General features: G+C 62.5%; 52 protein-coding genes (2 of these 52 cut by a window edge). 34 read left to right on the top strand and 18 right to left on the bottom strand.

Translation table 11 applies throughout. The features are described 5' to 3' along the window. Nucleotides 1-708 carry the 3' portion of a hypothetical protein gene (locus tag B0E48_RS17820; protein WP_168170378.1) on the top strand. It extends 66 nt beyond the left edge of the window, so only the last 708 of its 774 coding nucleotides appear in the window; its start codon lies off the left edge, out of view; the stop codon is at nt 706-708. 44 nt (nt 709-752) lie between these two features. Here the strand turns inward: B0E48_RS17820 and B0E48_RS15425 are convergent, their stop codons facing one another. Beyond that, a complete protein-coding gene (locus B0E48_RS15425) occupies nt 753-1,229 on the bottom strand; it encodes a hypothetical protein (protein ID WP_254423992.1) in 477 nt (158 codons plus the stop codon). Here B0E48_RS15425 and B0E48_RS18115 point away from each other — a divergent pair. The 11 genes from B0E48_RS18115 to B0E48_RS15470 all read left to right on the top strand — a co-directional run bounded on the left by B0E48_RS18115 (nt 1,209) and on the right by B0E48_RS15470 (nt 13,119). After that, on the top strand, nt 1,209-1,511 hold the full coding sequence (locus B0E48_RS18115; protein WP_254423993.1) for a hypothetical protein: 303 nt from the start codon (nt 1,209-1,211) through the stop codon (nt 1,509-1,511). The two genes, B0E48_RS15425 and B0E48_RS18115, sit on opposite strands and share 21 nt — an antisense overlap. Before the next feature lie 488 nt (nt 1,512-1,999). Further along, nucleotides 2,000-3,127 carry a glycosyltransferase family 2 protein gene (locus B0E48_RS15430; protein ID WP_168170392.1) on the top strand — a complete coding sequence of 376 codons (1,128 nt, stop codon included), beginning with the start codon at nt 2,000-2,002 and terminating at the stop codon, nt 3,125-3,127. Continuing rightward, nucleotides 3,121-3,612, top strand: coding sequence for a hypothetical protein (locus B0E48_RS17620; RefSeq protein ID WP_217318076.1), 492 nt, complete (start codon nt 3,121-3,123; stop codon nt 3,610-3,612). Before B0E48_RS15430 ends, B0E48_RS17620 begins: the two co-directional genes overlap by 7 nt. Continuing rightward, nucleotides 3,600-4,898, top strand: coding sequence for an O-antigen ligase family protein (locus B0E48_RS15435; protein WP_077519037.1), 1,299 nt, complete (start codon nt 3,600-3,602; stop codon nt 4,896-4,898). The genes B0E48_RS17620 and B0E48_RS15435 overlap by 13 nt, the downstream gene beginning before the upstream one ends. Then, nucleotides 4,895-6,445 (top strand): polysaccharide biosynthesis C-terminal domain-containing protein, encoded by a 1,551-nt coding sequence (locus B0E48_RS15440; protein WP_077519038.1) that lies wholly within the window; start codon nt 4,895-4,897, stop codon nt 6,443-6,445. Before B0E48_RS15435 ends, B0E48_RS15440 begins: the two co-directional genes overlap by 4 nt. After that, nucleotides 6,445-7,815, top strand: coding sequence for a phenylacetate--CoA ligase family protein (locus B0E48_RS15445; RefSeq protein WP_077519039.1), 1,371 nt, complete (start codon nt 6,445-6,447; stop codon nt 7,813-7,815). The genes B0E48_RS15440 and B0E48_RS15445 overlap by 1 nt, the downstream gene beginning before the upstream one ends. Then, nucleotides 7,812-8,939, top strand: coding sequence for a glycosyltransferase (locus B0E48_RS15450; protein WP_254423994.1), 1,128 nt, complete (start codon nt 7,812-7,814; stop codon nt 8,937-8,939). Before B0E48_RS15445 ends, B0E48_RS15450 begins: the two co-directional genes overlap by 4 nt. Nucleotides 8,940-8,949: 10 nt before the next feature. Beyond that, the gene (locus B0E48_RS15455) at nt 8,950-10,122 is read left to right on the top strand and encodes a glycosyltransferase (protein ID WP_077519183.1); all 1,173 of its coding nucleotides are present in this window, start codon (nt 8,950-8,952) and stop codon (nt 10,120-10,122) included. Next, complete coding sequence (locus tag B0E48_RS15460; protein ID WP_077519041.1) at nt 10,119-10,763, top strand: polysaccharide deacetylase family protein; 645 nt, start codon at nt 10,119-10,121, stop codon at nt 10,761-10,763. Before B0E48_RS15455 ends, B0E48_RS15460 begins: the two co-directional genes overlap by 4 nt. Continuing rightward, entirely contained in the window at nt 10,760-11,929 is a 1,170-nt protein-coding gene (locus B0E48_RS15465) for a glycosyltransferase family 4 protein (protein WP_077519042.1), read from the top strand. Before B0E48_RS15460 ends, B0E48_RS15465 begins: the two co-directional genes overlap by 4 nt. Then, on the top strand, nt 11,929-13,119 hold the full coding sequence (locus tag B0E48_RS15470; protein WP_077519043.1) for a hypothetical protein: 1,191 nt from the start codon (nt 11,929-11,931) through the stop codon (nt 13,117-13,119). Before B0E48_RS15465 ends, B0E48_RS15470 begins: the two co-directional genes overlap by 1 nt. A 79-nt stretch (nt 13,120-13,198) precedes the next feature. Here B0E48_RS15470 and B0E48_RS15475 read toward each other — a convergent pair whose 3' ends face one another. The 8 genes from B0E48_RS15475 to B0E48_RS15510 all read right to left on the bottom strand — a co-directional run bounded on the left by B0E48_RS15475 (nt 13,199) and on the right by B0E48_RS15510 (nt 23,003). Continuing rightward, nucleotides 13,199-14,470, bottom strand: a complete 1,272-nt coding sequence (locus B0E48_RS15475) for an acyltransferase (protein ID WP_077519044.1) — start codon at nt 14,468-14,470, stop codon at nt 13,199-13,201. A gap of 98 nt (nt 14,471-14,568) precedes the next feature. Then, the gene (locus B0E48_RS15480) at nt 14,569-15,642 is read right to left on the bottom strand and encodes an acyltransferase (RefSeq protein WP_168170381.1); all 1,074 of its coding nucleotides are present in this window, start codon (nt 15,640-15,642) and stop codon (nt 14,569-14,571) included. Nucleotides 15,643-15,655: 13 nt separating this feature from the next. Next, a complete protein-coding gene (locus B0E48_RS15485) occupies nt 15,656-17,416 on the bottom strand; it encodes a hypothetical protein (protein WP_174566749.1) in 1,761 nt (586 codons plus the stop codon). Between the two features lie 77 nt (nt 17,417-17,493). After that, nucleotides 17,494-18,495: a UDP-glucose 4-epimerase GalE gene (gene galE / locus B0E48_RS15490; RefSeq protein WP_077519046.1), complete on the bottom strand. Its 1,002-nt coding sequence runs from the start codon at nt 18,493-18,495 to the stop codon at nt 17,494-17,496. A gap of 144 nt (nt 18,496-18,639) precedes the next feature. Next, entirely contained in the window at nt 18,640-19,992 is a 1,353-nt protein-coding gene (locus B0E48_RS15495; protein ID WP_077519047.1) for an outer membrane beta-barrel protein, read from the bottom strand. A 54-nt stretch (nt 19,993-20,046) separates the two neighbouring features. Beyond that, the gene (locus tag B0E48_RS15500) at nt 20,047-20,715 is read right to left on the bottom strand and encodes a polysaccharide biosynthesis protein (RefSeq protein ID WP_254423995.1); all 669 of its coding nucleotides are present in this window, start codon (nt 20,713-20,715) and stop codon (nt 20,047-20,049) included. Between the two features lie 107 nt (nt 20,716-20,822). After that, nucleotides 20,823-22,361, bottom strand: a complete 1,539-nt coding sequence (locus B0E48_RS15505) for an XrtA system polysaccharide chain length determinant (RefSeq protein ID WP_077519048.1) — start codon at nt 22,359-22,361, stop codon at nt 20,823-20,825. Between the two features lie 21 nt (nt 22,362-22,382). Continuing rightward, nucleotides 22,383-23,003 carry an XrtA/PEP-CTERM system exopolysaccharide export protein gene (locus tag B0E48_RS15510; protein ID WP_077519049.1) on the bottom strand — a complete coding sequence of 207 codons (621 nt, stop codon included), beginning with the start codon at nt 23,001-23,003 and terminating at the stop codon, nt 22,383-22,385. 200 nt (nt 23,004-23,203) lie between these two features. On the opposite strand from B0E48_RS15510, the gene tviB reads away from it, so the two are divergent. Both tviB and B0E48_RS15520 read left to right on the top strand, forming a co-directional pair. Next, nucleotides 23,204-24,481, top strand: a complete 1,278-nt coding sequence (gene tviB, locus B0E48_RS15515; RefSeq protein ID WP_077519186.1) for a Vi polysaccharide biosynthesis UDP-N-acetylglucosamine C-6 dehydrogenase TviB — start codon at nt 23,204-23,206, stop codon at nt 24,479-24,481. Nucleotides 24,482-24,496: 15 nt separating this feature from the next. Then, entirely contained in the window at nt 24,497-25,504 is a 1,008-nt protein-coding gene (locus tag B0E48_RS15520; RefSeq protein ID WP_077519050.1) for an NAD-dependent epimerase, read from the top strand. Nucleotides 25,505-25,600: 96 nt separating this feature from the next. Here B0E48_RS15520 and B0E48_RS15525 read toward each other — a convergent pair whose 3' ends face one another. Beyond that, on the bottom strand, nt 25,601-25,816 hold the full coding sequence (locus B0E48_RS15525) for a twin transmembrane helix small protein (protein ID WP_077519187.1): 216 nt from the start codon (nt 25,814-25,816) through the stop codon (nt 25,601-25,603). Between the two features lie 59 nt (nt 25,817-25,875). Here B0E48_RS15525 and B0E48_RS15530 point away from each other — a divergent pair, with 59 nt between their 5' ends. Genes B0E48_RS15530 through B0E48_RS15545 form a run of 4 tightly spaced genes read left to right on the top strand, consistent with a single transcriptional unit; the run spans nt 25,876 to nt 29,294 of the window. Beyond that, complete coding sequence (locus tag B0E48_RS15530) at nt 25,876-26,637, top strand: SURF1 family protein (protein WP_077519051.1); 762 nt, start codon at nt 25,876-25,878, stop codon at nt 26,635-26,637. Then, nucleotides 26,634-27,203 carry a hypothetical protein gene (locus B0E48_RS15535; RefSeq protein WP_077519052.1) on the top strand — a complete coding sequence of 190 codons (570 nt, stop codon included), beginning with the start codon at nt 26,634-26,636 and terminating at the stop codon, nt 27,201-27,203. Before B0E48_RS15530 ends, B0E48_RS15535 begins: the two co-directional genes overlap by 4 nt. After that, nucleotides 27,203-28,378, top strand: a complete 1,176-nt coding sequence (locus B0E48_RS15540) for a COX15/CtaA family protein (RefSeq protein WP_077519053.1) — start codon at nt 27,203-27,205, stop codon at nt 28,376-28,378. The genes B0E48_RS15535 and B0E48_RS15540 overlap by 1 nt, the downstream gene beginning before the upstream one ends. 1 nt (nt 28,379) lies before the next feature. Then, the gene (locus B0E48_RS15545) at nt 28,380-29,294 is read left to right on the top strand and encodes a heme o synthase (protein WP_077519054.1); all 915 of its coding nucleotides are present in this window, start codon (nt 28,380-28,382) and stop codon (nt 29,292-29,294) included. Nucleotides 29,295-29,304: 10 nt separating this feature from the next. Here B0E48_RS15545 and B0E48_RS15550 read toward each other — a convergent pair whose 3' ends face one another. Then, complete coding sequence (locus B0E48_RS15550; RefSeq protein ID WP_077519055.1) at nt 29,305-30,882, bottom strand: sulfotransferase; 1,578 nt, start codon at nt 30,880-30,882, stop codon at nt 29,305-29,307. Nucleotides 30,883-31,264: 382 nt separating this feature from the next. On the opposite strand from B0E48_RS15550, the gene B0E48_RS15555 reads away from it, so the two are divergent. The 11 genes from B0E48_RS15555 to B0E48_RS15605 all read left to right on the top strand — a co-directional run bounded on the left by B0E48_RS15555 (nt 31,265) and on the right by B0E48_RS15605 (nt 46,961). Then, nucleotides 31,265-31,507 carry a hypothetical protein gene (locus B0E48_RS15555; RefSeq protein ID WP_077519056.1) on the top strand — a complete coding sequence of 81 codons (243 nt, stop codon included), beginning with the start codon at nt 31,265-31,267 and terminating at the stop codon, nt 31,505-31,507. 159 nt (nt 31,508-31,666) lie between these two features. After that, complete coding sequence (mgtA, locus tag B0E48_RS15560) at nt 31,667-34,318, top strand: magnesium-translocating P-type ATPase (RefSeq protein WP_077519057.1); 2,652 nt, start codon at nt 31,667-31,669, stop codon at nt 34,316-34,318. A gap of 348 nt (nt 34,319-34,666) precedes the next feature. After that, the gene (locus B0E48_RS15565) at nt 34,667-35,791 is read left to right on the top strand and encodes an efflux RND transporter periplasmic adaptor subunit (RefSeq protein WP_077519188.1); all 1,125 of its coding nucleotides are present in this window, start codon (nt 34,667-34,669) and stop codon (nt 35,789-35,791) included. Then, the gene (locus tag B0E48_RS15570) at nt 35,784-38,879 is read left to right on the top strand and encodes a CusA/CzcA family heavy metal efflux RND transporter (protein WP_077519058.1); all 3,096 of its coding nucleotides are present in this window, start codon (nt 35,784-35,786) and stop codon (nt 38,877-38,879) included. Before B0E48_RS15565 ends, B0E48_RS15570 begins: the two co-directional genes overlap by 8 nt. Nucleotides 38,880-38,881: 2 nt before the next feature. Beyond that, the gene (locus B0E48_RS15575; protein WP_077519059.1) at nt 38,882-40,384 is read left to right on the top strand and encodes an efflux transporter outer membrane subunit; all 1,503 of its coding nucleotides are present in this window, start codon (nt 38,882-38,884) and stop codon (nt 40,382-40,384) included. A 374-nt stretch (nt 40,385-40,758) separates the two neighbouring features. After that, a complete protein-coding gene (locus tag B0E48_RS15580; RefSeq protein ID WP_077519060.1) occupies nt 40,759-41,946 on the top strand; it encodes an acyl-CoA dehydrogenase family protein in 1,188 nt (395 codons plus the stop codon). Between the two features lie 2 nt (nt 41,947-41,948). Next, entirely contained in the window at nt 41,949-42,863 is a 915-nt protein-coding gene (locus B0E48_RS15585; RefSeq protein ID WP_077519061.1) for an amino acid--[acyl-carrier-protein] ligase, read from the top strand. Between the two features lies 1 nt (nt 42,864). Continuing rightward, nucleotides 42,865-43,854 (top strand): DUF1839 family protein, encoded by a 990-nt coding sequence (locus B0E48_RS15590; RefSeq protein ID WP_168170382.1) that lies wholly within the window; start codon nt 42,865-42,867, stop codon nt 43,852-43,854. Between the two features lies 1 nt (nt 43,855). Continuing rightward, nucleotides 43,856-44,239 carry a holo-ACP synthase gene (gene acpS / locus B0E48_RS15595; protein ID WP_077519063.1) on the top strand — a complete coding sequence of 128 codons (384 nt, stop codon included), beginning with the start codon at nt 43,856-43,858 and terminating at the stop codon, nt 44,237-44,239. After that, entirely contained in the window at nt 44,236-44,487 is a 252-nt protein-coding gene (locus tag B0E48_RS15600; protein WP_077519064.1) for an acyl carrier protein, read from the top strand. Before acpS ends, B0E48_RS15600 begins: the two co-directional genes overlap by 4 nt. Beyond that, nucleotides 44,487-46,961, top strand: coding sequence for a glycoside hydrolase family 2 protein (locus B0E48_RS15605; RefSeq protein WP_077519065.1), 2,475 nt, complete (start codon nt 44,487-44,489; stop codon nt 46,959-46,961). The genes B0E48_RS15600 and B0E48_RS15605 overlap by 1 nt, the downstream gene beginning before the upstream one ends. Nucleotides 46,962-47,143: 182 nt before the next feature. Here the strand turns inward: B0E48_RS15605 and B0E48_RS17925 are convergent, their stop codons facing one another. Continuing rightward, nucleotides 47,144-47,512 carry a hypothetical protein gene (locus B0E48_RS17925; RefSeq protein WP_217318080.1) on the bottom strand — a complete coding sequence of 123 codons (369 nt, stop codon included), beginning with the start codon at nt 47,510-47,512 and terminating at the stop codon, nt 47,144-47,146. Between B0E48_RS17925 and B0E48_RS15610 the strand changes: the two genes are divergently transcribed. From B0E48_RS15610 to B0E48_RS15620, 3 genes are read left to right on the top strand one after another with little or no spacing between them, the layout of a single operon-like run. Further along, a complete protein-coding gene (locus B0E48_RS15610) occupies nt 47,507-48,736 on the top strand; it encodes an alpha/beta fold hydrolase (RefSeq protein WP_217318083.1) in 1,230 nt (409 codons plus the stop codon). The two genes, B0E48_RS17925 and B0E48_RS15610, sit on opposite strands and share 6 nt — an antisense overlap. Beyond that, complete coding sequence (locus B0E48_RS15615; RefSeq protein WP_077519067.1) at nt 48,736-49,860, top strand: acyltransferase; 1,125 nt, start codon at nt 48,736-48,738, stop codon at nt 49,858-49,860. The genes B0E48_RS15610 and B0E48_RS15615 overlap by 1 nt, the downstream gene beginning before the upstream one ends. Continuing rightward, nucleotides 49,857-50,525 carry a hypothetical protein gene (locus tag B0E48_RS15620; RefSeq protein ID WP_077519068.1) on the top strand — a complete coding sequence of 223 codons (669 nt, stop codon included), beginning with the start codon at nt 49,857-49,859 and terminating at the stop codon, nt 50,523-50,525. Before B0E48_RS15615 ends, B0E48_RS15620 begins: the two co-directional genes overlap by 4 nt. Nucleotides 50,526-50,795: 270 nt before the next feature. Here B0E48_RS15620 and B0E48_RS15625 read toward each other — a convergent pair whose 3' ends face one another. The 3 genes from B0E48_RS15625 to dnaG all read right to left on the bottom strand — a co-directional run bounded on the left by B0E48_RS15625 (nt 50,796) and on the right by dnaG (nt 54,267). Continuing rightward, nucleotides 50,796-51,476 carry a class I SAM-dependent methyltransferase gene (locus B0E48_RS15625; protein ID WP_168170384.1) on the bottom strand — a complete coding sequence of 227 codons (681 nt, stop codon included), beginning with the start codon at nt 51,474-51,476 and terminating at the stop codon, nt 50,796-50,798. Between the two features lie 367 nt (nt 51,477-51,843). Then, nucleotides 51,844-52,464, bottom strand: coding sequence for a DedA family protein (locus B0E48_RS15630; protein WP_077519070.1), 621 nt, complete (start codon nt 52,462-52,464; stop codon nt 51,844-51,846). Nucleotides 52,465-52,533: 69 nt separating this feature from the next. Then, nucleotides 52,534-54,267 carry a DNA primase gene (dnaG, locus tag B0E48_RS15635; RefSeq protein WP_077519071.1) on the bottom strand — a complete coding sequence of 578 codons (1,734 nt, stop codon included), beginning with the start codon at nt 54,265-54,267 and terminating at the stop codon, nt 52,534-52,536. A gap of 92 nt (nt 54,268-54,359) precedes the next feature. On the opposite strand from dnaG, the gene B0E48_RS15640 reads away from it, so the two are divergent. Next, nucleotides 54,360-56,120, top strand: coding sequence for a S41 family peptidase (locus B0E48_RS15640; RefSeq protein ID WP_077519072.1), 1,761 nt, complete (start codon nt 54,360-54,362; stop codon nt 56,118-56,120). Between the two features lie 37 nt (nt 56,121-56,157). Here B0E48_RS15640 and B0E48_RS15645 read toward each other — a convergent pair whose 3' ends face one another. Then, a complete protein-coding gene (locus tag B0E48_RS15645; protein WP_077519073.1) occupies nt 56,158-56,328 on the bottom strand; it encodes a DUF1328 domain-containing protein in 171 nt (56 codons plus the stop codon). A gap of 161 nt (nt 56,329-56,489) precedes the next feature. Here B0E48_RS15645 and B0E48_RS15650 point away from each other — a divergent pair, with 161 nt between their 5' ends. After that, a complete protein-coding gene (locus tag B0E48_RS15650) occupies nt 56,490-56,789 on the top strand; it encodes a hypothetical protein (protein WP_077519074.1) in 300 nt (99 codons plus the stop codon). Nucleotides 56,790-56,793: 4 nt separating this feature from the next. Here B0E48_RS15650 and B0E48_RS15655 read toward each other — a convergent pair whose 3' ends face one another. Both B0E48_RS15655 and rpsU read right to left on the bottom strand, forming a co-directional pair. Further along, complete coding sequence (locus tag B0E48_RS15655) at nt 56,794-57,240, bottom strand: GatB/YqeY domain-containing protein (protein WP_077519075.1); 447 nt, start codon at nt 57,238-57,240, stop codon at nt 56,794-56,796. 195 nt (nt 57,241-57,435) lie between these two features. Further along, on the bottom strand, nt 57,436-57,472 hold the 3' end of the coding sequence (gene rpsU / locus B0E48_RS15660) for a 30S ribosomal protein S21 (protein ID WP_007081639.1). 179 nt of this gene lie beyond the right edge of the window; 37 of the gene's 216 nt are visible here — the last part of the coding sequence; its start codon lies off the right edge, out of view; it ends in the stop codon at nt 57,436-57,438.

The following is a 57,472-nucleotide window of genomic DNA, read 5'->3' on the forward strand; positions in this document are numbered from 1 at the left end:
AAGCAACGCCGGGTAAAGTCCCCGTCCTCGATACTTTTCCAAGGTATGGAAATTAAAAAGAAACACTCGTCCTGGAGCTTCGGGAATCCGACATGGTCCTATCTTTCTACCCCGGTAGGTGGCCCAGCCAAAGCTGACGATCTCGCTTCCGGCCAGCCAGCCGAAAAATTCGTCACCGTGAGTCAACCGTGGCCCGACAAGTCCATGTGGCTCATTTCCGGCATGCATGGCGTTTTCGGCCAATTCACGATCGGCGGCGGCACTCGTCTCTGTTATCCGGACAAGGGTGAGTTGATCGGGAGAAATCAGGTCAGAGCCATTGCACGACGCAAGCAGGATGGTGACGAGAGTCCGGCGAGCGATTCGCCACCGAATGCCTCGAAGGAGGCGCGCGACGTGAGTGCCGCTCATAAGAAAGCCGTTGTCCGGTCATGCGGAGCATTTGCAGGACCTCGCGAGGCGGACCATATGCATGTCAGTGGAAACGGGGTGGTCGCCAGGGTGCAGGCACATATCCTGGTTCCGATCATCGCAGCTTCGTTTGACATGCGTTCTGCCCGGGAATCTCAGAAAGGCGTGCAGAGATTAGCTGAATTCCATGGTCTCAACGGGTTGTTGGCGCGGTTGCGTCACGGGCCAACGCAGGAACAGGCCATCCGATCGGGCGAGGTGCGGGCGAGGTGCTCCATCGCTGGCGCGGCTCCGTAAAATATCGCGATGCCATGCATGGTCGGCAGGTTTCGGCTGCCATATCAGTCGCGCGCGGGCGCTGGATGCGCGGTCGCCGTCTTCAGCGGACGTAGCGGTGAGCTATACCAGTCTGACACCCTGCCGTTCTCGAAACGGACCCATGAAGGGCCGTATTCCCAACTATCCCCGCCCTGCAGCTCGGGATCGCCCTCGATGGCACGCACGGTGGCGGTGTCCATGCCGAGTTTGAGCGCGGACGGCGCGGTCGGCTCGCGTTGGCTCGGAGAGCCAGCGTCCGCTGCATCGGTCGATGACGTCGTTGCCATGGTCTCGGGCTCGTCAGTGCCACGCAGCCACCCGAAACTCCATAGCAGCCAGACGATGCAGATGATGGCTGCGGATATCAGCAGCCATCGTGAGCGTCGTTGCGCTGGCTCGGCAATCGAGGGATGGGGTTGCGCAGGTGAACTGGTTTCAGTCTGGGGTGCCCGTACCGGCAGGGCGCCGGGAAGGCGCCCATGCTGACGCTCGAATTCCATGGCTGCACCATACAGTGCGGTCAGCTGCTGCAGTCGCTCGGCGGCAACCGTGTCGGTGTGTTCGCTGGCCCGGCGGTCAGGGTGCAGTATGGCTACACGGCGGCGATAGGCTTGTTTGAAATCGGCCAGCTCGCAGCCGGGACTCAATCCCAGAATCTTGTACAGATCGAGGAAATCGGTTTCGCGAGCCAAGCTATTCCCCTGCGGTATCGTTGGTCCGGCGTTAACGCCGGTTCTACACCGACATTTGCCATCGCGGGTGATTCTGACAGAATGGTTTGAGGATAGTACCGCGGCTGGGAGCTCGGTTTTTACGGGCATTTCAAAAGGGAAGATTAACGAACCAGCAGGGTAATTTTCTCCGCACGGGATGTCCGCATTTTTCTCGGTGGATTACGGGGCGGATTGCAGTGGTTTGGGGCGCACTGGTTTTCCGCAACGTTAGTGTGCAAGTGGCCAAGGCGTTGTGCCGCAACCACGAGGTTTCGGATTATTTGAGTAGACGTGCGCTTGCTATAGTCAGATGGCGATAAGTGGTGCCGCAAGAGCATCCGGCCGCGCCCGAATCTGTACGTTGCCGCAGACACCGAACAACAAGATCGACCGCAATGCGCTGCCACTCCGGCAGCGGGGGAAAACCTGATGCAAAGAGCAGCTAGGCAAGCAGTCGGATTGGCGCGGGTGATGGCTCCGGCTGATCCGCGCGAGGCACATCTGGCCGTGGCCTGGCGCGGGCTGCCCGGGTTGGGTTGGCGGACATCAGCGTGAGTATGGGGGTATACATCGTGTTCTGGCTGTCGGCGCTGTTGCTGGTCCACGTGTTCGTCGGCTATCCGGCATGCGTGTGGTGGCTGGCGCAGGTGCTTCCGCAACGGGTGCGAAAATTGGCAGCGGTGACGCCGACCGTGACGGTGGTGCTGGCTGTGTACGAAGGCGCCGAGCATATCCGCACCAAGCTGACGAACCTGCTCGCGTTGGACTACCCGGAGGGGAAACTCGACATCATCGTGGCCTGTGACGGTTGCCGCGACGATACCGCGGTGCAGTGCCGGCAGTTTTCCGACTCGCGCATTCGTGTGCTGGAGTTTGCCGAGCGTCGTGGCAAGGCGGCCTGCTTGAACGACGCCATTGCCTCTGCCAGCGGCGAAGTACTGCTGATGACCGACGTGCGCCAGAACCTGGATCCAGCCGCATTGCGCGAGCTGGTCGCCAATCTCGCCGATCCCGCGGTGGGCGCGGTCAGCGGTGAGCTGCGGCTGCAGGATGCGCTCACCAACTTCGCCGGTGGCGTCGATGCGTACTGGCGTTATGAGAAATTGATACGCCATGCCGAGAGCCGTTCTGGCTCGACCGTCGGGGTGACCGGCGCGATCTATGCGATGCGTCGTGAATTGTTCCGACCGCTTCCACCCGGCACCGTACTCGATGATGTGTTGATACCGATGCGCATCGGCGCGTCCGGTCAGCGCGTGGTGTTCGAGCCATTGGCACTGGCATGGGACCGGCCCTCGCAGCAGCCGGCGCAGGAGCGCGGGCGCAAGATCCGTACCCTGGCCGGCAACTACCAGCTGATCCAGTTGGCGCCTTGGTTGCTTTTGCCATGGCGCAATCCGCTGTGGTGGCGTTTCGTCAGCCACAAGTTGCTGCGGCTATTGGCGCCGTGGCTGATGGTGTCGCTCGCGCTGAGCAGTGCTGCATTGGCCACGCGCCATGCAGTGTGTGCGTTGACCTTGCTGTTACTGGTCGGTGGCGTGGGAGTGGTGGCGCTCGATCGATGGTTGCCAGCGGCTGGACGCTTGTTGCCGGTGCGGCTGATCGTGGCATTCTGGTACCTGAATCTGTTCGCTGCCCAGGCGCTCATTGCGTTTGCCCGCAACCGGAGGTTGCACCTGTGGTGATCAGCAAGAGAGCCAACGTCACGGGTTACGGCGTCCGCAGGCGGTTGGATGAGCTTTGCTACATCGGCAGACTGCCGGACGTCTTGGTGAGGACATATTCGAAGATGTTCCAGGTGCGCACCCTTACTTGTCATCGCGTGCCGCCTGTCAACGATAGGGATGCGTTTGACTTCGAGCTGGATATGATCAAAACCATCGGCGATGGTTTTCGTGAACATATACAGCTGCTGCAGCGGCATTTTTCGGGGATAGAGTCAGGTGGCGCGTTGGCAATGCTTGCAGGCTGCCATCACACGGCAGGTGGTTACATCGGCCATGGCCGTCCGCAGTTTGCGTCGGGTCGTGATGCTTTGTACCGAATACCGGTCGAGCGAGTGATGGGAGCGTGCTGGCGCACGGCCACGCCGAGATTGTCCGAGTTGAGAAGCTATCTCGGCGCAAGTCGAACAGACACCCTTGGGCCAGATCCAGCATGTTCATACTGAGCCTTCTCTATCTGGTGCTTACCATCATCCGGCCGCAGGACTACATGCCTGGACTGGCGGGTGTTCCGGTGCTGCCGGTGGTGTTGCTGCTGGCTTTCGCACTCTGGCTCAGCTCCGCCGGCAAGGCCTTGGCGGCGCCGCAGTTTCTGATTCTGCCCATTTTTCTGCTGGTGATGCTGCTGTCGGATATGGCCAACGGCTGGCTTGGCGGCGCGGCAGAACAACTGATGAAATTCGGCCCGGTAGTGATTGCTTTTTTTGTGCTCGCTACGGCGGTTTCCGCAAGCCAGAGGCGAGTGGTGATCACCTTCGCCGTCTTCGCCCTGTGTGCGATGGTGCTGGCATTGCATGGCGTGGATCAGTTCAACAACGGCGTTGGCTGGACTGGCATGGGCCTTTCCGAAGACAGCCGCATCCAGTACGTCGGCATCTTCAATGACCCCAACGATCTCGGGCTGCTTTTCGTGACCACCTGGCCGATGGCGCTCTACCTGAGTTCGCGGGGAGGCTTTCCGGGGCGGGTGTTCTGGTTGGCCGGCGCCGCATTGCTGCTGTACGGGATCTATCTGACCAACTCGCGCGGAGCCTTTCTTGCGGTCATGGTAATTGTTGCGGTCTACCTTTGGCGCAAACGCGGATTCGCGACTTCGCTGGTGTTGAGCAGCATCGGCATGATGGGGCTGATGTTGATGAAAACACGCGCGCAGGACATCAGTGTTGACGATGAGTCGGCGTTCGGGCGCGTCGACGCTTGGTATGAAGGGCTGCACATGTTCCTGTCGCATCCCCTGCTTGGCATTGGCGCAGGCAACTTCACCGACTACAACGATCTGACGGCGCACAATTCGTTTGTCCTGGTACTCGCCGAGACGGGATTTCTGGGTTACGTCCTGTGGCTGGCTTTTGTTGGCTACAGCTTCATGATGACCCTGCGGATATTGCGGAATCGCGTTGATGCTTCCGTGCAGACGGCCATCGTACCTGCCGGGAAGGCCGCCAAGCTGGCGGTTGACGGCGACCTGGAACGCGAGAGCGGCATTGCGCTGACGTTGTTGTTGTCGCTGTGCGGGATGTTTGCGGCAGCGTTTTTCCTGAGCCGCAGCTACATGATCGTGATGTATCTACTGATTGCTGTCGTGGTGGGCAATTTCGTCCGCGTCCGCGAACGCATTCCGGAAATTTCCGGGTTCAGTCTGCTTTCCGGCGGTTGGCGGTGGATGCTGGCCGCGATGGGATCGATCGTGTTTCTGGTCGTCATCGTTACCGTGTTGATGCACAGCGCATGAGCACACGCGACAGCACCCTGCGCAACACTTTGTTCTCGTCGATTGGCATCTATACCGAATATTTTCTCGGCATGGTCGCCGCCATCATGATTGCGCGACACCTGGGTCCAACCGACTACGGCATCTATGGGCTGTTCATCTGGTTCGCATCGGTTGGCGTGGTGGTAACCAATTCGGGAATCGCCAACGGCGTGATCAAGTTTGTGGCTGAACTGCGCGGCATTGGGCGCGAGGACCTGATCGTTCCGCTGCTGGGTCGTCTGCGTCGAGCGCAGGTATGGCACATGGCGCTGGTCGCGATCGCCGCGGCATTCCTGTTCCTGGTCGCCCGCAAGCGTGTGGCGGGAGACCTCGGCCCCATCGATTTTTGCCTGTTGCTGTTCGCGGTAGGCATGCGCGCGCCTTACATGTTCAATATCGCGATCGCCAAGGGTTTCGAAGCATTCGATGCGACCGCGAAAGTGGCGCTGGTAGCCGCGCCGGTGAATCTTGCGATGGTTATTGCGGCGAGCCTCCTGCATGCGTCGATCAGCTGGTTTTTGGTGGTCTATGCGGCATCCAGCGCCTTGTTCCTGCTGGCCTCGCAATTCCAGGCGCGCCGCCTGCTGCGCAAACTGCCAAGTCCCGGTTGCCCGACGGACGAATTGATACGACGGATGCGTCGTCATCTGCGGATCATTTCGTTGACGATCATCGTGAGCTTTCTGGTCGCGAGTGATGTCGAGATACTGTTCCTGAATCTGTACGCTTCTTCGACATCCGCGGGCTATTTCAAGGTGGCCTACCAGTTGGCAACCGGCATCATGCTGCTGGTGCCAGGTGTGTTCGGTGCATTGTTGTTGCCAATGATGGCCAAGGCGCTCAGCCAGAGCCTGGACGTTGCCGGGCAGCGCTTTGTCGATGCCACCAGTTACCTGCTGCTGCTGGCGGCGCCGGTGCTTGGTTTCGGCATAGCCTTTTCCGGCACGATCATCGGCATTCTCTACGGAGGCGTGTATGCCACTGCGGCGCCGGTCTTTGCCTGGTGCCTGTTCGCCGGTGCGGTGACGACCGTCAGCCAGAGCGCGATCAGCCTGCTGGTCAGCGCGGATCGGCAACACACCATACTGATCATGACGATCTCGTTTGGCATCATGAAATTCCTGCTTGACATGACCTTGATCCGGCACTTCGGCCTGTACGGCGCCATCGCCGCCATCGTGCTGGTGACCCTGGCCAGCTCGACCAGCTATCTCACCATCAGCATGCGGGCAGGCGGCGTGCATCTGGCATGGATGCGCTTGCTGCGAACCATGCTTGCGGCGGCGCTGGCGTCGTTGCTGGCATCGCTGGTGGTCCGGCTGCAGATGCCGCCGATATTCACTCTCTTGCTTGGTGGCCTGGTCTTGACAGTCGTCTATTTCCTGTTGACCTTGTGCATCGGCTGCTGGAGCGCGGCCGACCTTGCCCAGTTGCAGGGTCTGCACCAGCGCTTTGCTTCAGGCCGACCCCGGTGGGTGGGGCAGATGCTGAGCTGGTTCGGAGCCCGTGCGAGGAGGGGTTCGTGATGTCGGACTGGTACGAAAACTTGTTCAGGCGCGCGCTTTATCCGGTGTACGAAACCGGCTTGCGCCGTCGTCGCACACTCGCCTATTTCAAGGACTATCGACGGAACCAGTGGCTGGCGCCGGAACAGATCGCGGCCTTGCAATGGGAGCGACTCAAGGCTCTGCTCGACCACTGTTACCGGGAGGTGCCGTACTACCGACAGCAGTGGCACGAACTGGGTATCGCTCCGCAGGACATCCGTAGTCTGGATGACTATGCCCGACTGCCGCTGCTTACCAAGGCGGATATCCGTGCCAATGGCGATGCGCTCAAGGCCGAGTCGCTGCGGAACCAGCTTGGTTACAAGGCGACCGGCGGCTCGACCGGTGAGCCGATGCGTTTCGGCTACACCCGCGAGAGCAACGATCGTCGCACCGCGGTGATGTGGCGTGGCTATGAATGGGCTGGATCGCGCATGGGACGGCGCACCCTGTTCCTGTGGGGCGGCGCGGTCGGCGAACCGACACGGATGCATCAGTTCAAGGATCGTCTCTACAACGCAGCGTTCGCGCGGCGCGTATTGAACAGTTTCCACATGACCGAAGGCAACATGGCCGGCTTTGCCGATGCGATCGACGCTTACCGGCCTGAAGTCATCGTGGCGTATGTCGGGCCGCTGGTGCGGCTGGCGCAATGGATGATCGCGACCGGGCGGCGGATACACCAGCCACAGACGATCATCGGTGCGGCCGAGGCGCTGCACGAGTTCCAGCGCAAGATCATCGAGCAGGCGTTTGGCTGCCCTGCTTACAACACCTATGGCTGTCGCGAGTTCATGCTGATTGCCGCCGAGTGCGAGAAACGCAACGGCTTGCATGTGAATGCCGATCATCTCGTCGTCGAACTGCGCAAACCGGCAGCCGCGCCCGCAGATACGCAGAGCGGCGAAGTAGTGGTCACCGACCTGTTCAACTACGGCATGCCGTTCGTGCGTTACGTCAATGGCGACACGGCGACGGCATCCTCCGTCCGTTGCGAGTGTGGTCGGGGACTGCCGCTGCTGAATCGGATCGATGGCCGCGTGCTTGATGCGATCCGCACACCTGATGGTCACATGCTGCCTGGCGAGTTCTTTCCGCACATGCTGAAGGACGTGCCGGGGCTTGAACGCTTCCAGGTGGTACAGCGCCGCCTCGATCAGCTCGATCTGGCGATGGTACGCGGCGCGGGTTTCGAGGAGTCCTCGCTGACGTATATCCGCCGCGAAGTGACCAAGGTGCTGGGCGACAGCATCGAGTTGCGCTGCCGGTTCGTCGACGATATCCCGCTGACGCCGAGCGGCAAGTTGCGCGTCACCGTTTCTGAATTGCCGCCGGTGACCGTTGCATGAGCATCATGCCCATGAACATCACGCATTTCGTCGAGAACCTGAACCGGGGTGGCCTCGAGCGCGTGGTGCTGGAACTGGTCAAGCTGCAGCATCAGCAAGGCCACCGCTGCCAGGTAGTGTGCCTGTTCGAAGGCGGATCGCTGGCGCACGAATTGACCGAGCTGGGCATTCCGGTCGGCATTTGCGGCAAACGGCCGGGTCTGGATATGCGTGCGCTGGCGCGCGCGCGCCGGATGATCCGTGCACATGCCACCGAGGTGTTGCATACACATAACGCCGTCGTGCACTACCAGGCGGTACTGGCCAGCCTTGGACTCGGCGTTGGCCACGTGATCAATACGCGCCATGGCATGGGCCAGGTCCGAGGCAGCGCCACGCGGCGCGAGTGGCTTTATCGTCGCGTGCTGGGTCGGACCCAAGCCGTCGTCGCCGTATGCGAGGCGGCTCGTCGCGATGCGATCCAGCGTGGCATCGTGCCCGCTCGCAAGGCGAAGGTGGTGCCGAATGGCATCCATCTGGGAGCCTTCCACGCAGCCTCCAGCGATGTGCACGATCAGCTCCAGCAGGCGCTGAATCTGCCGGCGCAGACCCGGATCATCGGCAGTGTCGGACGGCTGAACTGGCTCAAGGATCAGGCTTGCCTGATTCGCGCTTTCTGCATCATCCATGAGCAATTGCCGGATACGGCGCTGGTATTGATCGGTGACGGCGAGTTGCGTGCGGAACTTGAGCAATGTGCGGTCGCGGAAGGCGTTGCCGCAAACGTACATTTTCTTGGCGATCGCAGCGACGTTACGGCCTTGGCACAGGGTTTCGATCTGTTCGCGCTGTCGTCGCTGAGCGAAGGCTATTCCATGGCGTTGCTGGAGGCCTGCGCGATGGCGTTGCCGATCGTGGCTACCGATGTTGGCGGCAATGGCGAGATCGTGCGCGATGGCAGCACGGGTTGTCTGGTACCGCCAAGCGATCCGCAGGCATTGGCGGATGCCATCATCGCGTTGCTGCGCGACCCGCAACGGGCGCGCTCACTGGGTCGAGCCGCACGCGCATGGGTTGAGCTCAACGGGTCACTCGAAACCATGGCGCAACGCTATGCCGAGATCTATGGCGGGTCGTCGGGATGAGCGCGTGCGCATGAAGATACTCGTGCTGACCAACCTGTTCCCGACGCCATGGGATCCCTTGCGCGGAGCGTTCAATCGGCAGCAGTTCGAGCGGCTGGGGCAGCGTCACGACGTCGATGTGCTCACCGCGGTGGATTTTCGCGAGCGTCTGGCCGGCGTGCGTGGCGAAGTCGATGTTGCCGGATTGCACATGGATCATTTTGTGTTCGTCTATCCGCCACGCATCGGCCGCGCGTTGCACGCAGCCTGCTGGCTGGTCTCGCTGTTGCTTCAGCGCGGCCGTCGGCTGCGTGCTGCGCACTACGACTGCGTACTCGCCAGCTGGGCCTATCCCGATGCCGTCGCGGCAGGTTGGCTGGCGCGGCTGCTCGACATTCCGTATGTCGTCAAGGTGCACGGCAGCGATCTCAACGTGCAGGCGAATCACGCGTTGCGCCGTCCGCAGATCCGCGCGGCGCTGCGTCATGCCGGCGCGGTCGTCGCGGTGAGTCGCGCGCTCGCCGACAAGGCAGTTGCGATCGGGGCGGACGCGGCACGGGTGCACACCCTCTACAACGGCGTCGACGGCGATCGGTTTGCGCCAGGTGCACAGGCTGCGGCGCGGAATCGGCTACAGCTCCCCGCGGCGCTGCCGATGCTGCTTTACGTCGGTAACCTCAAGCGCAGCAAGGGCTGCGCCGATCTGCTGGAGGCGTTTCCTGCCTTGCTGACGGTACGCCCGCAGGCGCGGCTAGTCTATGTGGGTGTCGGACCCTGTCGGGCGGAACTGCTCGAACGCGCCACCGCGCTGGGTTGCGCCGGGTGCGTGGATCTGGTCGGCGCTGTCGCGCACGCCGAACTTGGCGACTGGTTCCGCGCGGCTGACCTGTTGTGCCTGCCCAGTCATAACGAAGGTGTGCCAAACGTGGTGCTTGAGGCGATGGCCTGCGGTATCCCGGTGGTGGCGAGCCGGGTGGGTGGCATTCCGGAAGTGTTGCCCGAGTACGCAGGGATGTTGGTTCCGCCATGCCAGCGTGAGGCTTTGTCGGCCGCCCTGATCGAAGCCTGCGACCGCGCCTGGGACAGTGCCGCCATCGCGGCACACGCGCGTGGTTTCCGTTGGGACGATAATGTGGAACGGCTTGACCGCATTCTGCAGGCGGTCGCCACAGGGTATTCCTCCGAGAGCGACAGGGCAGCATGAAATTCAAGCCGAACAAGCAGCAATTGCTGGGCCTGTTGCCGAATACGCTGGTGCTGACCCGCGGTCCCCGCGACGGCGACGCCATCTATCTCAGTTTCGACGATGGGCCGCATCCGGAGCACACACCGCGGTTGCTCGATCTGCTTGCGATGCACGACGCACATGCGAGCTTTTTCCTGGTCGGCAAACAGGTTGAGCGGCATCCCGCGCTGGTAGAGCGCATCGTGGCCGCGGGGCATGCGCTCGGCAACCATTCGTACAGCCATCCTCCCGGTTTCAACAAGATATCGCTGCGCCAACAGCTGCAGGAGATCGATCGTACCGATCACCTGCTGGCGCAATTCGACCACCGCCCGCAGCATCGCTTCCGGCCGCCGCGGGGTAGCGTGTCCCTATCGCTGCTGCTGCATTTCGCCAGACGGCGACGGAACATCGCGTATTGGTCCTACAACAGCATGGACTATCAGCATCCAGCGGATGCGGACATGGCCGCGCGGCTGCGCAAGCAGCCCCCGCGTGCCGGCGACATCGTGCTGATGCATGATGACAACGCCTGCGCGGGTCGGGTGTTGAGCCTGTTGTTGCCGGAGTGGCGAGCCAGTGGGCGTTCTCTGCTTGCCCTGCCATCCGAGGCTGCATGAGGATTATCTATCATCACCGCACTCGCGGCCGCCATGTCGAAGGCGTGCATATCCGCGGCGTCGTCAACGCCTTGCGTGAACTTGGTCATCAAGTAACGGTGTTGTCATTCCCAGGCGCCGATCCCGAGCGCGAGCCGGTTGCGCAGAAGGGTACCGGCCGGCCTGGCCGGCTGGCCGGCATCGTGACGCGCCTGCCCGGCGTGCTGTTCGAATTCATGGAGCTGGCCTACAACCCGGTGACCCTCGTGCGCATGAGCATGGCGATCCGGCGCGAGCGTCCACAGTTGATCTACGAGCGCTATTCATTGTTCCTGTGCGCCACCGTCTGGCTGGCACGGCGTCTTCGAATTCCGCTGGTACTCGAAATCAACGACTCGGCGCTGGTCGAGCGGGTGCGTCCGCTGCGCCTGAAGAGCCTGGCGCGGCGCATGGAGTCCTGGTGCCTGCGCAACTGCACCGGCCTGGTATTCATCTCAAGCTACTTCAAGCAGCAGGCCGAAAGTGCCTACGGTGCAATTGCCCCATCGGTGATTTCACCGAATGCGGCGGATCTCACACGCTTCGATCCGGGTCGTTTCGACGCCGTGCGCCTGCGTGCCGAACGTGGTCTCAGTGGTCGCGTCGTATGTGGCCATATCGGTGCGTTTGCGCATTGGCATGGCATGGATGCATTCGTCGAGGCGATCGCCGCGCGCATCGCCGAAGTTCCCCACCTGACCCTGGTGCTGGTCGGCGACGGCCGCACGCTGCCGGCCATACGCAACCTGGTCGCCGAGCGCGGCCTTGCCGAGCGCGTGCTGCTGCCGGGCAGGGTGGCGCATGACGACATCGCCAGCTGGATTGCCTGCATGGATTATGCGGTGCTGCCCGATTCCAATCAGTACGGCTCGCCGATGAAACTGTTCGAGTTCATGGCCATGGGAGTGGCGATGGTGGCCCCGGATTACGCACCGATCGCCGAGGTCGTCAGTGATGGCCATACCGGCTGGCTGTTTCCACGCCGCCAGACCGATGCCTGCGTGCAGCGCGTACTCGACCTGGCGACGCAAGCAGACGAACGTCGGCGCGTGGGTACGGCGGCGCGTGAATACATCATCCGCGAGCGCCAGTGGCGCAACAACGCCGAACAACTTCTGACCTTGTTGCCAATAGGAGCGCCACGCTGATGGCAATTGTCATCCTGCTCGTCGTCATCGTGCTGCTGATGCTCGGCATGCTGGTGCTGGCGTGGGGCATCCGTGCCCGCAATATGCAGATCTGGCTCGGCAGCTACCTGCGCCGCCGGCCACCGTCGCGTCCCGCCAAGGGCCCGGTGCACGTGATGTTCTGCTTCGTCGATCACTTCGAGCCGGCCTGGGGGCGGGTCGATCTGGCCACCCAGCGCCAGCGCGTCGATCGCTGGTGCCGCGATTACCGCGTACTCGCCGATGCCCATCGCGACGCCGATGGACGTCCACCACAGCACAGCTTCTTCTATCCCGAGGAGGAATACCTCGAAGAGCATCTGCAAAAAATCGCCGCGTTGTGCGCAGAGGGTTACGGCGAGATCGAGATCCACCTGCACCATGACGACGACACCGCGGAAAACTTCAACGCGACAATCAGCCGTTTCAACGAGCTGCTGCATGCGCGGCATGGCGCATTGTCGCGCGACCCTGTAACGGGACACCTGCGCTTCGGTTTCATCCACGGCAACTGGAGTCTGGATAATTCGCGCGCCGACGGGCGCTGGTGCGGCATCAACAACGAACTGATCCTGCTGCGCGAGCTGGGCTGCTACGCCGATTTCACCCTGCCGTCGGCACCGAGCGATACGCAGACGCGCATGATCAACGCGATCTACTACGCCACCGACGATCCACTACGCCCGAAGTCGCACAACACTGGCGAACCGGTCAGGGTCGGCGGGAGCGCCAGCGGTGACTTGATGATCATGCAGGGCCCGCTGGGGCTGAACTGGCGCGAACGCCGTTTCGGCCTGATCCCGCGCATCGAGAACGCCGATGTACGCCGCGGCTGTCCGCCGACGCCGGCGCGTGTGGATGCCTGGGTACGCACCGGCATCCACGTCGAGGGGCGCCCTGAATGGGTGTTCGTCAAGGTGCATACCCACGGCACGCAGGAGCGTGACATGGATACCCTGCTCGGCGCCGCCGCACATGCCATGCACGCCCACCTCGAAAACGCCTACAACGACGGCACGGATTACGTCCTGCATTACGTCACCGCGCGCGAGACGTACAACATCATCAAGGCTGCCGAGGCGGGCAAGAGCGGCAACCCGCACGCATACCGCGACTTCGTGCTGCCGCCGCCGCCGCATCGATCGCATTTATGGTGTGGCGAAGAGGCATAAGCTGGAGTGTGCGATCGGCGCGTGTCCCATGGCAAAGAGTGCATTCGCCTGCGGTTGTTTGTGCCGATTCAAGCGCTCATCAGGAATTCGTAGACGCGCCATCCGCTGTGTCGTAGATGGAGGGAGGGTCGCCCGTGCCAGTCATATCGGCATCGGTGCCGGTGTCCATCGGGTGATGCTTGCTGACAAACCTACTCTTCAGGGCGTTGATCCGCTTCTCGAAAAAGTGCCAGCTGAGCTCGGCAGCGACCAATGCGAACAGGATTTTCCCCAGCATGACGAGGAGGGGATACGACGCCCCATCGATCCGTGCCAGTTCCAGCAATTTCGACAGGAACCCGCCGGCCGGCCGTTGCAGGAGATACAGGCCGTAGCACAGTCCGCCGATGTGGCACAGCCAGCGCATCCTGAGCCATGCCGTCACGCGCTGATCGCGGTAGGCAATGGCGAACAGCACCAGGGTGAAGAAGAAGAAGGCAAGGATGCTGTATCCAAAGATCCGGCAGAAAAATCGATAGCGATCCAGCAGTCCCGCATCGAGCAAGCCGGCGACAACCAGAATCATGCCCACCAGCGTCGGTGCGATCGCCCGTTTCGGAATCACGTTGATGGCGCCGGAGCGTGCCAGCGCAGCCAGCAGCACGCCGACACTGATGTTGTCCAGCCTGGACAGGGTTGCGAGATACTGGATGCGCTCGTTGTGCGGGTAAACATCGTACATGGCATAGCGAAACAGTGGCGAGATCACCATCAGCGCGACCAGCAGCCAGACAAGTCGGCGCGGCCCCAGCACCAGTACCACCAATGGCGCGGTGAGGTAGAACTGCTCCTCGATCGATATCGACCACAGCGGCGCGAGAAAATAGGCAGGCTCGACGCCGGTGATCGCCTCACGCATATTGCCCATGTAGGTCAGGTACCAAAGCGGATTCCCCGAGTCGCGCACGAACGCAGTGTTCAGATAAGCCCCGCCATGCAAGATCATTTGCGTGACGGGAACGATCAGGAACAGTCCAATGACCAGTGCGTAATACAGCGGGAATATGCGCAATATTCGCCGTGAGTAGAAGTTCTTCAGAAAGCCGATGTCATCCCTGGTGTCGAGCAGGATGCCGCCGACCAGGAAGCCGCTGATCACGAAGAACAGGTCGACGCCGGACCAGCCAAAGTGCGCCAGATTGGCGTAGTGAAGATAGAACCCGCCAGACCCCGGCCAGAAGTGATGCAGCAAGACCATGAGTATCGCGATACCGCGCAGACCTTCCAACTCGGCGATCTTGCCGGAGTAATCGAGTTTGTTCATGAGTCCATTGACTCCAAACTGATGCGAATCGGCCTGGCACGAGTGCATGCGCTCGTGTGTGAGGCGCTGGTTTGTCCGCGGTCCACGGTGCAACCCCTCGGCAAGCGATCACATTGTATGGCCAATATCCAACCGGGATGGGAACCTCAGGTTTCGAGCAGAGATGGTGTGGAATCGGCAGTTGGGGACGTTCTGCCCGCGTAGCGCCGCCGCATTCGCAAGAACGGGCGCTCCACCAGATAGTAGGAGCAAATGGCGGCTGTTATTGCGATCGCTATATTGAGCGGGAACGTGGTAAGCCAGCTATCGAGATGTCTGTTCAGGAAAGGCTGCTGCCAGAGATAGAGCGAATAGCTCAGCGTTCCGGCGAAAATCATCGGTGCAGAGTTCAGGAATTTCCCCATGCGCGTTGCAGCATGGCGCGTACTCGCTTCGATGAGAACGGTAATCGCCACGAGCTTCAGCGGTGATCCGAAAAAATCGACCAGCGTGTAACCGTCAAACCGGTTTATCAGGATGATCAGTGGGAGCAGCAGCCACATCGCACGGCTCGCCGTGGTCCTCACGTACCAGTTCTGCGCGAGCAATCGGGGGCGCAGGATCGCGAAGGCGCAGCCAATCGCGATGCCGTCCGCAACCGCCGGGAAAATTTCCAGATCGCGATACGGCCCTGGTGCGATCATGAGGTGCATGGCTGCGCGCACAACCGGCGCAGCAAGGAAAGCCGCCAGCGCGACGAACAGGGCGCGCCTCTGACCCAGCCACACAAACAATAGCGGCCAGAGAAAATAGAACTGCTCCTCGACCGCGAGCGACCACAGATGCCCCACATACCATGGCCGGTGGGCGTCATAGTTGGTCAGGTACGCAATGGCGGCCAGGAAATCCACGCGACGGATCGCGATCCAGGAGAGCCACGTCGCGACTGCAATGACGAGCAGATAGACATAAGCGGCGGGAAGAATGCGCAATGCTCGCCGCGCGTAGAAGTCTTTGAGAGAGACCGTCCCGGATGCGCTGAATTCGTTGATGAGAAGGGTCGTTATCAAGTAGCCGGATATGACGAAGAACACGGTTACACCAAGGTGACCGAGATCTCCCACAAAGTTGCTGATACGCCACGCCGGAAAGCCACGCGTTCCATCTGCGTGCATCAGAAAGACAAGCGCAATCGAGATCGCGCGTATGCCATCGAGGGAAGCAATTCTCGAGTTTTTCACTGGCAGTCTCCTGTTATGGGAGCTTGCCGCCGTGCACGGGCGGCGAGTTTTGACGCGTGGAGCCATCGAATTGACGCATGAGCCATTGCACCACACCGACGCCGCGGTTGTTCCAGTTGAAGCGTCGCGGCGTAGCACCGTTCGCGGCGCAATCCAGACTGTACGAGCTGGACAGTCGCGCCAGCCGCTGATCCAGTGCGCGCTGCTGCACAGGGTCGGTTTCGAAGTAGCGGGCGGCCGCCACTGGCAACGTCATTTCGACGTCGTGTGCATCGCTAAACCAGCCATCGGAGTTTTCGATGGCGATGAGCTGCTTGTCGCTGGCATGGGCAGAGGACCAGTACCAGCTGATCTGGCCATCATGACCGCTGCAGGTATCGCGCCAGTCCTTGCCCGCGATGGTTTTCAGGTCGATCCAGCCATGGTGTTCCAGGTAGCGACCGAAACCGGTGATCATCGGCGGGATGCGCCAATCGCCGGTGACCAGCCACGCGTGCCACAGCCCGTCGATGATGTTTTCGGTCATCCACGGTGAGGTACCGCGTACATCGCTGGCCGCGTCGTAGCTGTCGCCCTCGTGCGCCTGCCAGCTATTGCGCCAGGAGCCATCATCGCCGAGGCCGTCCGGATTATGCTGCTGATGCTGATACAGCCAGCCCAGGCGATCATCGATCCGCTTGAGATAGCGTTTGTCGCCGGTAATCTCGTATGCACTGACCGTCGCCAGCAGACCGAGCCCCGCTTCGCGCTCGGTGAAACGCTGCTCCGGTTTGGTATAGGGGCCGGCAGGGAAATTCCAGCCGCCGGTATCCCATGCGCCGATCATGCGCTCGATAAGTGCGGGATCGTGCTCGCTGTCATCGCCGGTGAGTGCGAGCGCGAACAGGATCGGCTCGACGTAGACGTACTTGGGGTCGCAGACACTGACTTTGCCAAGGCTCCAGCCGCCGCCACACAGTGGCCAGCCCGGTCCGCCGATGCGACGGAGGTGCTCCATGTAATAGCGGTAACTTTCGCTGGCTGCCGCCAGGTAATCTTCACGTCCGGTGCGCACGTATTGCTGAAACAGCGTCGTCGGCCGATCGAACAACCAGGAAGAACCCTCGTCGCGCGGCAAAGGTTGTGCCCATTTGAACTGCGCAGCGAAGTAGCGATCATAGGGTCCCGGCGATAGAGCTGGCTGCTGCGGGCCAGCGATCAGCGAGGCGGACATCCATTCGGGACTCAACATGGCAAGCACGCCAGGTACGCGCACGCCGTCGGCATTCTCGACAAGCCCGTCGACATAGGGCCATCCGTCCACCTGCCTAGTGCCGTCGGCCGGCTCGACAGTAAAACGGAGTGCGCGATTGTCGCCGTCAAGTTCGACATGGAATTGCACGCGTACCGCGCGAATGCTGCTGTCCTGGAAGTGCCAGTACAGTGTCGGCTCGACATGGGACGGCAACACATCACCATGCTCATCGACAATGCGGACTTCATTGGCATCGCGCAGCATGCCAGGCGGAAAGGGAATGCCGAGCGTGACGGCCACGTTCTTGCCGATGGCGCCGTGGCGGCGCAGCTCGATGCGCTGCCAGCGGGGATCCATCTTGGTGCCGCCACTCAGCATGACTTGTGGTGGCTGGAGTAGCGATGTGCCGGCGCCATCATCGTTGACGATGTTTTCGCGATACGTGCGCACAGCCTGGACCCCGACGCCGAATGCCAAGGCGGCAAGCGCGGCAAGCAGCCATCGGAATGCAATGCGTGATTGAACGTGGGATGAGGCCATGCCAGGCATCCTGCCGTGGCTACGGAAGGTGGGTGCTGTACGCATCTGAAGCATGACCGATGCGGGTGATGTTCATTTCAGTTGCTCACGGTCAGCTTTGCCGCGAGCTTGCGTTCCCACGCCAACGCGGTGCGCACGATGAAATCGAGATCGTCATGGCGAGGCGCCCAGCCGAGTCGGCTGCGCAGTCGGTCGGCACGGGCGATCAGCATGGGCGGATCGCCCGCGCGTCGCGGTTGCTCGGTCACCTTCAGCAGATGACCGCTGATGCGTTGAACAGCATCGATCACCTCGCGCACGCTGTAGCCGTGGCCATAGCCGCAATTGAGGGTCAGCGACTCGCCGTCGGCGCGCAGGTGATCCAGTGCGCGCAGATGGGCCGCAGCCAGATCCTCGACGTGAATATAGTCGCGGATACCGGTGCCGTCCGGGGTGTCGTAGTCGGTGCCGAAGATCGACAAGCTGTCGCGTTTGCCGACTGCATGCTCGCAGGCGACCTTGAGCAGCAGTGTGGCGTTTGGTGTGGACTGGCCGATTCGGCCCTGCGGATCGCAGCCGGCGACATTGAAGTAGCGCAGGATCACGTGCCGCATTGCGCCGGTCGCGCTGAGGTCGCGCAGCATCGTCTCGGACATCAGCTTGGACATGCCGTACGGATTGATCGGCTGCGTGGGCGTGTCCTCGTCGGCCACGCCGCTGGCCGGCATGCCGTAGACCGCGGCGGTCGAGGAGAACAGGAACTGGCGGACGCCAGCTTCCGCGCAGCAAGCCAGCAGGTTGCGCGTATTGCAAGTGTTGTTGCCGTAGTACTTGAGTGGGTCGCGCACCGATTCTGGAACTACGGTATGCGCGGCGAAGTGCAGCACCGCATCGACACGGTGTTCGGCCAGCACCCGTGCGACCAGCATGCGATCACCGACATCGCCGACGATCAGTTCAGCATCCTGCACTGCTTCGCGGAAGCCACTGACCAGGTTGTCGATCACCATCACGCGCTCGCCGCGCGCGCGCAGCTGCTGGGTGACATGGCTGCCGATATAGCCGGCTCCGCCGGTTACGAGTATCGCGTGACGATTCATCTGATACTTCCCATGCTGGCCGTTCCGGAGAGAATGCTGCCCGCTATCTGGCTGAACGCTGCCGAGCACCAGCGGAATGAATCAGCATTTCAAGCTGTGCCTGCTGTGCCTAGCCGTGGTGGGTGATGTGTGCGTTGCGCACGTTCATCGCCTGAACACGACGCCGAAATAAATTTCGTTTGCGCGGTAGCCAGCACCCGAAGCGGTGCTGTTGAGTTGACGGTGGTCAATCGAGAGCCGCCAACTCCAATGCGGTGTCCTGGTGTAGGTCGCGCTGATGCCGTAGTTGATTGACTCGTCGCGGCGGCCGAGAAACCGATAGTTGAGTGTTTCCTCGTTGACATAGGCCGAAAGCGTGATGGACTCGCGTAACCGATAGTCAAGGGCGCCGCTACCACCGTGGCCGGTCTGGTCGAACGAGTGATCGTTCAAGTAGTCGAGTTTGCGGTACAGCGGCGATGCGGTCAGCGTCAGCCGGTCGGTGGTGAGGGTGTAGACCCCCTCAAGCCGTTGATCCAGGTAAACCTGCGGGTCGATCACGGCCCCGCCGGTGCTGATGCTTGATGCGGTGCTGCCTGGAGCCACGCCGTTGCCAATAAAGGTCTGTCCAGGCTGCAGAGCCATATCCAGAGCCGCATCGGAGTATTGACGCGCAGCGGTGACGCTGAAACTGCTGTGTGGCGTTGCCACCCAGCCCAAGGTCACTCGGGCCATCGGAGTGGAAACCGTGGGTGCTGCCTTGAAATCGATTTGCGACCAGCCGAGTGCTACGTCCAGATTGAAGTGAGTGAGCTTGCTGACATAGCGTCCGAACAGCTCGTTGCGGGTGAAGTCGGGATTGTTCAAAACCCCGTCGGGATTGTTATCGGAATCGCTTGGGGCGTTGTAGAAATCGGCGTGCTGGGTTTCGAGATTGAACGACAATTGATCGTTGGGGCCGAGATCCTTGAATAGGCGCAGAGCAGCTTCGCCACGCGAAGAATCGAATTCCTTGACCTTCGATGCGTCACTGTTGATATAACGCAGCTCGGCCTGCCCACGCAGCGTATCGCCGAGCATGAAATGCAGGGTCGGCCCCAGCATCACCACGTTGGTTTGCTGCTGGTTGTTTGGCGCGTCGCTGGACAGGGTCGAGAGCGGCTCCACTCCTGCGAAATCCTGAATGGTGAAGTCCAGCCGCTGCGGCAGCACGGTCCAGTTGGCCTGCCCTGTGAGCTGCACGAGGGTCTGATTGTCGAACGCGTTGCCGAGATAATCCTTGTATTGCAGGGTGCCCGAGACATTCGTCTGCACGGCGGAGCCCTGCTGCACGAAAGTGAAATTGAGGCCAGGAATCAGCACGTTCTGGCTGATCGGGTTGGATGTGCTCAAATTGATGTTGTCGCTGTGTTCAATACCGGCAAACAGCGAATAGTCGAACTGTGCTGCTGTCGCCGCGCCCGAGGCAGCGGCAAGCGCCAGCGCAACCGCGCAACTGAGCGTGCTAGATGCAGGCATGTATCGATCCCCCATGGAACAGGCCGCCAGGCCTGTTGTTTGCGACGCGACAGATCAGGGTGCGTGATTGAAAACCACCCCGGCCACCTTGTTGGCATCGAAGTTGGCAACGGCATGACTGATTGTTGCCGGCGTATCGCGCCCATACCCTGCCACCACGACCACAAAGTCGGCCAGGTCGGACAGGATGCGCGCGTCCGGCGAACCCTTGATGGCCGGGCCATCCAGAAAGAGATAGCGATCCAGGTAGCGGCAGCGCAGCGAGTCGATCACCGCGCGCATGCGAAACGATGAGAAATATTCGCCACCATTTTCGCGCGGTTTGCCGGCCGGGATCAGCCGCAGGCGGGGGATCCCGGTCCGGTACAGCACCGATTGAATGCCGGCTGCCGGATGCTCGAGATAATCGATCAGGCCGCCAGTACTCGCATCCACTCCCAACGCCTTGTGCTGAGCCGGATAGCGCAGGTTGCAATCGATAAGAAGGCTGGTCTTGGCTTCATCGAAAGCGAACGCGGTGGCGAGGTTGCGGGCCACGAAACTGCCGCCCGAACGCGGGCTCACCGGGACTACCAAGGTGACGAAGTTGTGCTCGCCGCCGAGCCAGAGCAGACGCGTGCGTATCTCGCGAAAGGCATCGGATTGCCTGCGCACCGAATCCTCACGGTGGATCAGTCGGCGCTGTTCCAGCTGCAGCGGAACCAGGGCGCTGCTCTCCGACATGCGCGCGATCGAGTGACCGGTGGCAGCACGCTGCGTGAGGTTGCTCGGTTTGACTCCATGTGTCGTGCCATCGGGGTCGATGAGCAATTTGTCGTCATCAGGCCCGTTCATGCCATTCCCTTCAGCTTGAGCCAGAACAGCGCCAGATAGGCCAACGCAACTCCCACAACGATCAGCGCCAGCAGCACGTTACGCAGCCGCTCACGTTGCCGATCCTGTGGCGTGGCATAGAACGGAATCGTCGCCAGCACCATCAGCCCGGTGGCGCGCTCAAGCTGCGCGGTCGAGCGTACTCTCGGGTCGAACCGTGCGATAGCGAACAGCAGGCCCAACGGAATTACCAGCGAAAGGACGATCCCGCCCAGACCGAAATGCATGAAGCGCAGACCGGACGGGGTGAGCGGCATCACGGCAGGATTCTGGATGAGGAAGGTGAGGCCTTGCTGCTTGGCATCCAGGTTCATCGACACGCGCGCGTTTTCGCGGCGCTTGAGCAGATCCTGGTAGACGTCTCGGTTGACGTTGTAGTCGCGGGTCAGTTCGGACGTGACGTTTTCCGAGTTGGCGATGCGAGTACTGCGTTCCATCTCGGATTGCAGCATCGACTCACTCGCGCTCATGCGTGCACTGGTCGCGGCGATGTCAGCGCGGCTGGCGGACAGCTGGCTCTTGAGTTGTCCATAGAGCGGATTGAACTGTGAGTTGTTTTCGACCGCGGCTGGCGCGCCGCCCTGCTGGCGCCGATCAGCCTGGGCGATCTGTTGCCGCAGATCTTCCATCTGGTGGCGGACGCGGACTACGTCGGGGTAGTCCGCGGTATAGGACATCAGCAGCTTGTCGAGCTGGGCCTGCAAGTCGGCGAGTTGGGTTTGATAAATGCCCTGGGTGGTCTGCACCGCAGTGACTTCGGATTCGCCTGACAGCTGCGAATTCAGCGAGGCTTCCTGTGAGCGCTTCTCCATCAGATCCATGCGCGAATTCTCGATCTGGGTGCGCAACTGGCTGATGCGGGCATCGGTGTCCGTCTCACTGCCAGGGCGGGCATCGGCATTGGCCCCGCGATAGTCCTTGAGCTTGTCTTCCGCGTCCGTCAGCTTCTTTCGGTAGGCCTCGACCTGGCCGTTGATGAATTCGAAGGCGTCGCGGCTTTCGCGTTGCTTGGAGGCCAGGCTTTCGCTGATGAAAAGCTGCGCGTACTCGCGGGTAACATCATAGGCCCGCTTCGGGTCGGAGTCGTAGTAGCTGATCGTGATCAGGTTTTCGTGCGAGATCACGACCTTGGTGCGGGCCTTGATCGCCTCGATCAATCGATCCTGTTCCACCGGATTTGGTCGGGCGGCCATCCATCCGCCGACGACCAGGATCTGCCCCATCACCTTGCGGCTGAAGATCACGGCTTGCGCGATGCCGGCGCGGTTGGCGTTTGCCGTGGTCGAGGCGGCACCTTCCATCAACGGGGTAATGATGCTGCTTTCCTGCGCCAGGATGGTGGTGGACGCATCGTATTTTTTCGGCCACTGCGCACCGATGATCAGCGCCGCCAGCGCAGTGACCGCGAACACCAGACCCAGGGCGATGCGCCGCCGCCGTGCCTCGCTCACCAGCACCGGCACCATCGCGGCAAACGGAGTGATTTCTTCGCTCATGGCGGTGCCTGTCTTTCAGCCTCAGAACGAGCGTTGTGGCACGGTGATGACGTCACCGGGTTGTACCGGATAGTTGGTCGTCAGTTGGCCCTGCTGCAGGATCTTGTCGAGGCGCACCGCATAGGACTGGGTGGTGGTGCCGTCCTTGCGATAGAGCTCGGTGCGATCCGCGGCAGCGAACTCGGTGGTACCACCGGCGGCCAGCACGGCATCGAGTACCGTCATGCCCTGGCGATAGGGCAGCGAGACCGGAGTGCGCACGGCGCCGGTCACGCGTACGCGCGACAGGTACTCGTGGCTGCGCAGCTCGATCAGGATCACCGCCACCTGCGGATCGCGCACATAGGCCTGCAGCTTGTCCTTGACCTCGGCGGCGACCTGCTCAGGCGTCTTGCCGCCGGCTTCGACGTCACCGATCAGCGGTACAGTGATCCTGCCGTCGGGCCGTACCGGTACGCTTACACTGAGATCCGGGTTGTGCCAGACCGAAATTTGCAGTTGATCGTCGACGCCGATGTGATACTGGCTCACGGCTTGGGCGTCGGCGTTGAGCTTGGGCGGCTCGCTGGATCCGGGGCCGGTGGCGCAGCCTGTCAGCATCAAAAGTAGGCATAACGCAAGGAAGCGATACAAGCTCTTCATGACAACCACCCCTGATTGACTTGCAGGTTGTGAACATTATCACAACATAATGACAAACAATGAATTACCGGCTTGAATCGTCAAAGTCTGTAGCCGTACCCGCGTTCAGAACGGTTTTTGGCCCGCTTCGGGCGTGGCCATGATCTGGCGCCAGTCAGCGGCGACACCACCCAAACAGAAAACAACCACGGATGAGTCGCATGCAGCCTCTGCAAAATACCAAGATCGCCATCGTTGGACTGGGTTATGTCGGGTTGCCACTGGCGGTCGAATTTGGCAAGTTTTACGACACGTTCGGCTTCGATATCAATACAACTCGTGTCGAGGAACTACGTGCCGGAAGAGATATCACGTTGGAGGTAGATGCCGATGAACTGGCGGCCGCCTCTCGTCTGCGTTTCAGTGCTGCGCCGGACGATATCCGTGCTTGCAATGTCTACATCGTCACCGTGCCGACGCCGATCGACGCGGCCAAGCGTCCGGATCTGACGCCCTTGATCAAGGCCAGTGAAACGCTGGGCAGGGTCATCAAGGCTGGCGATATCGTGGTGTACGAGTCCACCGTGTATCCCGGATGCACCGAGGAAGTGTGCGTTCCGATTCTCGAAAAAATCTCGGGCCTCACCTACAACCGCGACTTCTTCGCCGGTTACAGTCCCGAGCGCATCAACCCCGGCGACAAGCAGCATCGCGTCACCAGCATTCTCAAGGTGACCTCCGGTTCCACGCCGGAGGTGGCTGATTTTGTCGACCGCCTGTACGGTTCGATCATCACCGCCGGCACGCACAAGGCCAGTTCGCTGAAGGTGGCCGAAGCCGCCAAGGTGATCGAGAACACCCAGCGCGACCTGAATATCGCACTGGTGAACGATCTGGCCAAACTGTTCAACAAGCTGGGCATCGACACCCTGGAAGTGCTGCAGGCGGCCGGCACCAAGTGGAATTTCCTCCCATTCCGGCCCGGCCTGGTCGGCGGCCACTGCATCAGCGTGGATCCGTATTACCTCACGCACAAGGCGCAGGAAGTCGGCCATCATCCCGACGTCATCCTGGCCGGCCGACGCACCAACGACAGCATGGGCCAGTACATCGCCGGCGAAGTGATCCGCCTGATGGTGTGCAAGGGCATCAATCCGGTGCGTGCACGCATCCTGATTCTAGGCCTGGCGTTCAAGGAGAATTGCCCGGATCTGCGCAACACCCGCGTGGTCGACATCGTGGAAGCGCTGAACGGCTACAGCGTCGAGGTCGACATCGTCGATCCCTGGGTGGACCATGCGGCGGCGATGCACGAATACGGCATTGCCCTGGTCAGTGCACCACAGTCGGGCCAGTATGATGCGGTGATTGTGGCGGTGGGCCACCGGCAATTCGCCGAGATCGGCAGCGCGGGCATTCGCGCGTTCGGCAAGCCTTCTTCGGTGCTGTACGACGTCAAGTATGTGTTGCCGCGCGATGCAGTCGACGGCCGACTTTGAGTTAATGAGGACGCAATGAAGATTCTTGTCACCGGCACGGCCGGATTCATCGGCTCGCACGTCGCCCTGCGCCTGCTTGAGCGCGGCGATGAAGTCATCGGCATCGACAACCTCAGCGACTATTACGACGTGAACCTGAAGAAGGCGCGGCTGGCGCGCTTCATGGATCACCCGGGTTACACCCATGTGGCGGCGGATCTGGCCGATCGCGCGGCGATCGAGGCGACGTTTGCCACGCACAAGCCGCAGCGCGTGATCAACCTTGCCGCACAGGCCGGCGTGCGCTACGCCGCGCAGAATCCGCATATCTACGTGTCGACCAATGTCACCGGTTTTCTGCACATCATCGAAGGCTGCCGCCATCACGACGTCGAGCATCTGGTGTTTGCCTCCACCAGTTCGGTGTATGGCGCGAATACCCGGATGCCATTCTCCGAGCACCAGCCCACCGAACATCCGCTCACGCTGTACGCGGCGTCGAAAAAAGCCAACGAGATGATGGCGCACAGCTACGCGCACTTGTACGGGCTGCCGTGCACGGGCCTGCGCTTCTTCACCGTGTATGGCCCGTGGGGACGGCCCGACATGGCGCTGTTCCTGTTCACCCGGGCGATTCTGGCCGGCGAACCGATCAAGGTGTTCAACCACGGTCATCACAAGCGCAGCTTCACCTATATCGATGACATCGTTGAGGGTGTGCTGCGCACGCTCGATGCCGTACCCACCGGCAACCCGCAATGGAACGGGATGGCGCCTGACCCGGCCAGCAGCCTCGCGCCCTATCGACTTTTCAACATCGGCAACGAGCGGCCGGTGGCCTTGCTGCGCTATATCGAGGTGCTGGAGCAGTGCCTGGGGCGCAAGGCGCAGATGGAACTGCTGCCCCTGCAGGCGGGTGATGTCCCCGATACCGAGGCGGACATGTCGGCGCTGGCCGCGGCGGTGGACTACTGCCCGAGCGTGTCGGTGGAAGAGGGCGTCAGCCGTTTTGTGCAGTGGTATCGCGAGTATTACCGCAGCTAAGCGGCGTTACACCGCGGCGTAACCGGGCGCAGTCCATTGCTTGCCCCGCGCGATTTGTCGCGGGCACGGCGCGGCGGCCGGTGCGGCCGGGTACAATCACTGACCGACGTCGTGCGGGTGCAGCCAGCCCATCCAGATACCGAGCGCGACCATGCCGATCAGCACCAGCGACAGGCCGATGCGGCGGGTCAGCGCCCATACGGTGCGTTTGTCGTCGTCCTTGTCGGTCATCATGAAGTACAGCGCCTGGCCGAGGCTGAAGATCACCACCAGCAGCACCACCACCAGCGCACATTTGTAGACGGTTTCCACGTGATTGATCCGATCCATTTCGACCTCGACAGTATAGCGACCACGGGCAGGCACGCCGCGTGAGCGGATTCCGTCGTCCGCCGTGGTGGGCGCTGCTGCTGACCGCGGCTGGCGCCTTGCTGTTCATGCGTTTGGGCGTCTGGCAGCTGCATCGCGCCGACTTCAAGGAAGCACTTCTGCGGCGGTATGCCGCATCGGCTTCGGCGCCGCGACAGGACTTCGCCAAGGTGGCCGAAACGCCACCCGCCGATGGCTTCCCGCGGGTGCAGGTAGACGGTCGTTACCTGGCTGATCGGCTGTACCTGCTGGACAATCCCCAGCACGACGAGCGTGGCGGGGTGGAGGTGTTCGCACCGTTCGTGTTGCGCGATCCATCGCAACAACTGCTGCTGGTGGACCTGGGCTTCCTGCCCGGCAACGGCACCGCGCAGGTACCGCAATTGCCACCCTTGCCGACCGGCGAGATCAGCCTGCAGGGTCTGTACGTGCCGCCGCCGCCGCTCGGTTTCGAGATGGGTGGCGATGCGCTGGCGCGGCAGGCGCAGTGGCCGAAGAGCAGCATCTTCCTGGACCCGCTGGCAGTCGCCCGCGACCTCGGTCGGCCGCTGTATCCGCGCGTGCTGGCGCTGGATGCCGACCCGGCCTCGATCTATGTGCGCGTGCACACGCTCGACTTTTCCTCGATGCCGCCGGCGCGGCACCGCGCCTACGCGTTCCAGTGGTTCTCGTTCGCCATCGCAGCGGTGGTGATCCTGCTGGTGCTCAATCGCAAGCGCAGGCCGCGTAAATCCCGTTCCCCGAATGACGATGAAATCCGATGAACACAGTTGATCCCAAGTCGTTGCGCCGCAGCCGGATGTTCCTGATCCTGATCGCGCTGGTGTTTGCCGCGCCGATGATCGCCGCCGGCCTGCTCACCTGGAGCGGCTGGCAGCCGGGCGCGAAGGGCAATGGCCAGCCGATCCAGCCGCAGCGCAATTTCGTCGACGAGAAACTGCAGGTGCTGCTGGTCGATGGCCAGACTTACGCCTGGCGCGACAGCGAGCCGCGCATGACCCTGGTGGCGCTGGCCGGTCCGGGCTGCTCGACGCAGTGTCTGGCGACGCTGACCAGCATGGCGGCCGCCCGGGTCACGCTCAATCGCAACCAGTCGCGTCTGCGCCTGCTGTATCTGGGCACACCACCGGCGAACGACGATCGCGACGGCATGAAGAACTACTGGCAGCTCGGCGAGGATGTCGCCGGCAAGCTGGCCAGCTACCGGCCGACCACGCCGGACAGCGTCAGCGCGTTGCTGGTGGAGTCCAACGGCACCGCGCTGTCGTGGTATCCGGCCGGATTCGATGCGTCTGGCCTGCGCAAGGATCTGCAGAAGGTGATCAAGTGATGGCGTCGCGCTCGCTGAGGGTGCTGCGTGGCTTGTCCCTGCTGGCCGCGGTGTTCGCACTCGGACTGGTGATGTTCGGCGCGTTCGTGCGGTTGTCCAATGCCGGCCTGTCCTGTCCTGACTGGCCGACCTGCTATGGCGAGGCGACTTGGCCGCAGCATGCGCAGGCGGTGGCCAAGGCCGATGCGGCGTTTCCCGATCGTCCGTACGAGGCGCACAAGGCCTGGCGCGAGCAGGTGCATCGCTTCCTCGCCGGCACGCTCGGTGTGCTGGTGCTGGCACTGGCGCTGCTGGCCAGCTGGCGTCGGCGCGGCGCGCAGTTGGCGGTGATCGCTGGCGCGGTGTTCGCGGCCGTCGGGGTGGGCCTTTACATCAGCGGTGAGCATCGCTGGTCGTCACTGCTGGCGCTATGCGCGATCGCGCTGCCGTTGTTCGCCGCGATTGCATTGCGGCGACCGGGTGCGTGGCGGATCTGTGTGCTGGCGCTGGCGGTGATCATCTTCCAGGCGATGCTCGGCATGTGGACGGTGACGCTCCTGCTCAAGCCTGTGGTGGTGATGGGCCATCTGCTCGGTGGCATCACCACGTTCGCGCTGCTGGCTTACGCGGCGCTGCGCTTTGTCGGCATCGGGGCGCCGGACGACCGGCTGGCTGACCTGCGTCGGCTGGTGACGATCGGCGTGGTTGTGCTGTTCTGCCAGATCGCACTGGGTGGCTGGACCTCGGCCAACTATGCGGCACTGGCCTGTGGCTACGGCCCGGGCTCGTTCCCGCAATGCCTCGGTCAATGGGCGCCGCCGACCGACTTCCATCAGGGCTTCGTGCTGTGGCGTGGGATCGGCGTCAATTACGAAGGTGGCGTGCTGGACATGGCCGCACGCAGCGCGATCCAGCTCGTGCATCGGCTCGGCGCGCTGGTGGTGTTCTGCTACCTCGGCTGGCTGTCGCACAAGCTGGCACGGCGTGGTCTGCGCGTCTTTGGCATCGCGATCGCCGTGGCGTTGGTGAGCCAGGTATTGCTGGGCATCAGCAATGTGTACTTCGGGCTGCCGCTGGCGGTGGCAACCGCGCACAATGGCGTGGCCGCACTTTTGCTGTTCACCCTGCTGGCCACGCTGGCGCGTACGCAGCGTCGGCATGATGATTCGATGTCCCTGTCGCTGGAGCCACGCTGAAATGGAACTGACTAGAAATCCGATCAGCGAATACCTGCAATTGACCAAGCCGCGCGTGGTCGCGCTGCTGGTGTTCTGCGCGGTGATCGGCATGTTCCTCGCCGTGCCGGGCATCCCGCCGTGGCGCGCGCTGGTATTCGGCACGCTGGGCATCTGGATGGCCTCCGGTTCGGCCGCCGCGTTCAATCACCTGATCGATGAGCGCATCGACAAGCTGATGGCGCGCACCGCGCGACGTCCGCTGGCCACCGGCTCACTCACGCCGCGCCAGGTGCTGGTGTTTGCCGTGCTGCTTGGCATCGCCTCGATGCTGGTGCTGGCGCTGCTGGTCAACCTGCTCACCGCACTGCTCACCCTCGGCGGCCTGATCGGCTACGCGCTGGTGTACACCGCGTACCTCAAGCGCGCCACGCCGCAGAACATCGTGATTGGCGGCCTCGCCGGCGCGATCCCGCCGGTGCTGGGCTGGACGGCGGTGACCGGGCATCTGCATGCGTTCGCTCTGCAGTTGTGCCTGATCATCTTCGTGTGGACGCCGCCGCATTTCTGGGCACTGGCGATCTTCCGTCGCGACGACTACGCGCGGGCGCAGGTGCCGATGCTGCCGGTCACCCATGGCGTGGTCTATACCCGCTGGCATGTGCTGTTCTACACCGTGCTGCTGGTGCTGGTGACTCTGCTGCCGGCGTTGACCGGGATGAGTGGCCTGATCTATCTGGGAGGTGCCATCGTGCTGGACGTGGGCTTCCTGTATTACGCGGTGCGTTTGCTGAACCCGCCGGACGAGCTGTTCCCGATGAAGGTGTTCAAGTATTCGATCGTGTATCTGATGGCGTTGTTCGCGTTCCTGCTGGCCGATCACTGGCTGGTCGAACCGATGGTGCAGCACGGGCTGGTGTTCCAGCCCTCGCTCTGAGCACCGCGTTTTACGGTTTGAGCGCGATGCCGGCACTCTCCAGCAGTTCCTTGAGTCCGGTCAGCTGCGCCTCGTACTGCTTCCAGCGTTGGACTGCGCTGCGGTAGATCGGCTCACGCACCTGTACCACACTGGCCGTGGTCACCGGTGCCTGATTGTCTTCGAAGTGCAGGCAGGCGTCATTCCACGGCAAGCCGCAGAATTCCAGCAACTCCCGCGACTTGGCCTCCTGCGCATCCACCAGCGTTTCGTAGTCCACTTCCAGGATCCGCCCCGGAAACGCCTGTTTCCAGTGCGCCATCAGGCGATCGAACAGGACGTAGTACCTGCCGGTGTCGAGCAGGTCGTACGAATAATCGTGGTACGGCGATGCCGGTGCGAAGAGCTGGCGGAAATTGCTGAGACAGGTGTCCATCGGATCGCGCCGCAGGCAGATGATCTTGGCATTGGGCAGTGCATTCGCGATCGCCCCGACATACAGAAAATTGTGCGGCAACTTGTCGATGAAGCGCGGCTTGTGGCTGGTATCGGGACGGGTGCTGGCCAGATAGGCCTCGCCCAGCTGTTGCCAGTCAACTTCGCGCGCACGCTCGATGGTGTCCGCGTCGAGCAGTTGAGGCGTGCGGCTGCCTGAGGCGCGCTTTAGCGCGATCCCGAAGTTCTGCAATTCGCCGGCTGCATGCACGTCCGGGTGACTGGAAATGATGCGTTCGACCAGGGTGGTGCCCGAGCGTGGCATGCCGATCACGAAGATCGGCTCATCGCTCGAACAGCCTGTACCAACGGGTTGTGGTTCGGGCGATGCCTGGATCAACTTCTCGAACAGGACTTCATCTTGCCGCGGCGAATAGTGGCGCATGCTGCCGGCGGCCAGCTTGCCGGCGACGAGGTGCTCGAATGCCCTGGAATAGTCGGCCAGATCCTCGCACTCCTTGGCCAGCGCCAGCTGCAGGTTCATTTGTGCCGCTGGGTTGCCCGCACCCTTCGGCAATAGCGAGTGCAGACGCTCCAGATGATTGTTGGTCGGATTCTGTTTGCGCAGTTGCGACAAAGCCAGGTGCACGCCCCAATGATCCGGCGTCAGCCGGAGGCAGGACTCGAGTTCGCGCTCGGCGTCATCCAGTCGGCCCAGGAATGCCAGCGATTTGGCGAAGTTGTAGCGGTAGTTGGGATGTTGCGGGGCCAGCGTGACAGCACGCTCATACAGCGAGGTGGCACGCTCGTGGGCATTGGCGCGTGTGAAAATGACACCGAGGGTGTCGAGTGTATGCGCATCCAGGGGCAGCAAGGTGAGCGCCCTCTCCGCGACGACCACGGCATCGGCAGAAAGGTTGACCATGGACAGCGCCTTGGCGAATTGCGTCGCATAGTCGGCACGTTGCGGATACAGCTGAACGGCTCGCTGCAAGTACGACAGTGCCTGTGACATCTGCTGCAGTTCCAGTGCCGACAGTCCCGCCAGGTAGTACAGCTCAGCATGGTTCGGTGCCTGCGGTAACAGTTGCATCGACAGTTCCAGTGCTTGCCGCCAGTTCCTCTGGTTGTAGGCAGAGGTGGCCTGGGCGTAAAGCTTGGCAGGATCAGTCATGGGATTCCGGGTCGAGACAGGAGGATGGTCGATGATTCTGCGATGTGTCGACATTGTATGGATTACGCGCCGTTGCGCGCGTTCCCCGGAATCTGCCCGCCCGGATACGATCGATGGGTTGACACTTCCGCAGCGCAGCACGACAATGCGCGCGCCTCCCGGCGCACCGCGTCGGCTGGCTCCCAGTCCTGACAAACCAAGGCATATGGACGTTTACCCTAGTCGCAACGTCGACATCCGCGAGCATCGGATGCCGGCGACGCATAACAACAAGTTGAACGCCTGCGGCGACCGCCTGCGGTCGGCTGGTGCTTTCCTCGACTAGGGAAAGTCCGGCCCACCCCTGACGACGCCATAGGCGTCGTTACGAGGAGATGGGCCCATGAAGCTCCTTCGCGATACCCTTCTGTTGCGCGCACTGCGCCGGCTGCTGCATGGCCGTCGTGAGGCTGCGCGCCGCCCCTACGCGATCACCGTGCCCGCCCCGCTCGAACGTGCGGCCGCCGGCAGCAACGTGATCGAACTGCACCGCCGGACCCCGGTGGCGGTCAGCCGTGCGTCCGCGCCCGCCCCGGCCGAGGCGCTGCCATCGTCCGTACATCTCGCTCTGGTATCCAGTCGCTGATGGTCGTGATGACGTCATGCAAGAAGGGGTGGCCTCCGCCAGCAGCGGCTCCATTCCGGCAGCATGCGCGGCCTTGCGCACCGACGATGACGCAGTTGGCGGATTGATTCCGCAGACTCGCACCGGCGACTGGCATCAGCGAATTCACGGAAGCGGGTCATGATCAAGCAATCCAATCAGGCCGTCGCAGGCAAGGCGGCGGGCAAAGGTGCGGCAGTAGTACTGCATACGGCGGTTGCGCAGGAGGCATTCCGCGCGAACGACGAACTGCTGGCGGCGCTGGAGACCACTCCGGCCGGTCTCGATGAGGAGCAGATCGAGGCGCGACTGCATCGCGACGGCATCAACGAGGTCTCGCACGAGAAGCCGCCGCATTGGTCGCGGCAACTGCTGCGTGCGTTCAAGAACCCGTTCATCATCGTGCTGCTGGTGCTGGCGGTGGTGCAGGTATTCGCCACGCCGGACGACATGTCCGGGCCGATCATCATTGCGGTGATGGTGGCGATCAGCGTGTTGCTGAATTTCACCCAGGAGTTCCGTTCGTCACGCGCGGCCGAGAATCTCAAGGCGATGGTGCGCAATACCGCCACGGTGACCCGCAAGGCCTCCGATGGCCACAGCGAGCAGATCGAGGTGCCGGTGGTCGAGTTGGTCGCCGGCGACATCGTGCACCTGGGCGCCGGCGACATGGTGCCCGGCGACCTGCGCCTGCTCAGCGCGAAGGATCTGTTCATCAGCCAGGCGATTCTTACCGGCGAGTCGCTGCCGGTGGAGAAGTCCGCGCCGGCGCGCATGAGCGGTCCGCAGCATTACGACAACGCGCTCGACTTGCCCACGGTCTGCTACATGGGCACCAACGTGATCAGCGGCACCGCCACGGCGGTGGTGGTGGCGACGGGTGCGCGCAGCTATCTCGGCTCGCTGGCGCACAGCATGTCCGGCCAGCGCGTGCAGACCAGTTTCGACCGCGGCGTGAAAAGCGTCAGCTGGCTGCTGATCCGCTTCATGGCGGTGATGGTGCCGGTGGTGTTCCTGATCAACGGGCTGGACAAGCACAACTGGACCGAGGCCTTCCTGTTCGCGCTGTCCGTCGCGGTCGGCCTGACTCCTGAGATGCTGCCGCTGATCGTCACGGCCAACCTTTCCAAGGGTGCGTTGGCGATGTCCCGGCGCAAGGTGGTGGTGAAGCGGCTCAACGCGATCCAGAACTTCGGCGCGATGGATGTGTTGTGTACCGACAAGACCGGCACGCTGACGCTGGACAAGATCGTGCTGGAGCGCCATCTCGATCTGGATGGCGAGGAGTCCGACGAGGCGCTGGAATTCGGTTACCTCAACAGCCGTTTCCAGACCGGTCTGAAGAACCTGATGGACAAGGCGGTGCTGGAGCACCGGGACCTGGAAGCCGCGGCCACCCGCTACCGGGTGATCGACGAAATCCCGTTCGATTTCCAGCGCCGGCGCATGTCGGTGGTGGTGGCCCGGGACGATGGCGAGCACCTGCTGATCTGCAAGGGCGCGGTCGAGGAGATGCTGTCGATCTGCGCCTATGCCAAGGTCGGCGACGTCACCGAACCGATGACCGATGAGCGCCGGCGCGACATCAAGGAGATGACGCACAAGCTCAACGAGGACGGCCTGCGCGTGCTGGTGGTCGCGGTGCAGCGCGAGCCGAGCCACGATCGGCCGTACAGCGTGGCCGACGAAAGTGACCTGATCGCGGTCGGCTGTCTGGCCTTCCTCGATCCGCCGAAGGACTCGGCGGGCACCGCGATCCGCGCGCTGCACCAGCACGGCGTCGAGGTGAAGGTGATCACCGGCGACAACGAGGCGGTGACCCGCAAGATCTGCCGCGAGGTGGGACTGGACGTGACCCATTCGGTGCAGGGCAAGGAAATCGAATCGCTCGACGATGCCGCGCTGGATGAACTGGTGGCGCGCGTCACGGTGTTCGCCAAGATGTCGCCGCTGCAGAAGGCGCGGGTGGTGCGTTCGCTGCAGCGCCTCGGACACACGGTAGGTTTTCTCGGCGACGGCATCAACGATGCGCCGGCGCTGCACGACGCCGACGTCGGCATCTCGGTGGATACCGCGACCGATATCGCGAAGGAGTCGGCCGACATCATCCTGCTCGAGAAGAACCTGATGGTGCTGGAGGAGGGCGTGCTGGAAGGACGCGTCACCTTCGGCAACATCATGAAGTACATCAAGATGACCGCCAGCTCGAATTTCGGCAACGTGCTCAGCATCCTGATCGCCAGCGCGTTCCTGCCGTTCATGCCGATGCTGCCGCTGCAGATCCTGGTGTTGAACCTGTTGTACGACATCTCGCAGCTGTCGATTCCGTTCGACCGCATGGACGAGGACTATCTGCGCAAGCCGCGCAAGTGGGATGCCGGCGACATCGGTCGCTTCATGGTGTGGGTGGGGCCGGCCAGTTCGGTGTTCGACATGACCACCTTCCTGCTGTTGTGGTACGTGTTCGGCGCGAACTCGACGGCGCACCAGTCGCTGTTCCAGTCCGGCTGGTTCATCGAGAGCCTGCTGACGCAGACACTGGTGGTGCACATGATCCGCACGCGCAAGATCCCGTTCCTGCAGAGCAGCGCGGCGGCACCGGTGCTCGGCCTGACCACGGCGATCATCGTGATCGGCATGCTGCTGCCATACACCGCGGTCGGCGCGAAGATCGGCATGATGGAAATGCCGCCGGTGTATTTCGCGTGGCTGGCATTGACCGTGGTGGCGTATTGCGCGCTGACCCAGCTGGTCAAGGTGATCTACATACGCCGTTACGGACGCTGGCTCTGATCCACTTTCCTCATGGCCTCTGGACGGCGAGGGTGAACGCCGGGTGCGAAGCATCGGCATGGCGTAACACTTTTGTCATCGATATCCAGCAAACAGGAGAACTCTGACCTTGCACAGTAGTCGCTCAGCCGAACAACCACCTCCAAGCCGGCCGTCTCGACGCCGCACCGCGCGCACTTCGTCCTGAAGTGAGTCCCGGACGCGGCGGCCGTTGACGGCTCAACCGCGGTCCGGGATGCGCCCGCCGTTCGCCTGCGAACGGCCTGTCTTTCCCTCGCCGTATGCATTGCCTGTCGGTCTCATGACCGTCACGGGCTCGTTCGCGCCTTCATGTCGAAGGGGAAGCTCATGTCGTTCCGTCCCGTCCAAAATCCATCGTGCCTCCCGGTCGCCATCGTGCTGGCGTTGTTGCTCGCCGCCTGCTCGCATCAGACGAGCGAGGCACCCCCGGCCCCGGCAGTTATCGCCGATCACGGCTTGTTGCGCATACCCGAGAAATCGCCGCTGCGCTCGCAACTGGTGGTGCAGCAAGTCGAGCTGCGCGATGTGCCACATGCGGTGGTGTTCCCCGCGACCGTCGAGGCTGATCCGGCGCGCATGGCCAACGTGCTGCCTGCACTGACCGGCAAGGTGGTCGAACTGAAGGTTGGCCTCGGTGACCACGTCACCCGCGGCCAGCTGCTGGCGGTAATTGATTCCGGCGACCTGGCGCAGGCCTATGCCGATGCAGACAAGGCGCGCGATGCACTCGACTTTGCGAAGAAGAGCCTGGATCGCGCACACGGCGTGCAGCAGGCCGGCGGCGCCGCAGTGAAGGATCTGGAAGCGGCGCAAAGTGGCTACAACCAGGCACTGGCCGAGTTCAGCCGCGCGCAAACACGCCTCGCGGCGGTCGGCGGTACCGCTGGCGCGCATGCGGCGCGGGCGATGAATGTCACCGCGCCGGTCAGCGGCTACGTGACCGCGTTGGCGGTCTCGTCGGACGAATTTGTCAACGATGCCACCGCCGCGATGATGACCATCGCCAATCTGGACACGGTATGGATCACCGCCAACGTGCCGGAAAGCGAGGTCGGGCTGGTTGCCAAGGGGCAGCCGGTGGACGCCACACTGTCCGCGTATCCGGATCAGGTCTTCCACGGCCGGGTCAGCTTCGTCAGTCCGCTGCTGCAGCCGGACACCCGACGCGACATGGTGCGCGTTGCCGTCGCCAATGCGGAAGGACGGTTGAAGCCGAACATGTTCGCGAATGCGAGCTTCGACATCCCGCAGCCGGCGCAGGTGTTCGTGCCGGAATCGGCGTTGCTGATGAACAACGACAGCATCACGGTGTTCGTCGAAGTGTCGTCGTGGACGTTTGAGCGCCGCACGGTCGAACTCAGCTATGACGAGACGGCCGGTGCGCGTGTAGTGAAAGGCCTGAAGGCGGGTGATCGCGTGATCGTGAAGGGCGGAGTGCTGCTCAATGATTAACGCGATCTTCCACTTCTGTTTCCAGAAGCGCATGTTGTTCATCGTCGTGACGATCCTCGTCGCGTGCTTTGGCTATTACTCCTGGACCCAGCTGGCGATCGAGGCCTATCCGGAACTGAGCGACGTTACTGCCCAGGTCACCACCCAGGTACCGTGCCTGGCCGCCGAGGAAATCGAGCAGGAGATCACCACGCCGCTGGAGCGTGGCCTCGCCGGCACGCCCGGGCTGGTGAGCATCCGTTCGAGCAGCACCTTCGGCCTGTCGCTGATCACGCTGATATTCAAGGATGGTGCCGAGGATTACTGGGAACGCCAGCGCATCATGGAGCGGATCGGCCAGGTCGCGCTGCCGCCCGGGATCACCCCTGGCCTTGATCCGGTGTCCGGACCGGCCGGCGAGATCTATCGCTACACGCTGGAGTCCAACAGCAAGAACCTGATGCAGCTGTCGGAACTGCAGAACTGGGTGATCGTGCCCGCGCTGGAGCAGATTCCTGGCGTTGCCAACGTCGATATCTTCGGCGGCTTCACCAAGGAGTTCCAGCTGCAACTGGATCCGGCCCAGCTGCTGCATTACGGTGTCAGCGTGAGCCAGGTCAGCAGCGCGATTTCGGCCAATACCGCGAACGCCGGTGGTGGCCGCATCACCCGTGGCGAGCAGTCGTACATCGTGCGTGGCATCGGCATGGTGCACACGCTGAAGGATCTGGGCGACATCGTGGTCACCCAGACCAACGGCGTGCCGGTGTTCGTGCGCGACCTGGGCAAGTTGCAGTACGGCCATCAAGTACGCGAAGGCATCCTCGGCAAGGACAACAATCCCGACACGATCGAAGGCATCGTCGACCTGCTCAAGTACGAGAATCCGTCGCGCGTGCTCGAAGGCATTCATGCCAAGTTCGCTGAACTCAACCAGCAGTTCGCTGCGCAGGACGTGCGCATCGTGCCGTACATTGACCGCGACGATCTGGTCAATGCGACCAAGGAAAAGGTCTTCCACACGGTGATGGAAGGCGTCGGCCTGGTCTGCATCGTGCTGATCCTGTTCCTCGGCAGTCCGCGTTCGGCGCTGGTGGCCGCGGTGGCGATTCCGATGTCACTGGTCACCGTGTTCATCCTGATGCAGTTCACCAGGATGCCGGCGAATCTGTTCTCACTGGGCGCGATCGACTTCGGTGTGATCGTCGACGGCACCATCGTGGTAATGGAGGCGATCCTGCGCCGGCGCGAGGAGAAACCCAACGAGGTGCTCACCGAAGATGATGTGATGACGGTGACCAAGCATGTCGGTCGCTCGATCTTCTTCGCGACCCTGATCATCATCACCGCCTACCTGCCGCTATTTGCGTTCGAGCACGCCGAGGGCAAGCTGTTCCGGCCGATGGCCTTCACCGTGGGCTATGCGCTGCTGGCCGCGCTGCTGTGCACGGTGACGCTGACGCCCGGGCTGGCCTATGTCGCCCTGCGCAAGCCGCGCAAGCTGTTCCACAACAAGCCGCTGGAAAAGTTGCAGACGGCTTACCGCACCAGCCTGGGCCGGCTGCTGCACAAGCTGCCGGTGGTCTATGTCACAGCGGGCGTGGCCCTGCTCGGTGTGGTGCTGCTGGGTGCGACGATCGGGCGTGAATTCCTGCCCGACCTGGACGAAGGTTCGTTGTGGTTGCAGGTGCAGATGCCAACTGGGCTGTCGCTGGACAAGGCCAGTGCGATGACGGCCGAGTTGCGTCGCGCCGTGCGCGAATTTCCGGAAGTTTCCTACGTGGTCACTCAGCTCGGCCGTAATGACAGCGGCACCGATCCGTGGACGCCGTCGCATGTCGAGTCGGCGGTTGGCCTCAAGCCCTACAGCAGCTGGGCGAACGGCGAGAGCAAGGAGGAGTTCCTGCGCAAGTTCAACACGCGGATGCTGCAGATACCGGGCATCAGCGTGGGCATCAGTCAGCCGATCGTCGACGGCGAGAACGACATGGTCGGCGGTGCGCACAGCCCGCTGGTGCTGCGTATCTATGGCGATGATTTCAAGGAACTGCGCCGCATCGGTGGGCAGATCGTCGACGTGCTACGGGATGTGCGTGGCACGGCGGATGCGTCGATCTTCCAGGAGCCGCCGATCCCGCAGCTGGCGATCGAGGCGGACCGCGACGCGGCGGCACGCTATGGCATCAACATCGCCGATATCAGCAATCTGATCCAGACCGCGATCGGCGGCGCACCGATCACCCAGGTCTATGTGGGCGATCGCGTCTACAACGTGACCGCGCGCGTGTCGAACGATGTCGCTAACAATATCGAGGCAATCGGCCAGTTGCCACTGACCGCGGCCAACGGTGCACAGGTGCCGCTCAAGCTGGTGGCACATATCAGCCTGAAGACCGGTGAGAGCACGATCTCGCACGAGCAGAACCATCGTGAGTTGACCATCCGCATCGATAACCGTGATCGTGCGCTATCGGAGTATCTGGCCGACGCCCAGCAGCAGATCGATGCGAAGGTGCACTACGACAAGCAGGATTATCGGTTGGAGTGGGCCGGCACGTTCGAGAACCAGCAGCGCGCGCAGGCGCGTCTGATCGTGGTGCTTGGCATGGTGCTGGCGATCATGGCCGTGCTGCTGTTCGCCGAGTTCGGCAAGCTGCATCAGGCGTTCCTGGTGCTGGCGGTGGTGCCCCTTGCTGCCGTGGGTGGCCTGATCTCGCTGCATCTGCGCGGCGAGACACTGAACATCGCCACGGCCGTGGGCTTCATTGCCCTGTTCGGCGTGGCGGTGCAGAACGGCATCATCATGGTGTCGAATATCAACCGTGTGCGAAAGGAAGGCCTGACGCTGGCCGAAGCAGTGTTGGCCGGTGCCACCGAGCGCTTCCGCCCGGTATTGATGACGGCCACCGTGGCCAGCGTGGGCATGCTGCCAGCCGCACTGGCTACCGGCATCGGCACGGACGTGCAGCGTGGCTTGGCCACCGTGGTGGTGGGCGGCCTGCCGATTGCCACCCTGCTTACGCTGTACATCCTGCCCAGCTGCTATTTCGCGATCGAGCGCTTTATCGAGAGGCGCCGCGGCCACGCGCCGTCGGCGAGGGATATCTGACCATGCACGCTTTCCACAAAATCACCGCGAGGCGCGCTGGCAACACGCTGCTCGCTTTTGGCACTGGTCTGCTGCTCAGCGCATGCGCGGTCGGGCCGGATTACCAGCGCCCGGCGGCGCCTGCTGCGCATGACTACGCGCCGGCAGCGCTGCCGCAGACCACTGCTGCCGCACCCGGTCCTGGCGGCAACACACAGCAACTCGTGCAGGACATGGATATCCCGGGGCAGTGGTGGACGTTGTTCCATTCGGAGCCCCTGAATGCGCTGATCGACGATGCGCTGAAGCACAATGCCGACGCCGACGCGGCGCAGGCGGCGTTGCAGGCGGCGTGGGAAAACGTGCGTGCGCAGCGCGGCGCGTATTTCCCCAGCGTCGATGCCAGCGTCAATCCGACCCGGCAGAAGACCGGCAGCGTGCTGTCCAGCAATGTCGCCTCGAACAGTACGCTGTACAACCTCACCACGGCGCAACTCAGCATTTCGTACTCGCCGGATCTGTGGGGCGGCAACCGCCGGCAGGTGGAGTCGCTGGTGGCGCAGGCGAACGCCCAGCGCTTCCAGCTGGAGGCGACCTATCTCACGCTGACCACCAACCTGGTCAACGCGGCGATCCAGGAAGCCTCGCTGCGTGCGCAGATCGATACCACTCGCAGCATCATCGCGGATCAGGAAAAGATCATGGCGACGCTGCAGCGCCAGCAGACGCTCGGCGATGCTCCCGAAGCTGCCGTTGCTGCACAGCAGGCCGCGCTGGAACAGAGCCGGGCCACGCTGCCGCCACTGGAAAAGCAGCTCGCCCAGCAACGCGACCTGCTTGCCGCGCTTAGCGGGCGCGTGCCGAGCGACACCATCGATGCGCGCTTCACGCTGGATGCGTTGCAGTTGCCGGCCGAGTTGCCGTTGAGCCTGCCGGCGCGCCTGGTCGAGCAGCGTCCCGACGTGCGCATGGCCGACGAGCAGTTGCATGCGGCCAGCGCACAGGTCGGTATGGCGATCGCGAACCGGCTGCCGAACGTGCAGATCACCGCGAACATCGGCAGTGCGGCGGACAGCGCGAGTTCCTTGCTGAGCACCGGCACCGGCTTCTGGAATATCGGCGCTGCGATCACTGCACCGCTGTTCGATGGCGGCACGCTGAAGCACAAGCAGCGCGCCGCCGAGGCCACTTACCGGCAGAGCGCCGCCCAATATCGCAGCACGGTGATCGATGCGGTGCAGAACGTGGCCGACGTGCTGCACGCGGTGCAGTCCGATGCCGCGGCGCTGGCCGCGGCCGAATTGGCTGATCGGGCTGCCGCACGCAGCCTGGCAATCGCGCAACAACAACTCGCGCTGGGCGACCTCAGCGAGGTCGCCATGCTCAATAGCGAACAGACCTGGCGGCAGGCCGAGATCACCCTCGTGCAGGCGCGTGCGAATCGTTATGCCGATACGGTAGCGCTGTTCCAGGCGCTCGGTGGCGGCTGGTGGAACCGACATGACGTGGCGTTTTCGTCACCGTGAGTCGCGATACTGCTCATGCTTGTGAAAGTCGATTTGCGTTTCCGGCTTGCCTGTTGAAGTGCGAGGCTTTCCATTGCCGGCGCCGGCGGCGCCACTTTAGTTCTTGCGTGGCCTGTCTAACCGAAGGATATATATCAGTCGACAACGTGCGCCACTTTGGCGGCATCCACATTCGAAACGAGCGCCACCGGCAAGCCAATCCCGACCTCACTTATGACCATACGGCATAGCACTCACCGGCAAGTGCGGCCCTGATTGCATTGAAACTTGAAATCGAACAAGCTTTGCACGCGATATGAGCAGCTTGCTCTACCGCAGGGGAACGCCGTCGATTCGCTCTAAAATCGCTGTTGTCTTCGCGAGAACATATTCTCATGACTACGCGCTCAGCCATCAAGACAAGCACGCTGCTGGCCCAGACGGCGGCCATTGCAAGCGATGTCGCCGCCAGGCACGCGGCCGATGTCGATTCGAAAAGCCGCTTTCCGCAAGAAACCTTTGACGCACTCAGACAAGCCAGATTGCTGTCGGCAGCCGTGCCTGCGGCATATGGCGGCGTCGGCGCAGGCATGCTTGAACTCGGCGCGCAGTGCGCTGCATTGGCCCAGGGCTGTGGTTCGTCGGGGATGGTGCTGGCGATGCACCATATCCAGGTGGCCTGCATGGCCCGCCATGGACGAGACTCGGCGTTCTTCGAGCGTTACCTGCGCGAAAACCTCGTCGAGCGCCAGGAACTGGTGGCTTCGATCACGTCCGAAAACGGCACCTTCGGTGATACCCGTTCGAGTGTATGTGCCATCGCGATCGACAAAGATCGCATGTCGCTCGAAAAGGACGCCACCACGGTTTCCTATGGTGCACACGCAGACGCGCAACTCGTGACCTGTCGCCGCACCGCCGATGCGGCGGCCAGCGATCAGGTTCTCGTCCTGTTCGAAAAGGGCAGCTACACGCTCGCACAAACCGGCACCTGGGACACGCTCGGCATGCGCGGCACCTGCAGTCCGGGAGCGAAATTCGCCGGCAACGGGGCTGCCGGACAGATCCTTCCAGGGTCGTTCGCCGATTCCTCCGCGCAGACAATGGTGCCGTACTCGCACATCCTGTGGTCGGCGCTATGGTCGGGCATTGCGGCGGATGCCATCGGTCGGGCTGCTGCCTTCGTGCGCGCTGGCGCACGCAAGAATCCGGGCAGCGTGCCGCCCAACGCCATCCGGCTTGCGCGCGCGCACGTCGAGCTGCAGGCGATGCGCAACAATTGGGAGGCGTGCGCGATCGAGTTCGACGAAATGACGGCGAGCGATGATCAGGCGGCGCGCGAGACCCTCGGCACGATGGGTTGGGCGCTGAAGATGAATCAGCTCAAGATGGCTTGCTCCGAAGTGGCGCCGCGGCTGTGCCACGAGGCGCTGCAGATCATCGGCATCATGGGTTACAAGAACGATTCGCCGTTCAGCGTGGGACGCCACTACCGCGACGTGCTGTCGGCGGCATTGATGGTTTCCAATGAACGTATCGCGGCGAAGAGCGCGTCGATGCTTCTCGTTTTCAAGGACGACTGACCATGACGGCAACTGCTTACGATCCGATCGCGTTCCACGAAGGGCTGGTCAAGCACGGCCTGATCGTCCCCGCCGGTGTCGACGGAATATTCGGGCGTGGCCACGTATTCGAGGACGTGCTCGATCGTTTCGACAAGCTGATTCTCGACATCGCTGCAAAAGACGGCGCACAGGTGCTGCTGTTTCCGCCGACGATCGACCGAACGATCATCGAAAAGACCCACTACATGGACAGCTTTCCGCACCTTGTCGGCGCGGTCTACAGCTTCTTCGGCAAGGAACTGGCGGCGCGCCAGTTGAGCGAGCACATCCACGCGGGAGACGCCTGGGGTGAGCATCTTGCGATGACGCACGTCTGTCTCAACCCGGCCGCGTGCTATCCGGTCTATCCGACCTTGACCGGCAAGGTGCCGGCGGATGGTCGGCTGGTGACCTTGTTCGCCTGGGTGTTCCGCCACGAACCGTCGATCGAGCCGACTCGGATGCAGGCATTCCGCATACGCGAGTACGTCCGCTGCGGGACGCCGGAACAGGTCGTGGAGTGGCGCAACATGTGGCTGCAGCGTGGTATCGAATTGTTGCAGTCGCTCGGCCTGCCGGCGCGCGCGGACGTCGCTTCCGACCCGTTTTTCGGCAAGGGCGGCAAGATGCTCGCGAGCAACCAGGTCGAGCAGCAATTGAAGTTCGAGGTGCTGGTGCCGGTGATCTCCGAGGAAAATCCCACCGCGACCTGTTCATTCAACTATCACCAGGACAAGTTCGGCGAAGCGTTCGACATCAAGACACCCGATGGCGAGACGGCACATACCGCCTGTCTTGGCTTCGGCCTGGAGCGTGTGACGATGGCGCTGTTCCAGGCGCATGGCTTCGATCCGGCGGCGTGGCCGGTCGCTGTCCGCCAGAAATTGTGGCCGTGACATGCGTGCCAAGGCGCTTACCCTCGATCCGTTGACGTATCAGCGGCACGCCTTGCATGCCGAAGAGCGGCAGTGGGTCGAGAAAAACTGCTATTTCGACGTCTGGATCGAGTTGATCCATGCGCTCGGCTGCGATCCATGCGCCGTGATCCCGGTCGTCGCCGCCCTCGACTTCGAAGGCGACCAGTGGACATTCTACAAGCCACCGCTGGACGAGCTGCGTGATCTCTACGGCATCGAAGTCAATGAGATGACGGCGTGGCGGCCGATGCTCGAGCATGCGACCGAGCATCTCGGTGCCGGCAAGATGATTTCCGTCGAGGCAGATGCCTGGTGGCTGCCGGACGTGACCGGTACCGACTATCGCCGCAATCATGTGAAGTCGACGATTGTCCTGGTCGATGTCGATCCTGACGCGCGTCGGCTCGGCTATTTCCACAATGCGTCTTATTACTCGCTCGACGGCGAAGACTTCGACCGCACCTTCCAGTTGACCGACGTTGACCCCGCCTTCCTGCCGTTTTTTGCCGAACTCGTGCGCGTCGATCGCCTCGTCCGGCGTGCACCGGGCGAGCTGGCGAAGATGTCGCGAGCGCTGCTCAAGCGGCATCTCGCCCGTCGGCCGCGAGACAACCCGATCGAGCGTTTCGCTGCGCGGTTCCAGCGCGAACTGCCGGAATTGCAGGAGCGTGGACTGGAGCACTATCACGCCTGGGCGTTCGCGACGCTGCGCCAACTGGGCTCGGCCGCCGAGTTGATGTCATTGCACCTGCGCTGGCAGGCTGCGCGAGGTACGGGGATCCCTGACGATGCCGGTGCGCTGACGCCGGCAGTGACAGCGTATGAGACGATCTCGGGCGGTGCGAAGGCGTTCATCCTGAAAGCAGCGCGCGCGGTCAACACACGGCGTCCCTTTGAGACAACGGCGATCTTCGACGATTGGGCCCGAGCATGGGAACAGGCGACGACGACATTGGATGGCATCGATTAGCATGGGCGAATCATCAAACATTAGGGTCGGCATCGACCTGGTCAGGATCAGCGCGATCGCCGAATCATTGGCCAGTTTCGGCGATCGCTTCCTGCATCGTGTGTTCACGGAAGCCGAGGTTACTTATTGCATGAGTGCACCGATGCTTGTTTCATCTCGACTGGCCGTGCGCTTTGCCGCGAAGGAGGCGACGCGCAAGGCGTTGCGCCTGGACGGCGTCGGTTGGCGCGATATCGAAGTGGTTCGCCAACCGGACGGTGCCTGCGACATCGAGTTGCACGGCGCGACCATGGCCAAGTGTGGTGCCGGCCGTTTGGCACTTTCCATGAGCCATGAAGGCGATCACGCAACCGCCGTGGTCATTGCAGACAGGAACCGTCAATGAGTGAAAACGCCGCAAAGATCCGAACCGTTCTCAAAGAGCACGCGCGCCTGAACCGCGACGCGGACACGCTCAGCGACGACTCCGACCTCTATCAGGCGGGCATGACCTCGCATGCCAGTGTCAACGTCATGCTCGCGCTTGAGGGCGAGTTTGACATTGAGTTTCCCGATCACATGCTCAAGCGCAGCGTGTTCGAAAGCGTCGGTGCGATCGTTTCGGCGATCGATGAATTGACCGAGGGAAGATAATGACACGCGTGCGCAGTGTTGGGGGAACACGGCGCTACCTGATCGACAGCGGCTGGGAATTCGCGGCCGCCGAACCGGGTTCGACTCCCGAGCAGCTCGACCTGCTGGACTGGAAACCTGCGACCGCACCCAATACCGCGGCTGGCGCGCTGCGGGACATCAAGGCATGGGATTGGGATGTCGCCTGCGATTTCGATGCGAAGGACTGGTGGTGGCGCATCCGCCTGAGCGATGCGCATGGGCCGGCCGGTCCCGCCGTGCTCGGCTTCGATGGGCTGGCGACGCTGGCCGATGTCTGGCTCGATGGCGTGCATCTGCTTCGCAGCGACAACATGTTCATCGCGCACGAAGTGCCAGTCGTCTTGAGTGGGACGCATGAATTGCTGATCCGCTGTGCCGCGCTGGCGCCGGAACTGGCGAAGAAGCGTCCGCGGCCACGCTGGCGCGTACCAATGCTGGCGCATGCGCAGTTGCGCTGGTTTCGCACCACCTTGCTTGGCCGCACGCCAGGGTGGTCGCCGCCGTGCCCTGCCGTGGGACCGTGGCGGCCGGTCTGGATCGAGCAACGCATGCTCATGCTCGGCGAAGTCACGTTGCACAGCCGGATCGAAGATGGCGCCGGCATCGTCGATGCGACCGCCGAACTCGGGGCCGACGTCACCGATGCGGTGTTGATCGTCGAGCGCGATGGCCAGCGCGCAAGCGGAAAACTGCTGCTGCGCGAACGTCGCTGGTGCGGCAACGCGACGGTCAATGCGCCCCAGCTGTGGTGGCCGCATACGCACGGCGAATCCGTATGCTACCGCGTTTCGATCGAAGTACACCGTGCCGGTGACAGCGTCACGATCGAGCTTGGTTCCACCGGCTTCAGGACCATCGAGATCCAGCGGGATAACGGTGACTTCGCGCTGCGCGTCAACGGTGTCGATGTATTCTGTCGCGGCGCGTGCTGGACACCGCTCGATGTCGTCACGCTCACCGCCACGCCGGATGCCTACCGCCATGCGATCGCACAAGTCTGTGCGGCCGGCATGAACATGCTGCGTATCAGCGGTACGATGGTCTACGAGGACGATGCATTCCACGATGCGTTGGATGAATACGGCATCCTGCTCTGGCAGGACCTGATGTTCGCGAACATGGACTATCCCGAGGACGAATCCTTCGTCGCGGGCGTGCTCGGTGAGGTCGACCAGCAGCTCGCGCGTCTGCAGGCGCGCCCGTGCCTCGCGCTGGTCTGCGGCAACAGCGAAGGCGAGCAACAGGCGGCGATGAGCGGTGCGGCGCGTGAGTTGTGGTCGCCACCTCTGTTTCACGAGACGATCGCGGCGCGCGCCCACGCACTGGGTATCGCGTATACGCCGTCGAGCGCGCATGGAGGCGCATTTCCACATGCAGCCAATGCGGGGACATCATCGTATTACGGCGTGGGCGCCTACCTGCGCCCGCTGGACGATGCCCGACGCAGCGAGCTCGTGTTCGCCTCGGAGTGTCTGGCCTTCGCGAATATCCCGATCGACAGCGGCCTTCCTGGCAACCTCGCGCTACGCGTCCATCACCCGGCGTGGAAGACGCGCGTACCACGCGACCTCGGTGCTGGCTGGGACTTCGACGATGTACGCGATCACTACGTCGAGCGGCTCTACGGTATCGACCCCACATCGCTGCGCGTATCCGACCACGAACGCTACCTGGCGTTGGGACGGATGGCCACCGGTGAAGTCATGGCGCAGGCGTTTCTGGAATGGCGGCGCACACGCTCGCCGACACGTGGTGCATTGGTCTGGTTTCTGCGCGATCTCTGGCCGGGCGCGGGTTGGGGCGTAATCGACGCGCATGGCACGCCCAAGCCGTGCTTCCATGCGCTGCGTCGCGCGCTTGCGCCGACGGCAATCGCGTTCAGCGATGAAGGAGTCAACGGTCTTGCCGTCCATGTTTTCAATGATGGTTCCGCAGCACTTGACGCACATGTAGAGATCACCTTGTACCGGGCCGGCGAAATTCGCGTCGGCAACGGCGCCTCCGATGTTCACGTGCCAGCCCATAGTGCAACCGAGATAGCGACATCGACGCTGTTCGAAGGCTTGCTTGATCTATCCTTCGCGTACCGGTTCGGGCCGCCCATGGCCGATGTCGTGCACGCCGTTCTGTACTCGGACGCTGGCTTGATTGCAGATGCATTCTGGTTCCCGACGGGACATTCCTCGACTCGCGTAGCGGATGTTGGCCTTGCTGCATCAATGAAGTCGGGTGCGAGTACGCATGAACGTATCGTCCAGGTCAGCGCGCGCTGCTTCGCGCAGTCAGTGACGGTCGAAGTCCCCGGTTTTGTTGCGGACGACAATGGCTTTCATCTCGCGCCTGGACAATCACGCACCATTGTTTTGCGCGAGCATTCCATGACGCGAACCCCGACGCGCGGTGCAGTGAGCGCACTCAACGCGGAAGCGGCGGTGCGTTTCGACATGCAATGAATACGATGAGTATCAACGTCGCCGATCAGCGCACGGTCGCGCCCCCCGCGGAAGCAGGTTTTTTTTCCGGTCCGGGATCGCGGGCACGTTTTGGTTGGCTGCATCGCACCAGCCTGCCCTCGACGGGCGTCGGCTTGATCATCGTTCCGCCATTCGGCTACGAGGCGGTTTGCGCGCAACGTTCAATGCGTCATCTTGCCGAAGCTGCTGCACATGCGGGAATTACGGCAGTGCGTGTCGATCTCGATGGCAGCGGCAACAGTGCTGGCGACGATCTCGATCCCGACCGGGTCGATGGGTGGCTGGCAAGCATCGACGATGCCTGCGAGCTCGCGCTTGGCGCGGGTGCAAATAGGCTCGTACTCGTCGGCGTTCGCCTGGGCGCCACGCTTGCCACGCTGGCAGCACTCCGTCGCAACGATATCGCCGGCATCGTCGCGATCGCCACCGTGCCGAGTGGAAAGGCACTCCTGCGCGAAGGTCGCATTTTGCAGATGACACTGGGATTGACGCCGGCCCCTGCAGCTTCCGCCGCACTGGATGATGTGCACGAACTGGTGGGTTTCGCGCTGACCGCGCAGACGCGCGAAGCATTGAGCCAGATCGATCTGCTCAAGCTGACGCAGGCTCCAGCAACTGCGATGTTGCTGCTCGATCGCGATGATCTCGCGGCGAACGATGCCTGGGCGGCACACCTCCGATCACTTGGTGCCAAGGTCGATCAACGTCGGCTGCCAGGCTATGTCGACATGGTGCTCGATCCCCACCGCGCACAGGTCCCGCAGGCGATCATCGATGCCACGGTCAGGTTTGCAGCCACACGACCTGCGTCCACCAGACATCTTTTTCAGCACGATGTGGCTGTACTGGAGCGCCGCAGAGAGTTGCGCCACGCCGAGGCATCGATCGTCGAGGAAATGGTTGCGCTTGATGACTGCCTGTTCGCGATCGCCACGTATCCGCTCGGAGCGCCGCGCCGCGCCGTCATCCTGCTCAACGCCGGCGCGGTCGGGCACATCGGACCCAACCGCTTGCATGTGATTCTCGCACGTCAGTTGGCCGCTGCCGGCGATCTCGTCCTGTGCCTCGACGTGTCAGGCATCGGCGACAGTCGCCAGCGTGCTGGCGCTGGCGAAAACGTCGTCTATTCCGAGCATGCGGTCGCCGATGTCGGTGTTGCCGTCGATTGGGTGCGTCGCGCCGGCGCAGCCCAGGTCGCGGTCGTCGGTCTGTGCTCGGGTGCCTATCATGCGTTGAGGGCCGCGCTCGCCGGGCAGCCGATCGATAGGGTGGTTGCGATCAATCCGCTGACTTTCCACTACAAGCCCGGCATGTCGCTCGATTTCGCCGACTTTCGACTTGCGGAAGACGCGATGCGTTACCAGAAGTCGATCACCAGTGGCGCTTCGTGGCAAAAGCTGCTGCGTGGCAAGGTCGACCTCGCACGGGTCGCGAGAGTATTTCTCTATCGCACCCGAGCCGCCATTACGCGCCCGCTGCGCGAAGTTTTGCGGCGTCTGCATGTTCCGTTCGGCGATGACCTCGGCAGCGAGCTCGATGCTCTGGCCGGGCATGGCATCGCCCTGCGCTTCATCTTCGCTGCGGACGATCCGGGGCAAAAGGTGCTCATGGAACAGGGCGGCTCCGTAGTGCCAAAACTCGTTTCAACCGGACGTCTGCGAATCCAGACCATTTCCGGTGCGGATCACACCTTCACCGCGCGTTGGACACATCCCATTTTGCTCGACGCGATCAGTGAGGCGCTCGAGCGCTGATGTCCAGACCGCCGACCGAAATGTCGCACCAACATCTTGCGGCACTGGATGGCCTCCGTGGTGTCGCGATCCTGCTGGTGTTGCTGCATGGTTTCGATGTCATCCAGTCTTCGGCAGGGTTCGGCCATGCACTTGATGCCGTGCTCGATCTCGGCTGGATCGGCGTGCAGCTGTTTTTCGTTTTGTCGGGATTCCTGATCACCGGCATCCTGCTCGATAGCCGGCATACGCCGACCTACTACAAGAGTTTCTTCGTGCGGCGCGTGTTGCGCATCTTCCCGCTTTACTACGGCGTACTGCTCACCGCGTTTGTCGTGCTGCCCCGGCTCGCACCAGCCATCGGCGGAGGCGAACATCAGCTCTGGCTGTGGATCTATCTGGCCAACTTCGCTGCGCCGTTCGGTTACGGAGAGCCCGCGTTTCCGCATTTCTGGTCGCTATGCGTCGAGGAACAGTTCTATCTGCTGTGGCCGTTTGCAGTGCGCCACGCGGGGCGTCGCGGCGTGATCGCGCTCAGTACGCTGCTGGTCATCATTGCGATCGGAAGCCGCCTGTATGTGCGCTATCGTCTGGGCGAGCCGATCGGTCACGAAGCTGCCTACATGTTCACGCCGTGCCGCATGGACGCGCTCGCCATCGGAGCACTTGTCGCGGCATTGCTGCGTAGTGAGCACGGTGCCACCTGGCTTGTACGCTACCGGCCGCAGCTATTTGCCGTCGGTGGTCTGTTGCTGTTGCTGGTCGGAGTGGCATGCGGTCACCTGCAGCGCGTCGGTGCAATGATGCAGACCATTGGCTACACGCTGATCGCGCTCGGGTTTTCGCTGGTGCTGATCAGCTCACTGAGGCAGGGGGGAATGCCTGCTCGCCTGCTCGCCTGGGCGCCGTTGCGTCGTTGCGGTATCTACAGTTACGGCATGTATGTGTTCTATGCGCCGCTGCATCTTTTCGTCGGCTTGCCACTACTTGCAAAAATCGGTTCCATGCCCACACTCGCAGAAGCGTTGGTCTATGAAGCCGCTGCCATCCTGGTGACATTCGGCCTCGCGGCCATTTCCTGGCATGCCTACGAACGACGCTTCCTGGCGTTGAAATCGCGACTCGCACCGCTGCCCACGACATGAAACTTCCTGAGCATCGCTGCAATATCGGCGGGCTATCCGCGATCACGATCGGCGATCCGGGCGCGAAAATCGTGGTGGTCGTATTGCATGGACGCATGATGCACGCGGCGGATCTGGCACCCTTCGCGCACGCGCTGGGAATATCTGTGTATTTCGTCATTCCGGATGCGCCGCTGCCCGCCATGCCGAGCGGGCGTACGTGGTGGCCCGTCGACGCCGAGGCGCGCGCGCAGGCACTCGTCAATGGTGCTGCCGACCTGCACGCACTGGACCCGCCCGGTCGTTCGGTAGCGCGTGGCTTGCTGGCTTCGCTGTGCGCGGAGGTCGCGTCTGACAAACGTCTCGTGCTGGTCGGTTTCTCGCAGGGCGGCATGCTCGCGATGGACTACGTGTTGCATGGTGGCCGCGCGGACGCGCTAGCCCTGCTTTCATCGACGCGCATCGCGTTTTGCGACTGGCAGCCGCGGCTGGCATGCCTTGCCAGCCTTCCGGTACTGATCACGCATGGCCGCGCGGATGTCGAACTCTCCTTCACCGCTGGCGAAGGCTTGCGCGATGCAGCGATACGCGGGGGCGCCGACGTCACCTGGTTGCCGTTCGATGGCGGCCACGAAATTCCGCTGATGGTTTGGCGCGCCTTGCGCCAGTTTCTGCGGCGATTCTGATGTGGGCACACAATACGGGTACCGGCTCAGCATGACTGAATAACGCGAGTGCCGATGCCCGCTCATCTGGATGTTCAAGAGCATGATCAGCAAGTGCCAGATTGTTTGCGCGTTGGCCTGTGTTATCCGGCGACGTGCGAGAACATTGGCCACTTCACGGCAGGAGGCATGGTGGCAGTGAGGCCGTGCGCCTGTGGTCTTCGTGCCGGCCGGGGATGAGCATGCATTGATCGCGCGACTCCACAGAAGGCCGCGAATGGCGACGCCCTCTTAGTGCTTGCGCTCCACGTACATCAGATGCGGGCTTTCGGGTGCCCGCTCATTCGGGTCCAGTGAACGCCCGGCTTCATCGAATACCTCGATCGTCTCGAATCCGAACTGCTGCAGTTGCTTGCGTTCATAATCCTGGCGGACGTAATAGTGGAGGAGCGCATGATCGTGACCGTCGTCATCGAGAAGTGCGTAGTCGGGGCGCACTTCGCGCAACGGTGTCATGCGCATATGGTTCGCGACTTGCCGAACCCATCGCAACAGGTTGAGAAGCAGCGTGACGGGATTGCGAGACAATTCCAGCCGCGGAGCCGACAAGGCATTGAACAAATCGCGATTATGCGAGGAGAACATGAACGTTCCGTCGCGACGCAATACGCGCGCTACCTCGCTCAGGGTTCGCCCACGGTCTTCATGGTTCACCGCGTCGATGACATTGCAGGCACCCAGCACGAAGTCGAAAGACCCATCCGGGAAACAAGACAAATCGCGCATGTCGCCGAGGTGTACGGAAACGGCGGGCATCGTGGCCTGCATCGTCGCGACCATCTCCGGCGAGTAGTCGATTGCCTCGTACCGCCGTGCCAGCGGGGCAAGGTAGATCGTGGTACGACCGGCGCCGACGCCTAGATCCAGTATATCGAGCTGTGCAAACGTGGCGTGATATTTGAGCAGCGCCATGGCTTCGACACGCGTCAAGGTCTTTTGCTGGTAGTGCCGAGCCACGCCACGGGCGTGATACACCTGCCGGTTGCGATCGTCTCCCGTGGTCGACATGTTCGTCACCCCCGCAGCTGGTTAACCGCCGCATCAGCTTATGCCCCTGCTTTCAAAACAGCCAGCGGAGCTTGCGGGAAATCGGTTGCCCAGCGCGTTGCGACGCGGCTGGGAACGAATCCGCCGCAGTACTGCGGAATGATGTCGAGCACGCCCAGCCACGATGTGCCGATCTCGCCTCGCCAAGGCATCAGCGGCGTTGGTATCAAGGCAGCATGCAGGAGACGGTGAAACTGTCCGGACCCAAGCGACGCAACAACATGCAGGCGACTCAATCCTGCTCGCAACGTGCGCGGCGCCGATGCCGCCACCACAACACCAGCACGGTCAGCACCGCCAGACCGACCAGCGCCCACAAGCTGCCTTGGCCGCGGCGCACCCATTTCATCAGCCATTCGTGGTTATCTGCGCCGAAGTAGCCGAGGTACACCCAGAACGGCACGCTGATCAGCGCGGCCAGCCCATCGATCAGCAGGAAGCGGGTAAACGACACGCGATGACTGGTGCCGGCGATGATGTAGACCGTGGTGCGCATGCCAGGCAGGAAGCGCGCGATGAACAGCATGCGGTTGCCGTAGCGCACGAATTTTTCCTGCACCATCGCATAGCGCTTGGGGGTGAGCACGCGTGCCACCAGCCGCCATTTCAGCATGCGCGCACCGTAGTGGTGACCGAGCAGGAAGATCGCGGAATCACCCAGCAAGACGCCAAACATCGCCAGTGCGAACATGCCGTGCACATTGACGTAGCCAAGTCCGGCGATGACGCCGCCCGCGACCAGGGTGATGTCTTCCGGCAACGGCAGGCCAGCGCCACAGATCATCAGCGCGATGAATACCGCGACATAGCCGTTCTCGGCGAAGATCGTGATCAGTCGTTCAAGCAGATCCATTGCTGTCCTTTGGGCAGAAGTATTCTGCACGCGTCACCGTGCTTCCAACTCCGATTAAACCTGACAACTTCATAGGGCGCGCGACAGCGGAGTTATGCGAATGGAAAGTAAATCACGCAGTTCGGACTTTTCGGCCTCACTCAGGCTGTTTCGTTCCTTGGTCATCAAGATCGCCTTGCGCTGAATAACTGCTTCTCTCTCCATTTTAGCCAGCGCGTCAAAAAACTCGGTGCGTTGCGCTTCCGGCTCACCGACTGACAACGAGGCCATCAGCTTCTGCAGCGATGGATACTCCGGCCGTTCGGCAAAATGCTCCACCAGCATCGCCGGATTGATGCCGGGGCGCGAGCGCGCAATGTCGAGCAGTTCGCCAAGCAATTCCACACCGGGCTTGTCCAGGCGCAGGAAGCGGTAAGGCTTTTCCACCTGATCGGCCACACCTGGCTGCGCCAGCAGCAACGAGATCGCGCTGCGCACCAGGCTGCGCTGCACGGCGACCGGCCGTTGCACGGCGCGATGCGTGGCGGGATCGGCTTGCAATACCGCGCGAGCGCCACTGCGCCGCTCCAGCTCCTGCGCCATCAGGTCACGGAATGCGCCATCGGGCAGTTTCGCGATCAGTGGACGGGCGCGCTCGGCGAGCCGCGCGCGACCGTCGAGGCTGCCCATCTCCACATCGTGCGACAGTTCGTTGAAGAAATAATCCGACAGCGGCATCGCCTGCTTGATGCGCTGCTCGAAGCCCTCCTTGCCCTCCTTGCGTACCAGCGAATCCGGGTCCTCGCCATCGGGCAGGAACAGGAAGTACGCCTGACGGCCATCGCGCAGTCGCGGCAGGGCGGACTCCAGCGCCTTCCACGCGGCGGCACGGCCGGCGCGATCGCCGTCGAAACAGAACACCACATCCGGTGCGGCGCGGAACAGTACCTCGGTGTGCTCCGGCGTGGTCGCCGTGCCCAGCGTGGCCACCGCGATCGGCAGCCCGGCCTGGTGCAGCGCGATCACATCCATGTAGCCCTCGACCACCACGATCCGCAGCAGGTTTGCGTTGGCCTGCTTGACCTGCCACAGCGCGAACAGCTCGCGGCCCTTGTGGAACAGCGGCGTCTCGGGCGAATTCAGATATTTCGGCGACTGCTCCGAACTTAAAACTCTGCCGCCAAAGGCGATCACCCGGCCACGCCGATCCAGAATCGGGAACATCAGCCGCTCGCGGAAGCGGTCGTACTTGCTGCCGCGTTCACTGCTCGCGACCATGCCGGCCTCGTTCAGCAGCTGCAGGCGTCGCTCGCTGGTGCCCAGCGACTTGATCACGCCGTCGTAGCCGGCCGGCGCCCAGCCCAGCCGGAACTGCTTGATGGTTTCCGCGTCCAGCCCGCGCTTCTTGCAGTACGCCTGTGCCTCGGTGCTGCGCGGCAGTTCGCCCTCGTACCAGGCGGCGGCCGCATCCAGCAGCGCGTAGAGATCAGTCTTGTCCTCGCGCGGCGCCGCCTCGCGGCCACCTTCGCGCGGCACCTTCAGGCCGACCGTCTGCGCCAGTTCCTCGACCGCGTCGGGAAACTCCAGCCGGTCATAGTCCATCAGGAACTTGATCGCGCTGCCATGCACGCCGCAGCCGAAGCAGTGGAAGAACTGCTTGGCCGGGCTGACATAGAACGACGGCGAACGTTCGTTGTGGAACGGGCAGCACGCGGTCCACTCGCGCCCGGCCTTCTTCAACGGCACGCGCCGCTCGATCACGTCGACGATGTCGACGCGGGCAAGCAGTTCATCGATGAAGCTGTCGGGAATCAGGCCGCGCATAAGCGCCCAGTTTAGTCGGACACAGGCTCAAGTGCCTGGCGACACCAAGCCTGCACAGGTTAGCCTTGCGCCTTGGTCAACAGGAGGTGGCTATGGGGCGGGGAATATTGGCGGGCATGCTGGCCTGCGCATTGGGTTGTGGCGTGGTTCTGGCCGATTCGGCCCCGGTGAAGCCGGCGATGCAGGCCTATGACCAGATTACCGTGCTGCGCGACCAGGCCGACGCACTGGTCGACCCCAAGCATCCCGATCCGGCCAAGCTCAAGCAAGCCGAGATCGTATTGCAGAAGGCGCTGCGCGAGATGGATCAGCCGGTCATCGATGGCCTGGCCGAGGGCAATGTGTATTTACGCTATCGCCGATATAACGTGCTTTATGATCTGGTCCACCTGTATTTGTTGCAGGCGCGCAGGGCCCGAGCGCTGGACACAATAGATGCGCTACTGGCCATCGACAGTTCGCCTGGCGAATGGTTGCGTGATCCATCGATCAGTGGTCCGTTGAGCGACGAGCCCCGCTACAAGGCCATACTCGCCCAGCAGGATTCGGCCGATCGCCTATGGCATGCCAAATCGATTGCCGTGCCCTATAGCCCTCAGCTCAGCGAGGCGCAGCGCATCGCCGGCTTGTCCCTGTTCTGGTCCGAAGCCAAATATAACTTCGTCCATTTCGACCATGTACCGCAGCTTGACTGGGACCAGACCTATCTGGATTTCCTGCCGCAGGTCATCACGGCCAAGGACACGCGCGCCTACTATGAAGTGCTGATGCGGCTGGCTCCCTTGCTGCGTGACGGGCATACCAACATCTATCCGCCGGAAGCACTGCAGGACAAGTTCTATGCGCGGCCGCCGATGAGGACCGAGCTCGTCGATGGCAAGGTGCTGGTGACAAGAGTGTTCAGCCCGACCCTGGTGAAGCAGGGTATCCATGTGGGTGATGAAATCCTGGCGATCGACGGTATCGAGGCGCATCGTTATGCCCATGAGCGGGTGGCGCCATTCGAAAGCAGCTCCACGCCGCAGGATGCCGACGTGCGTGCCTTCAGCTATGGGTTGCTCAGTGGCGACAAGACGCAGCCACTGCATTTGTCATTGCGTGATGCAGCGGGCGCGACGCGCGAACTGGTGGTATTGCGCGGAGATTATTCGGATGTCCAATCGCCTGTGGCGTTTGCATTCCGCATGTTGCCTGGCGATATCGCGTATCTAGCCCTGGATCATTTCGAAAGCGATGCCAGCGTCAAGGCGTTCGAGCAGCATCTGCCGCAGATCATGAATGCCAGGGGGCTGATTCTGGACGTGCGCTACAACGGTGGGGGATCCAGCAATTACGGCCTGGAGGTCCTCAGCCATTTGAGCAATCAGCCGATCCCTACTGAGGTCAGTCGAGAGCTGCAGATCGATCCAGTGGACCGCGCGAGGGGGTATCCACGCCTGGAGTGGCGAAAGCTGCCGGACAGTGGCGAGCCATATCTGAAAAAGCATGCGTCGATCTTCGGCGGCCCGGTGGCTGTCCTGATCGGGCCCCGGACCTTTTCCGCCGCAGAGGACTTCACGGTGTCGTTCGATGCCATGAAGCGCGGCCTGCTGGTCGGCATGGCCACCGGCGGCAGCACGGGCCAGCCACTGCAGTTCGATCTACCCGGTGGCGGCAAGGCGCGCATTTGCGTCAAGCGCGACAGCTACCCCGACGGCCGTGAATTCATCGGCAAGGGCATCACACCGGATATCGTGGCGGCGCCGACGGTCGCGGATATTCGCGCGGGCCGCGATCCAGTGCTGGAGCGGGCCGTGGCCGCGTTGCGCAAGTCTCCGTCCATGGCCTCGCCATCGCATGGAGGCAAGTCGTGACCGGCGCATTTCATGCGCCGGCCCAAAGGCTGAAAGGTCAGAGCAGGTGGATCACGCCGATCACGGCCAGCAGCGCCAGCAGGAACAGGATCACGAAGCACGCGAACAGCACCTTGGCGATGGTTGCGGTGGCGCCGGAGACTCCACCGAAACCGAGCCAGCCGCTGACCAGCGAGACGATGGCGAAAATGATGGCCCACTTGATCATGTGTTTCTCCTGCGGCGATGAGCGGCCGCGCGGAAGAGGAGATGCCCGGCGAGCCAAGTGCGCTTTTGTAACGGGCCGGATGTGAAAGCAATGCATCGCCGGCTTGCCGCCGGTGGTAACCACCGGCAAGCTGCGCAGTCAGGCAGACAGGAACGGCAAACATGGTGATCACCGCGGTGATAGTGCACAAACAGCAGGCGATCGTGCGCACGTTCGAGCAGGCCGCCGCGACCACGGTGGCAACGGCGCGTACGGCGGAACAGTTGGGGCTTAAGCCCGGCATGCCCTGGCACCAACTGGTAAGCCATGCGGTGCTGCGTTGTCCCGGAGAGGGGCGCTATTTCCTGGATCTGGCGAATTGGCAGCGGCTGCGCCAGCGCCGCCGGCGCATCGCGCTGACAATCATCGCCGGGCTGCTGGTGGTGCTCGCGGTGATCTTGCTGGCGACACGCGCCGGCTGAAGCCTCAGCCGGCCAGCCGTGCCTTGATCTTGCCGGACACCACAGCCATGTCGGCGCGGCCGGCGGCCTTTTCCTTCACTGCAGCCACCACCTTGCCCATGTCGCGGGCGGTGCTGGCGTCGGTGTCGCTGATTGCGGCAGTGATCAGGGCGTCGATCTCCGCCTCGTTCAGCTTGCTCGGCAGGTAGGTTTCGATCACCACCATCTCGGCGCGCTCGATCGCGGACAGATCCTCGCGCTTGGCGGCGTCGAACTGGCTGACCGAATCGCGCCGCTGCTTGAGCATCTTTTCCAGCGTGGCAAGGATCTGCACGTCATCCAGCTCGATCCGCTCGTCCACTTCACGCTGCTTGATCGCCGCCAGCATCAGCCGTATCACGCCCAGCCGGTGCTTTTCGCCACTGCGCATGGCGTTCTTCATGTCTTCGGTAAGCTGATGCCTGAGTGTCATGGCGGAGCCTCGGGAGATAGGGGGAAATCCATTCTACGGAAACGACAAAGCCGGCGTTGTCTTTAGGGACAACACCGGCCAGTTCGAATCCGAGAGCTTGCGGTGGCTGCGAGAACCCGCGCCGACCGTGTTTCCTGTTATGCGCAGTGCCGGGGCACCGCATGATCCATCGACGGGCGATGGATCGGGGGAAACTCAGTACAGACGGACTTTGCGCGAGACGTCACGCGAC

It is taken from the genome of Rhodanobacter sp. C03 (genome assembly GCF_002001175.1).
In the GTDB taxonomy this organism is placed as follows: domain Bacteria; phylum Pseudomonadota; class Gammaproteobacteria; order Xanthomonadales; family Rhodanobacteraceae; genus Rhodanobacter.

Bases quoted from the DNA above. Each gene is read 5' to 3' on its own strand.
- B0E48_RS15540 (WP_077519053.1), top strand. From the start codon at position 27,203: ATGGCGTCGCGCTCGCTGAGGGTGCTGCGTGGCTTGTCCCTGCTGGCC.
- B0E48_RS15495 (WP_077519047.1), bottom strand. From the start codon at position 19,992: ATGCCTGCATCTAGCACGCTCAGTTGCGCGGTTGCGCTGGCGCTTGCC.
- B0E48_RS15625 (WP_168170384.1), bottom strand. From the start codon at position 51,476: ATGGCGCTGCTCAAATATCACGCCACGTTTGCACAGCTCGATATACTG.
- tviB (WP_077519186.1), top strand. From the start codon at position 23,204: ATGCAGCCTCTGCAAAATACCAAGATCGCCATCGTTGGACTGGGTTAT.
- B0E48_RS15510 (WP_077519049.1), bottom strand. From the start codon at position 23,003: ATGAAGAGCTTGTATCGCTTCCTTGCGTTATGCCTACTTTTGATGCTG.
- acpS (WP_077519063.1), top strand. From the start codon at position 43,856: ATGGGCGAATCATCAAACATTAGGGTCGGCATCGACCTGGTCAGGATC.
- B0E48_RS15465 (WP_077519042.1), top strand. From the start codon at position 10,760: ATGAGGATTATCTATCATCACCGCACTCGCGGCCGCCATGTCGAAGGC.
- B0E48_RS15520 (WP_077519050.1), top strand. From the start codon at position 24,497: ATGAAGATTCTTGTCACCGGCACGGCCGGATTCATCGGCTCGCACGTC.
- B0E48_RS15550 (WP_077519055.1), bottom strand. From the start codon at position 30,882: ATGACTGATCCTGCCAAGCTTTACGCCCAGGCCACCTCTGCCTACAAC.
- B0E48_RS15470 (WP_077519043.1), top strand. From the start codon at position 11,929: ATGGCAATTGTCATCCTGCTCGTCGTCATCGTGCTGCTGATGCTCGGC.
- B0E48_RS15535 (WP_077519052.1), top strand. From the start codon at position 26,634: ATGAACACAGTTGATCCCAAGTCGTTGCGCCGCAGCCGGATGTTCCTG.
- B0E48_RS15425 (WP_254423992.1), bottom strand. From the start codon at position 1,229: ATGGAATTCGAGCGTCAGCATGGGCGCCTTCCCGGCGCCCTGCCGGTA.
- B0E48_RS15620 (WP_077519068.1), top strand. From the start codon at position 49,857: ATGAAACTTCCTGAGCATCGCTGCAATATCGGCGGGCTATCCGCGATC.
- B0E48_RS15640 (WP_077519072.1), top strand. From the start codon at position 54,360: ATGGGGCGGGGAATATTGGCGGGCATGCTGGCCTGCGCATTGGGTTGT.
- B0E48_RS15570 (WP_077519058.1), top strand. From the start codon at position 35,784: ATGATTAACGCGATCTTCCACTTCTGTTTCCAGAAGCGCATGTTGTTC.
- B0E48_RS15565 (WP_077519188.1), top strand. From the start codon at position 34,667: ATGTCGTTCCGTCCCGTCCAAAATCCATCGTGCCTCCCGGTCGCCATC.
- B0E48_RS15575 (WP_077519059.1), top strand. From the start codon at position 38,882: ATGCACGCTTTCCACAAAATCACCGCGAGGCGCGCTGGCAACACGCTG.
- galE (WP_077519046.1), bottom strand. From the start codon at position 18,495: ATGAATCGTCACGCGATACTCGTAACCGGCGGAGCCGGCTATATCGGC.
- B0E48_RS15615 (WP_077519067.1), top strand. From the start codon at position 48,736: ATGTCCAGACCGCCGACCGAAATGTCGCACCAACATCTTGCGGCACTG.
- B0E48_RS15630 (WP_077519070.1), bottom strand. From the start codon at position 52,464: ATGGATCTGCTTGAACGACTGATCACGATCTTCGCCGAGAACGGCTAT.
- B0E48_RS15605 (WP_077519065.1), top strand. From the start codon at position 44,487: ATGACACGCGTGCGCAGTGTTGGGGGAACACGGCGCTACCTGATCGAC.
- B0E48_RS15445 (WP_077519039.1), top strand. From the start codon at position 6,445: ATGTCGGACTGGTACGAAAACTTGTTCAGGCGCGCGCTTTATCCGGTG.
- B0E48_RS15555 (WP_077519056.1), top strand. From the start codon at position 31,265: ATGAAGCTCCTTCGCGATACCCTTCTGTTGCGCGCACTGCGCCGGCTG.
- B0E48_RS15545 (WP_077519054.1), top strand. From the start codon at position 28,380: ATGGAACTGACTAGAAATCCGATCAGCGAATACCTGCAATTGACCAAG.
- mgtA (WP_077519057.1), top strand. From the start codon at position 31,667: ATGATCAAGCAATCCAATCAGGCCGTCGCAGGCAAGGCGGCGGGCAAA.
- B0E48_RS15500 (WP_254423995.1), bottom strand. From the start codon at position 20,715: ATGTCGGAGAGCAGCGCCCTGGTTCCGCTGCAGCTGGAACAGCGCCGA.
- B0E48_RS15590 (WP_168170382.1), top strand. From the start codon at position 42,865: ATGCGTGCCAAGGCGCTTACCCTCGATCCGTTGACGTATCAGCGGCAC.
- B0E48_RS15435 (WP_077519037.1), top strand. From the start codon at position 3,600: ATGTTCATACTGAGCCTTCTCTATCTGGTGCTTACCATCATCCGGCCG.
- B0E48_RS15505 (WP_077519048.1), bottom strand. From the start codon at position 22,361: ATGAGCGAAGAAATCACTCCGTTTGCCGCGATGGTGCCGGTGCTGGTG.
- B0E48_RS15650 (WP_077519074.1), top strand. From the start codon at position 56,490: ATGGTGATCACCGCGGTGATAGTGCACAAACAGCAGGCGATCGTGCGC.
- B0E48_RS15430 (WP_168170392.1), top strand. From the start codon at position 2,000: ATGGGGGTATACATCGTGTTCTGGCTGTCGGCGCTGTTGCTGGTCCAC.
- B0E48_RS15645 (WP_077519073.1), bottom strand. From the start codon at position 56,328: ATGATCAAGTGGGCCATCATTTTCGCCATCGTCTCGCTGGTCAGCGGC.
- B0E48_RS15585 (WP_077519061.1), top strand. From the start codon at position 41,949: ATGACGGCAACTGCTTACGATCCGATCGCGTTCCACGAAGGGCTGGTC.
- B0E48_RS15440 (WP_077519038.1), top strand. From the start codon at position 4,895: ATGAGCACACGCGACAGCACCCTGCGCAACACTTTGTTCTCGTCGATT.
- dnaG (WP_077519071.1), bottom strand. From the start codon at position 54,267: ATGCGCGGCCTGATTCCCGACAGCTTCATCGATGAACTGCTTGCCCGC.
- B0E48_RS15475 (WP_077519044.1), bottom strand. From the start codon at position 14,470: ATGCACTCGTGCCAGGCCGATTCGCATCAGTTTGGAGTCAATGGACTC.
- B0E48_RS15460 (WP_077519041.1), top strand. From the start codon at position 10,119: ATGAAATTCAAGCCGAACAAGCAGCAATTGCTGGGCCTGTTGCCGAAT.
- B0E48_RS15455 (WP_077519183.1), top strand. From the start codon at position 8,950: ATGAAGATACTCGTGCTGACCAACCTGTTCCCGACGCCATGGGATCCC.
- B0E48_RS15655 (WP_077519075.1), bottom strand. From the start codon at position 57,240: ATGACACTCAGGCATCAGCTTACCGAAGACATGAAGAACGCCATGCGC.
- B0E48_RS18115 (WP_254423993.1), top strand. From the start codon at position 1,209: ATGCTGACGCTCGAATTCCATGGCTGCACCATACAGTGCGGTCAGCTG.
- B0E48_RS15600 (WP_077519064.1), top strand. From the start codon at position 44,236: ATGAGTGAAAACGCCGCAAAGATCCGAACCGTTCTCAAAGAGCACGCG.
- B0E48_RS15580 (WP_077519060.1), top strand. From the start codon at position 40,759: ATGACTACGCGCTCAGCCATCAAGACAAGCACGCTGCTGGCCCAGACG.
- B0E48_RS15485 (WP_174566749.1), bottom strand. From the start codon at position 17,416: ATGGCCTCATCCCACGTTCAATCACGCATTGCATTCCGATGGCTGCTT.
- B0E48_RS15450 (WP_254423994.1), top strand. From the start codon at position 7,812: ATGAGCATCATGCCCATGAACATCACGCATTTCGTCGAGAACCTGAAC.